General features: G+C 33.8%; 54 protein-coding genes. 24 read left to right on the plus strand and 30 right to left on the minus strand.

The annotated features are described in order from the left end of the window. Window positions 1-256: 256 nt before the first annotated feature. Window positions 257-457 carry a hypothetical protein gene (locus H3U96_RS07450; protein ID WP_198196164.1) on the plus strand — a complete coding sequence of 67 codons (201 nt, stop codon included), beginning with the start codon at window positions 257-259 and terminating at the stop codon, window positions 455-457. Window positions 458-529: 72 nt separating this feature from the next. Here the strand turns inward: H3U96_RS07450 and H3U96_RS07455 are convergent, their stop codons facing one another. Next, window positions 530-1,849 (minus strand): MFS transporter, encoded by a 1,320-nt coding sequence (locus tag H3U96_RS07455; RefSeq protein WP_198196165.1) that lies wholly within the window; start codon window positions 1,847-1,849, stop codon window positions 530-532. A 184-nt stretch (window positions 1,850-2,033) separates the two neighbouring features. On the opposite strand from H3U96_RS07455, the gene H3U96_RS07460 reads away from it, so the two are divergent. Beyond that, window positions 2,034-3,074, plus strand: a complete 1,041-nt coding sequence (locus H3U96_RS07460; protein ID WP_198196166.1) for a tagatose 1,6-diphosphate aldolase — start codon at window positions 2,034-2,036, stop codon at window positions 3,072-3,074. Window positions 3,075-3,222: 148 nt separating this feature from the next. Here H3U96_RS07460 and grxB read toward each other — a convergent pair whose 3' ends face one another. Next, a complete protein-coding gene (gene grxB, locus H3U96_RS07465) occupies window positions 3,223-3,873 on the minus strand; it encodes a glutaredoxin 2 (protein WP_198196167.1) in 651 nt (216 codons plus the stop codon). Further along, window positions 3,870-4,496 carry a Pr6Pr family membrane protein gene (locus H3U96_RS07470; RefSeq protein WP_065578289.1) on the minus strand — a complete coding sequence of 209 codons (627 nt, stop codon included), beginning with the start codon at window positions 4,494-4,496 and terminating at the stop codon, window positions 3,870-3,872. Before H3U96_RS07470 ends, grxB begins: the two co-directional genes overlap by 4 nt. A 223-nt stretch (window positions 4,497-4,719) precedes the next feature. On the opposite strand from H3U96_RS07470, the gene xerD reads away from it, so the two are divergent. The 5 genes from xerD to H3U96_RS07495 all read left to right on the plus strand — a co-directional run bounded on the left by xerD (window position 4,720) and on the right by H3U96_RS07495 (window position 10,445). Continuing rightward, window positions 4,720-5,619: a site-specific tyrosine recombinase XerD gene (xerD, locus tag H3U96_RS07475; RefSeq protein ID WP_198196206.1), complete on the plus strand. Its 900-nt coding sequence runs from the start codon at window positions 4,720-4,722 to the stop codon at window positions 5,617-5,619. A 26-nt stretch (window positions 5,620-5,645) separates the two neighbouring features. Next, complete coding sequence (gene dsbC, locus H3U96_RS07480) at window positions 5,646-6,350, plus strand: bifunctional protein-disulfide isomerase/oxidoreductase DsbC (protein WP_198196168.1); 705 nt, start codon at window positions 5,646-5,648, stop codon at window positions 6,348-6,350. Between the two features lie 78 nt (window positions 6,351-6,428). Continuing rightward, on the plus strand, window positions 6,429-8,162 hold the full coding sequence (gene recJ, locus H3U96_RS07485; protein ID WP_086360563.1) for a single-stranded-DNA-specific exonuclease RecJ: 1,734 nt from the start codon (window positions 6,429-6,431) through the stop codon (window positions 8,160-8,162). 122 nt (window positions 8,163-8,284) lie between these two features. Continuing rightward, window positions 8,285-9,679 (plus strand): UDP-N-acetylmuramate:L-alanyl-gamma-D-glutamyl-meso-diaminopimelate ligase, encoded by a 1,395-nt coding sequence (gene mpl / locus H3U96_RS07490; protein WP_198196170.1) that lies wholly within the window; start codon window positions 8,285-8,287, stop codon window positions 9,677-9,679. Between the two features lie 409 nt (window positions 9,680-10,088). Continuing rightward, window positions 10,089-10,445, plus strand: a complete 357-nt coding sequence (locus tag H3U96_RS07495) for a helix-turn-helix domain-containing protein (protein ID WP_065578284.1) — start codon at window positions 10,089-10,091, stop codon at window positions 10,443-10,445. 57 nt (window positions 10,446-10,502) lie between these two features. On the opposite strand, the gene H3U96_RS07500 is transcribed toward H3U96_RS07495, so the two are convergent. The 3 genes from H3U96_RS07500 to H3U96_RS07510 all read right to left on the minus strand — a co-directional run bounded on the left by H3U96_RS07500 (window position 10,503) and on the right by H3U96_RS07510 (window position 14,362). Next, window positions 10,503-11,870 (minus strand): L-serine ammonia-lyase, encoded by a 1,368-nt coding sequence (locus H3U96_RS07500; protein ID WP_065578283.1) that lies wholly within the window; start codon window positions 11,868-11,870, stop codon window positions 10,503-10,505. 230 nt (window positions 11,871-12,100) lie between these two features. Then, window positions 12,101-13,402 (minus strand): serine/threonine transporter, encoded by a 1,302-nt coding sequence (locus tag H3U96_RS07505; RefSeq protein WP_198196172.1) that lies wholly within the window; start codon window positions 13,400-13,402, stop codon window positions 12,101-12,103. Window positions 13,403-13,963: 561 nt separating this feature from the next. Beyond that, window positions 13,964-14,362: a hypothetical protein gene (locus tag H3U96_RS07510; protein ID WP_198196174.1), complete on the minus strand. Its 399-nt coding sequence runs from the start codon at window positions 14,360-14,362 to the stop codon at window positions 13,964-13,966. A 159-nt stretch (window positions 14,363-14,521) separates the two neighbouring features. On the opposite strand from H3U96_RS07510, the gene proS reads away from it, so the two are divergent. Then, entirely contained in the window at window positions 14,522-16,237 is a 1,716-nt protein-coding gene (proS, locus tag H3U96_RS07515) for a proline--tRNA ligase (RefSeq protein WP_198196175.1), read from the plus strand. 736 nt (window positions 16,238-16,973) lie between these two features. Then, entirely contained in the window at window positions 16,974-18,425 is a 1,452-nt protein-coding gene (locus H3U96_RS07520; RefSeq protein ID WP_198196176.1) for a M48 family metalloprotease, read from the plus strand. 62 nt (window positions 18,426-18,487) lie between these two features. On the opposite strand, the gene H3U96_RS07525 is transcribed toward H3U96_RS07520, so the two are convergent. Both H3U96_RS07525 and rluC read right to left on the minus strand, forming a co-directional pair. Beyond that, window positions 18,488-19,147: a histidine phosphatase family protein gene (locus tag H3U96_RS07525; protein ID WP_034900902.1), complete on the minus strand. Its 660-nt coding sequence runs from the start codon at window positions 19,145-19,147 to the stop codon at window positions 18,488-18,490. Window positions 19,148-19,173: 26 nt separating this feature from the next. Beyond that, a complete protein-coding gene (rluC, locus tag H3U96_RS07530; RefSeq protein WP_034900904.1) occupies window positions 19,174-20,154 on the minus strand; it encodes a 23S rRNA pseudouridine(955/2504/2580) synthase RluC in 981 nt (326 codons plus the stop codon). Window positions 20,155-20,304: 150 nt separating this feature from the next. On the opposite strand from rluC, the gene dsbB reads away from it, so the two are divergent. The 4 genes from dsbB to rapZ all read left to right on the plus strand — a co-directional run bounded on the left by dsbB (window position 20,305) and on the right by rapZ (window position 23,194). Then, entirely contained in the window at window positions 20,305-20,838 is a 534-nt protein-coding gene (gene dsbB / locus H3U96_RS07535; protein ID WP_065613758.1) for a disulfide bond formation protein DsbB, read from the plus strand. A gap of 74 nt (window positions 20,839-20,912) precedes the next feature. Then, entirely contained in the window at window positions 20,913-21,569 is a 657-nt protein-coding gene (gene rluA / locus H3U96_RS07540) for a bifunctional tRNA pseudouridine(32) synthase/23S rRNA pseudouridine(746) synthase RluA (protein WP_198196178.1), read from the plus strand. Between the two features lie 78 nt (window positions 21,570-21,647). After that, window positions 21,648-22,244 carry an XTP/dITP diphosphatase gene (locus tag H3U96_RS07545; RefSeq protein ID WP_198196180.1) on the plus strand — a complete coding sequence of 199 codons (597 nt, stop codon included), beginning with the start codon at window positions 21,648-21,650 and terminating at the stop codon, window positions 22,242-22,244. A 101-nt stretch (window positions 22,245-22,345) separates the two neighbouring features. Beyond that, on the plus strand, window positions 22,346-23,194 hold the full coding sequence (gene rapZ / locus H3U96_RS07550; RefSeq protein ID WP_065652084.1) for an RNase adapter RapZ: 849 nt from the start codon (window positions 22,346-22,348) through the stop codon (window positions 23,192-23,194). 6 nt (window positions 23,195-23,200) lie between these two features. Here rapZ and H3U96_RS07555 read toward each other — a convergent pair whose 3' ends face one another. Both H3U96_RS07555 and envC read right to left on the minus strand, forming a co-directional pair. Beyond that, window positions 23,201-24,016 carry a divergent polysaccharide deacetylase family protein gene (locus H3U96_RS07555; RefSeq protein WP_086320741.1) on the minus strand — a complete coding sequence of 272 codons (816 nt, stop codon included), beginning with the start codon at window positions 24,014-24,016 and terminating at the stop codon, window positions 23,201-23,203. Next, window positions 24,013-25,203 carry a murein hydrolase activator EnvC gene (gene envC / locus H3U96_RS07560; protein ID WP_198196182.1) on the minus strand — a complete coding sequence of 397 codons (1,191 nt, stop codon included), beginning with the start codon at window positions 25,201-25,203 and terminating at the stop codon, window positions 24,013-24,015. Before envC ends, H3U96_RS07555 begins: the two co-directional genes overlap by 4 nt. Window positions 25,204-25,432: 229 nt before the next feature. Here envC and glyQ point away from each other — a divergent pair, with 229 nt between their 5' ends. The 4 genes from glyQ (at window position 25,433) to ybaK (ending at window position 29,892) form a co-directional block, all read left to right on the plus strand. Beyond that, window positions 25,433-26,365 carry a glycine--tRNA ligase subunit alpha gene (gene glyQ, locus H3U96_RS07565; protein ID WP_065578272.1) on the plus strand — a complete coding sequence of 311 codons (933 nt, stop codon included), beginning with the start codon at window positions 25,433-25,435 and terminating at the stop codon, window positions 26,363-26,365. 10 nt (window positions 26,366-26,375) lie between these two features. Beyond that, a complete protein-coding gene (glyS, locus tag H3U96_RS07570) occupies window positions 26,376-28,448 on the plus strand; it encodes a glycine--tRNA ligase subunit beta (protein WP_086357138.1) in 2,073 nt (690 codons plus the stop codon). Window positions 28,449-28,508: 60 nt separating this feature from the next. Then, the gene (locus H3U96_RS07575) at window positions 28,509-29,321 is read left to right on the plus strand and encodes a hypothetical protein (RefSeq protein ID WP_198196185.1); all 813 of its coding nucleotides are present in this window, start codon (window positions 28,509-28,511) and stop codon (window positions 29,319-29,321) included. An 85-nt stretch (window positions 29,322-29,406) separates the two neighbouring features. Beyond that, on the plus strand, window positions 29,407-29,892 hold the full coding sequence (ybaK, locus tag H3U96_RS07580; protein WP_065578269.1) for a Cys-tRNA(Pro) deacylase: 486 nt from the start codon (window positions 29,407-29,409) through the stop codon (window positions 29,890-29,892). A gap of 154 nt (window positions 29,893-30,046) precedes the next feature. On the opposite strand, the gene H3U96_RS07585 is transcribed toward ybaK, so the two are convergent. The 4 genes from H3U96_RS07585 to H3U96_RS07600 form a co-directional block, all read right to left on the minus strand. Then, window positions 30,047-30,319 carry an HU family DNA-binding protein gene (locus H3U96_RS07585; RefSeq protein WP_065578268.1) on the minus strand — a complete coding sequence of 91 codons (273 nt, stop codon included), beginning with the start codon at window positions 30,317-30,319 and terminating at the stop codon, window positions 30,047-30,049. 177 nt (window positions 30,320-30,496) lie between these two features. Continuing rightward, window positions 30,497-31,090 (minus strand): YjaG family protein, encoded by a 594-nt coding sequence (locus tag H3U96_RS07590; RefSeq protein WP_065652089.1) that lies wholly within the window; start codon window positions 31,088-31,090, stop codon window positions 30,497-30,499. Beyond that, window positions 31,087-32,157 (minus strand): uroporphyrinogen decarboxylase, encoded by a 1,071-nt coding sequence (gene hemE, locus H3U96_RS07595; protein WP_198196187.1) that lies wholly within the window; start codon window positions 32,155-32,157, stop codon window positions 31,087-31,089. The genes H3U96_RS07590 and hemE overlap by 4 nt, the downstream gene beginning before the upstream one ends. 82 nt (window positions 32,158-32,239) lie before the next feature. Next, entirely contained in the window at window positions 32,240-33,145 is a 906-nt protein-coding gene (locus H3U96_RS07600; RefSeq protein WP_065578265.1) for a LysR family transcriptional regulator ArgP, read from the minus strand. Between the two features lie 211 nt (window positions 33,146-33,356). Here H3U96_RS07600 and rpiA point away from each other — a divergent pair, with 211 nt between their 5' ends. From rpiA to mutH, 5 genes are all read left to right on the plus strand, one after another. Beyond that, window positions 33,357-34,016 (plus strand): ribose-5-phosphate isomerase RpiA, encoded by a 660-nt coding sequence (rpiA, locus tag H3U96_RS07605; protein WP_065613774.1) that lies wholly within the window; start codon window positions 33,357-33,359, stop codon window positions 34,014-34,016. Between the two features lie 69 nt (window positions 34,017-34,085). Further along, window positions 34,086-35,327 (plus strand): phosphoglycerate dehydrogenase, encoded by a 1,242-nt coding sequence (serA, locus tag H3U96_RS07610; protein WP_086365142.1) that lies wholly within the window; start codon window positions 34,086-34,088, stop codon window positions 35,325-35,327. A gap of 567 nt (window positions 35,328-35,894) precedes the next feature. Next, on the plus strand, window positions 35,895-36,431 hold the full coding sequence (locus H3U96_RS07615) for a Dps family protein (protein ID WP_065578262.1): 537 nt from the start codon (window positions 35,895-35,897) through the stop codon (window positions 36,429-36,431). 81 nt (window positions 36,432-36,512) lie between these two features. Next, window positions 36,513-37,061 carry an NADPH-dependent FMN reductase gene (locus tag H3U96_RS07620; protein WP_065578261.1) on the plus strand — a complete coding sequence of 183 codons (549 nt, stop codon included), beginning with the start codon at window positions 36,513-36,515 and terminating at the stop codon, window positions 37,059-37,061. A gap of 74 nt (window positions 37,062-37,135) precedes the next feature. Further along, window positions 37,136-37,810 (plus strand): DNA mismatch repair endonuclease MutH, encoded by a 675-nt coding sequence (gene mutH / locus H3U96_RS07625; protein ID WP_065578260.1) that lies wholly within the window; start codon window positions 37,136-37,138, stop codon window positions 37,808-37,810. Window positions 37,811-38,034: 224 nt separating this feature from the next. Here mutH and argA read toward each other — a convergent pair whose 3' ends face one another. The 5 genes from argA to aroE form a co-directional block, all read right to left on the minus strand. Beyond that, window positions 38,035-39,363 (minus strand): amino-acid N-acetyltransferase, encoded by a 1,329-nt coding sequence (argA, locus tag H3U96_RS07630; protein WP_198196189.1) that lies wholly within the window; start codon window positions 39,361-39,363, stop codon window positions 38,035-38,037. A gap of 237 nt (window positions 39,364-39,600) precedes the next feature. Beyond that, a complete protein-coding gene (locus H3U96_RS07635; RefSeq protein WP_198196192.1) occupies window positions 39,601-40,803 on the minus strand; it encodes an MFS transporter in 1,203 nt (400 codons plus the stop codon). Between the two features lie 248 nt (window positions 40,804-41,051). Further along, on the minus strand, window positions 41,052-41,567 hold the full coding sequence (gene aroL / locus H3U96_RS07640) for a shikimate kinase AroL (RefSeq protein ID WP_086360576.1): 516 nt from the start codon (window positions 41,565-41,567) through the stop codon (window positions 41,052-41,054). Window positions 41,568-41,767: 200 nt separating this feature from the next. Further along, window positions 41,768-42,121: a DUF1870 family protein gene (locus tag H3U96_RS07645; RefSeq protein WP_198196194.1), complete on the minus strand. Its 354-nt coding sequence runs from the start codon at window positions 42,119-42,121 to the stop codon at window positions 41,768-41,770. Window positions 42,122-42,259: 138 nt separating this feature from the next. Next, complete coding sequence (gene aroE, locus H3U96_RS07650) at window positions 42,260-43,090, minus strand: shikimate dehydrogenase (RefSeq protein WP_065613781.1); 831 nt, start codon at window positions 43,088-43,090, stop codon at window positions 42,260-42,262. Between the two features lie 381 nt (window positions 43,091-43,471). Between aroE and rpmB the strand changes: the two genes are divergently transcribed. Beyond that, window positions 43,472-43,708, plus strand: a complete 237-nt coding sequence (gene rpmB / locus H3U96_RS07655) for a 50S ribosomal protein L28 (RefSeq protein WP_034884345.1) — start codon at window positions 43,472-43,474, stop codon at window positions 43,706-43,708. A gap of 15 nt (window positions 43,709-43,723) precedes the next feature. Then, a complete protein-coding gene (gene rpmG / locus H3U96_RS07660) occupies window positions 43,724-43,891 on the plus strand; it encodes a 50S ribosomal protein L33 (protein ID WP_034884348.1) in 168 nt (55 codons plus the stop codon). Between the two features lie 129 nt (window positions 43,892-44,020). Here the strand turns inward: rpmG and gltP are convergent, their stop codons facing one another. The 11 genes from gltP to H3U96_RS11445 form a co-directional block, all read right to left on the minus strand. Next, window positions 44,021-45,331: a glutamate/aspartate:proton symporter GltP gene (gltP, locus tag H3U96_RS07665; RefSeq protein WP_165755077.1), complete on the minus strand. Its 1,311-nt coding sequence runs from the start codon at window positions 45,329-45,331 to the stop codon at window positions 44,021-44,023. Between the two features lie 90 nt (window positions 45,332-45,421). Further along, entirely contained in the window at window positions 45,422-48,115 is a 2,694-nt protein-coding gene (gene gyrA / locus H3U96_RS07670) for a DNA topoisomerase (ATP-hydrolyzing) subunit A (protein ID WP_198196196.1), read from the minus strand. A 96-nt stretch (window positions 48,116-48,211) separates the two neighbouring features. After that, entirely contained in the window at window positions 48,212-48,790 is a 579-nt protein-coding gene (locus H3U96_RS07675) for an SIS domain-containing protein (RefSeq protein WP_086354178.1), read from the minus strand. A 16-nt stretch (window positions 48,791-48,806) separates the two neighbouring features. After that, window positions 48,807-49,187, minus strand: coding sequence for a YraN family protein (locus H3U96_RS07680; protein ID WP_198193071.1), 381 nt, complete (start codon window positions 49,185-49,187; stop codon window positions 48,807-48,809). Then, on the minus strand, window positions 49,141-51,009 hold the full coding sequence (locus H3U96_RS07685) for a penicillin-binding protein activator (protein WP_165755074.1): 1,869 nt from the start codon (window positions 51,007-51,009) through the stop codon (window positions 49,141-49,143). The genes H3U96_RS07680 and H3U96_RS07685 overlap by 47 nt, the downstream gene beginning before the upstream one ends. Before the next feature lie 20 nt (window positions 51,010-51,029). Then, window positions 51,030-52,103, minus strand: a complete 1,074-nt coding sequence (rlmM, locus tag H3U96_RS07690) for a 23S rRNA (cytidine(2498)-2'-O)-methyltransferase RlmM (RefSeq protein WP_086360582.1) — start codon at window positions 52,101-52,103, stop codon at window positions 51,030-51,032. Between the two features lie 52 nt (window positions 52,104-52,155). After that, complete coding sequence (locus tag H3U96_RS07695) at window positions 52,156-53,106, minus strand: Kdo(2)-lipid IV(A) acyltransferase (protein WP_086360579.1); 951 nt, start codon at window positions 53,104-53,106, stop codon at window positions 52,156-52,158. Between the two features lie 237 nt (window positions 53,107-53,343). Further along, complete coding sequence (gene thyA / locus H3U96_RS07700; protein ID WP_065652097.1) at window positions 53,344-54,138, minus strand: thymidylate synthase; 795 nt, start codon at window positions 54,136-54,138, stop codon at window positions 53,344-53,346. Then, a complete protein-coding gene (gene lgt, locus H3U96_RS07705; protein WP_065578250.1) occupies window positions 54,135-55,004 on the minus strand; it encodes a prolipoprotein diacylglyceryl transferase in 870 nt (289 codons plus the stop codon). The genes thyA and lgt overlap by 4 nt, the downstream gene beginning before the upstream one ends. Further along, window positions 55,001-55,573: an RNA pyrophosphohydrolase gene (gene rppH / locus H3U96_RS07710; protein WP_065578249.1), complete on the minus strand. Its 573-nt coding sequence runs from the start codon at window positions 55,571-55,573 to the stop codon at window positions 55,001-55,003. The genes lgt and rppH overlap by 4 nt, the downstream gene beginning before the upstream one ends. A gap of 97 nt (window positions 55,574-55,670) precedes the next feature. Continuing rightward, a complete protein-coding gene (locus H3U96_RS11445; RefSeq protein WP_199283329.1) occupies window positions 55,671-55,847 on the minus strand; it encodes a YgjV family protein in 177 nt (58 codons plus the stop codon). Window positions 55,848-56,111: the final 264 nt, after the last annotated feature.

Below are 56,111 nucleotides of genomic sequence, written 5' to 3' on the forward strand. Positions count from 1 at the left end.
TAATTATAAAGGTTCAACAAATTGGATTCATAACCAACATATACCTAAAAAATAATATAAATATGTGATATTGATATCTCTCATCTTTACTAAAAATTTTTATAGTTAAGGCTTTCAATTAAACTTTATGCTAAGGAGGTTCTCAGTATTGTTAGTGAAAGTTGTTCGGGTAAATCTTTGTTATCTAATGTAATCATGGTGTTACTACATCTCAAGGAAAGATAAATTTTAATGGTAATAATTTTCTCTCCTACAAATGCGTACAATCCGTAGAGCGCATATTAGTATGGTATTTCAAGATCCCATGACAGAATTAAATCCATTTATTAACAATTTAGCGGTCGGTGTTGGAATATATAGTATATATAAACTGGATAATAATGACTTCGTAGCAGGATTACAGCGTAGTGTTAAAGCTGATGTAATACTGATGGTAGAGGCTGACAAGAATCAGTGAAATAGTCTAGATATGATTTTTGAGGAACATAAAAAAACCCTGTTCCTCAAAATTTTTCTTTTCCCATTGAGGTTAAGCAATATCTTTCGCCACATATTTTTGGCTATTGTTATTAACTAATAAAAATAGTCCAATTAAAGCGCCTAATACAAATAATCCAACCACATAAATAGCCGGTGCCATTTTACTAACAAAATCACTAAAAAATGAAATCAGTAATGGGGTTAAACCACCGGCAATAGCATAAGCCATATTAAATGAAAATGATACGCCACTATAGCGAACCTGAGTTGGGAATACCTTAACCATAAAATAAGCAAAAGAGCCAACAATTCCGACACTAGAACCGGCTAAGAAATAAGTGATAAAGAGAAGATTTGCGTTTTCTAATGATAAATAAAATATAGCAATCATGATAGCAGCAATACTACAACCAATAACCAGCACTTTGCCCATTGCAAATTTATCCATCATCATGCCATAAAACGTACAACTAATGATAAGTCCAATGATAGCTAATATATTACCTTGTAAAGCGTCAATTGCTGAAAAACCAAATTGCTTTTGTAATAAAATTGGCGTCATTAACATTATTACCATAATACCGGCAGATAACACCCAAGTCAGTAACATTGATAAAATAGTTTGTGGTAAATACTGGGTTAAAACGGTTATAACTGGTAATTTTTTAGATGATTCTTCATTCTTACGTTTTTGAATTTCTAGAAAAATCGGCGTCTCTTTTAACCAACGACGAAGATACATAGCAATTAAGCCAAAAATACCACCAATAATAAATGGTACTCGCCAGCCCCACTCATTCATTTGCTCTACCGAGACGCTTTTACTCATTATTGTCGATACTAGTGAACCGAGTAAAATACCTAAACTTAAGCCACTGGTTAAAATGCCACAAGCTAAACCAATTTTATTCTTAGGCACATGTTCAGCAACAAATGTCCACGCCCCTGGTACTTCACCACCTACAGCAAGCCCCTGGCATAATCGCATCATTAAGAGTAATAATGGTGCAAAAATACCGATATTGGCATAAGTAGGCAAACAACCAATAAATAATGTTGGTAATGCCATTAATAGAATACTAAGTGTAAACATTCTTTTGCGGCCAAACATATCACCAAAGTGAGCCATCACAATACCACCAAAAGGACGAATCAAATAACCAGCAGCAAATATACCAAAAGTTTGAACTTGACTTAACCATGCTGGCATATCATCCGGAAAAAATAGATGGCTTATCGTAATTGAAAAAAAGACAAATATAATAAAATCATAAAATTCTAATGCACCACCTAATGCTGATAGAGCTAAGGTTTTATAATCTTGATTATTTAATGTTCGCACATTTGTAACTATTGTAGAATCTGGCATAATCATCCCTGTAAACATTTTTTTACAAACAGTCTATTAATCTGTACTAATATACCGGAACAAATTGCCATTTAAAAGAAAATATCAAAAAGTTCACACAAAATTAAAACTAGCACTAAATGATTAATAATTAGCCAAATAAAAACCTACAATGAAAAAATCTTATTAAATGGAGAGTTTTAAAATGGCAACAAAATGCATTTCTCGTGGAAAATTCAACCGTATGCAACAATTATCTAACCAAGATGGCGTAATTGCAGCATTAGCAATCGATCAGCGTGGTTCTATGGTAAAAATGATGCAAAATGCTGTAGGTCAAGAACGTTATAATATTGATATGGTGTATGAATTTAAAGAGCTTGTTTCTCAGGAATTAACCAAATATGTTAGTGCCATTTTACTGGATGAAGAACTCGGTTTTAAAGGCATGGCAGCAAAAAATAAAAATGCTGGGTTAATTATGTCTTATGAAAAAACTGGATACGATGCCAATACACCAGGACGTTTACCAGATATTTTACCGGAAGATTCACTTCAACGCCTAATTCAAAAAGGTGCAGATGCAGCGAAAGTACTGGTCTATTATAATCCTGACGATCCGCAAGATATTTTAGATAAAAAACACGCCTTTTTAGAACGTTTAGGCAATGAAGCGAGAGCGGCTGACATTCCAGTATTTGTTGAGCCTATTGTTTATGATAATGTGGTAACTGATGATAAAAGTCCTGAATTCGCAAAAATAAAACCACAAAAAGTTATCAAGACAATTGAAGAATTTACTAAAGATCACTATTACATTGATATTCTTAAAGTAGAAGTACCCGTATTATTTAAAAACGTTGCAGGATTTAATGATAATAATCCTGTAGTTTATTCACAACAAGAAGCTTCCGATTATTTCAAACAAGCAAGTGATGTTGCGACTCGTCCTTTCATCTATTTAAGTGCAGGCGTACCAACCAAAACTTTCCATGAAGAACTCATTTTTGCCGGAGAGCACGGCGCCAAATATAGCGGTATTCTAGGAGGTCGAGCTACTTGGTTTGAAGGTATTGAAGCATATGCTAAAAATGGTAAAGATGGCTTAAAACGTTGGCTTGATACTATTGGATGTGAAAATGTTGAACAACTTAATAAGATTTTAAAACAATATGCAACCCCATGGTACGATGTATATGGTGGTAAAGACAAGATTGAAATTATTGATCTTAAATTAAGTAATTAATCGTTTTTGTAGAGATTTAAATAAATAACTTAAATAACAGATAAGAGTACAAGTTTTATTCCTATTTTTCTTGTACTCTTGTTATTAAATGAACAATTTGCCTATTATTTAATCATCATTTTTGTATACAATAGGATTCTACTTTTTGTTAAACCGCCTGATCAAAAAACAGGTTTACCTTGCTTAGTTCAGCCATTGAATCTAAATAGGCTTTAATTTTTGTAGGGAAAATGAGACCTTTAACACAGGTTAAATTGCGTAATATCGGAAATAAACATATATCATCCCAAGATAATGTGCCATTACATGCATTCGATGCCACAATTAATGGTTCAAGCTGATTTAATAAATCAGATATCTTAGCAATTAATGCATCAGTTTCGGCAAGGCAATCAGCAAACGAACCCAATTTTTTACTCTTATTTGTAATAAAATTATCAATAGCAGCTTGAGTGGCAAATTCAGCTAAGCCTAATTTTACATATCGTGGACACTCTAACTTATAATCATATTGTTGAAATTGTTTAATTAATGCTTCAATTTCTGGATTTTTAACTCCACTTAAGATAGGGCCTTTACCATAATTACTATCAACATAAGCAACAATATCAAGACTTTCTGGCATATAGCTACCATCTTCCTTTTGTAAGATTGGCACCATTTTTTCACCAATCATACTTGTCGGTGATTTAACATCATCGCTGAGAAAGACATGCTGTTCAACTGGAATATTTTTTAAACCAAAAATCATTCTTGCCCGTACGCAAAAAGGACAATGTTCATAAATATACAATTTCATATTCTTCTCCTAAAGCAATCAATGACCCATAACAAAAGAGCCAGCCCTAAAAACAGTATAAAAACCGATCCTGCAGCATATAGCGCTTTAACATATCCAACCCTAACCACATTAATAAAAGGATATGGATATTGATTAGTAAGATAACCCCGTATGAAAATATAAATACCATAAATTAACATCGACAAAAACGAACCAACAATGACATTAAACTGAATTCGTCGAAATGGACCCCAAACTAACCAACTTAATATACCAATAACCGGTAGAATCACATGTAAACTTTCATTGGTAAACTGTAATAAAGTATTAGGTGGTTTATGTATTCCCCTTAAAATTAAGTTATAAACTATTGCGGTTATAATCACCCCGACTAAGCCATTTAGTCGTATCACCTTGAAACTATATCGATTACAGTTGGGATTGAAAGTTAAACATAGACAACTAAATGCAAACATTAGATTGGAAAGTACCGTAAAAAAACTGTAGTAAAATATTATTCGCCCAGTTGGGGTACTTGGTTGCCAAGGTCTTAGCTGCGTATGCCAATAAATATAAGTTTCAATACCAATAATAAAAAAAGCATATAATGCAATAAAAAGATTAATATTTCGTTTTAACATAACTTATCATAAAAAATAACAGATAATTCAGTATATAGTAGGCAATAGAAAAGATACAAAATATTATTGCAATATCAACTAAAGTTAATGTTTTCATTGACCAAACATTCAATTTTATGCATTTCAATTGCAATAATAATGTGACAACTTCAAGTTATTGACAGTTAGTATATAATATTAACAACTATTGAAAATGAGTTGGTTTTTAATGTCTGATAAAGATATGTCATCACAAAATAAAATATTAATTGAACAATTTCTAGACTCAATCTGGTTAGAACGAAATCTTGCTGAAAATACAATTGAATCTTACAAACTGGATCTCTTCGCACTAAGCCAATCACTACAATTACAAAAAGTTAACTTTCTCACGGCACAATCCACTAACTTACAGGAATTTTTACTACAACGAGTTAAAGATGGTTATAGAGCAAGTAGTTCGGCACGTTTATTAAGTGCGACTAAACGTTTTTTTCAATATTTATATCGAGAAAACTATCGTACCGATGATCCATCAGCTATATTGTCATCACCAAAATTACCAAAAAAATTACCTAAAGACTTAACTGAATCACAGGTTGATGCCCTACTAGAATCACCAAGTATTGATGATCCAATTGAACTAAGAGATAAAGCTATGTTAGAGGTGCTTTATGCTACAGGATTACGAGTCTCAGAATTAGTTAACTTAGAAATTAGTGATGTCAGCCTAAGGCAAGGAGTAGTGAGAGTTATAGGCAAAGGCAACAAAGAGCGTTTAGTTCCTTTAGGAGAAGAAGCAATCTATTGGCTTGAATACTATTTCAAATATGCACGCAATGATCTACTAAAAAATGGGCCAGTTGATGTACTTTTTCCAAGTCGTTTAGGCAAGAAAATGACACGACAGACATTCTGGCATAGAATCAAATATTATGCCATACTAGCAGGCATTAATATTGAAGCCCTTTCACCTCATGTACTTAGGCACGCCTTTGCAACGCATTTGCTTAATCATGGCGCCGATTTGCGAGTAGTGCAAATGTTACTAGGGCACAGTAGTTTATCAACTACACAAATTTATACACATGTTGCAACAGAAAGATTAAAACAATTGCACAGCAAACATCATCCTCGTGCATAACAGTTTATATAACTAAGGATAACTGAATGAAAAAATTAGTCATAAGTTTAGGTTTAGCATTAATCTCAACTTCAGTATTAGCCAATAACGCCGATATCACCAAATCGATGGAAAAATTAGGTTTTTCTAATAAAGAAATTACTATCGAAAATAATCCAGTACAAGGATTGAAAAGTGTTATCACACCTGAGGGTATTTTCTATATAACAGATGATGGTAAATTTTTAACTCAAGGACCAATCTATAGTCTTGAAGGTGGTGAACCAGTAAATATTGCCAACAGTAATAACTTAAAATTAATGAAATCAATTGAAAAAGATGCCATTGTTTATAAAGCACCAAAAGAAAAATATATTATTTCAGTTTTCACCGATTATACTTGTCATTATTGTAAATTACTTCATGAAAATATAAATCAATACTTAGATGCGGGTATCTCAGTGCACTATTTTGCATTTCCTCGAGCCGGTGCTGATAGTGATGTAGGCAAAAATATGCAATCTATTTGGAGTGTTGCCGATCGTAAAACTGCTTTTGATAATGCCTATAAGGGTAATTCAATTTCTCCGGCGAATAGTATGGTGCCTTACGTAACACAACAATTTAATGTTGGTAAAAAATTAGGTATCAGTGGTACCCCAGCATTATTACTACCGGATGGGCAATTAGTTTCAGGCTATGTTCCTGCTGATAAATTAATCGAAATATTAAAAAAGAAAGCTAAAAATTAGTACTTTATAATTTCTAATAATTAAAATTCAGATAAAAATAAGAATGTATGTTAGCGCACATGCGCTAACATTTAAAATATGAAAAGTAAATTAACACACCGCCAATTACCTGAAGTACTACCTAAATTGTCACCAGATATTCCACTCTTATTGCAACGAGTCTATGCATTACGTGGAATAACATCTATGCAAGAATTAGATTATACCACTCGTAATTTATGCAACTATGACAACTTAGATGGTACCCATACTGCTGTTGAAATTGTTTATTCAGCTATGCAGAATAATAAACGGATTATGATTGTTGGTGATTTTGATACTGATGGCGCAACCAGTACTGCATTAATGATAAAAGCATTAAAAAAGATGGGATGTAAACATGTCGATTATATCATTCCTAATCGATTTGATGATGGATACGGTTTAAGTATAAGTGTGGTAAAAAGAGCACTGTCAAAAAAAGCCGATCTGATTATTACTGTTGATAATGGTGTTTCGGCTATTGAGGCGGTTGAATTTGCAAAACAATCAAACTTAACTGTAATAATTACAGATCATCACTTGTGTTCAGAGCAATTACCAGCAGCTGATGCTATCATTAATCCTAATTTACCAAACAGCTCTTTTCCATCTAAACACTTAGCTGGTGTTGGTGTAGCATTTTATTTTATGTTGGCATTACGGGCAAAGCTGCGTAAAGAAAACTGGTTTGCTAGCAATAAGTTAGCAGAATATAACATTACCAACTTGCTAGACTTAGTTGCGCTTGGCACGATTGCCGATGTGGTAAAACTTGACCGCAATAATCGTATATTGGTTCATCAAGGAATTAGCCGTATTCGAGCCGGTTATTGTTGTGAAGGAATCAAAGCATTATTAGATATCTCTAGACGAGATCCTCTTACGTTAACTTCCACAGATCTTGCCTATTACATAGCCCCAAGGCTAAATGCAGCTGGGCGAATGGATAGTATGTCGCTTAGCGTGGAATTACTGCTATGTGAAGATTATGATAGTGCCATTAAACAAGCAACCGATCTTGATACACTTAATCATGACCGGAAACTGATTGAACAAACAATGTATCAAGAAGCGTTATCCTATATTGAACAAGTAGAACAGAAAAATTCTACTTTTCCGAACGCATTAGTTGTACATCATCCGCAGTGGCATCAAGGTATTATCGGTATTGTATCGGCACGTTTGAAAGATAAACATTATCGTCCAGTTATATGTTTTGCCTCTACTGAAGATGGATTATTAAAAGGTTCCGGACGATCAATAGAGGGGATTCACTTACGAGACATACTTGATAAACTCAATGAGAGATATCCCGATATTCTAGTGAGCTTTGGTGGACATGCCATGGCAGCTGGATTAAGCATTCAAGAAAAAGATTTAGATCAATTTAGCGCACATTTTGAAGCATTGATAACTGAACAACTCGATTTAGATGTACTCGAACAAATCATTGAAACCGATGGTGAGATAGATAATCAAGATTTTAATTATGCAATAGCTAAACAATTAAAAGAGTCTGGTCCATGGGGTGAAGGATTTACAGAACCAACATTCGATGGTGATTTTATTGTGCATCAACAACGTTTATTTGCTGAAAAACATCTTAAATTAGTATTAGAACCAAAAAACGGTGGTCCAATTATTGAAGGCATATGTTTCAATGTAAATTTAACTCAATGGCCAGATAATACAATAAAAATTGTAAAAATTGTCTATCAACTAGATGTTAATGATTTTCATGGTAATCAGGCGGTAAAATTGATGATTAGACATATTTGGCCTATCGCATAAGCGAGTAAAATCGACTATAATTATAGTTTTCTACAAAAATCAAATCAGTTAACTAAAAGATACTGGCAACAGATAAGTATTATCATCAGTACAATATTTTATACAACATTAAGGACCAAAAAATGCATATTCATATACTTGGGATTTGTGGCACATTTATGGGAGGCATTGCATTAATCGCTCGCTCATTGGGTCATAAAGTCACGGGTTCAGACAAAAATGTTTACCCACCAATGAGTACGCTACTACAAAAAGAACATATTGATATTATTGAAGGAGATGATCCTTCACAATTAAACCCTATTCCGGATCTGGTAATTATTGGTAATGCCTTATCAAGAGGCAATCCTTGTGTTGAATATATTTTAGATAACAACATTCCTTATATTTCTGCTCCTCAATGGCTACATGACAACGTTTTACGTGAACGATGGGTAATCGCTGTTGCTGGAACGCATGGTAAAACAACAACAGCAGGTATGGTTAACTGGATTTTAGAGAAACAAGGCTATAACCAAGGTTTTGTTATTGGTGGCGTACCAGGTAATTTTGAAGTATCAGCAAGGCTAGGTGAAGGTAACTTTTTCGTTATCGAAGCCGATGAATATGATTGTTCATTTTTTGATAAACGTTCTAAATTTATGCATTATTGCCCAAAAACGTTAATTATGAACAATTTGGAATTTGATCATGCAGATATTTTTGATGATCTCAGTTCAATTCAAAAACAATTTCATCACTTAGTTCGTTTAGTGCCAAGTAAAGGGTTGATAATTTCCCCGCAAGAAGATGTCAATTTAAAACAAGTTTTAGCGAAAGGTTGTTGGAGTGAGCAATCATTCACCGAATCAGAAAATGGCTGGATGGCGAAAAAAATCGCTAATGATGCGAGCCAATTTACTGTTTACTTTAACAATGAACAGGTTGGTGAAGTTAACTATTCTCTTGTTGGTGAACATAATATGCATAATGCCTTAATGGCTATTGCAGCGGCGCATAATGTCGGTATTAAACCAGCTGATGCTTGTTTAGCACTTGGATCGTTTTTGAATGCCAAAAGACGTTTAGAGTTATATGGCGAAGTTAATGATATTGAGATTTATGATGATTTTGCCCATCACCCAACTGCAATATTAGCAACTTTAGAAGCATTACGCAGCAAAATTGGGGCAAATCGAAGAATATTAGCTGTTTTAGAGCCTCGTTCGAATACTATGAAACTAGGCATATCCAAAGATGAACTTGCGCCATCATTAGGTCGTGCAGATGAAATATATATGTTTCAACCAGAACAACTACCTTGGTTAGTTGCTGATGTGGTTGATGCTTGTATTCAACCAGCTTATTGGTCTGGTGATATTGATTTATTAGTTGAGATGATTACTAAATCAGCTAAACCAACTGATGCAATCTTGATTATGAGTAATGGTGGTTTTAATGGCATTCATAATAAAATTTTAAAAAATCTGCAAAAACAGCGAATAAAAAATAAACAAGAAGAAAAATTGCGACATTAATAATTACATTCCAATATGACATGTCATTTTTAGTGGCATGTCATCGCTATATATTTTAATCCATTATATTATCTTTTATTAGGTATGAATCTACATATGTTATCCAAATAATAATTTATTTGCTAAGAGCTAATTGACGAATAAGATAAATACTGTGAATAAATAAGCTAATTATCAATAGCTGTAACTAGACAGATAATTAGAAAATCGAATAATATAAATATTATTTATTATTTCTAAATAATAAGGAAAAACACCTTTATAAGTACTAATTAGGACGATTTAAATGATAAATTGATAATCTAATAAATTTATCTGTAATTACTGTTGATTAATAGAATAACTAATGCACCATTTATTTATATTAGACATGGTATTAAATCTCCGCTTATAAAATTGAGGATAGTACATGAATGACACTACCGACATGATTAAAATGTTATGTCGCAGAATAAAAATGGCAAGAATTGAGAAAAATTTATCACAGCTAGAGCTGGCTAATAAAGCCCAAATAGGTATTGCCACAATAAAACGTATTGAACATGGAGAATCAATTACTTTACAAACATTAATTGCTGTTTTAAAAGGCTTAGATGAACTTGACCAACTGAACAATTTATTGGCCTATAATGAAATAATGCATAAAACATCATCAGAACAACCAAAACGAAAAAAACGTTGTTTCAAAAAAGACGAAAAAATAGATATGTTAGTAAATAATGATTTTCTACGTTCAAAAGTTAATACAATGCGTTGGAAATACTAAGTTGATTGGCTATTTTCGCCGATTTTATATCGGCGAAAATAAACAAAATGATTAAAATTAATTACAGTGAACCGTAATAGCTAATCCACCACGAGATGTTTCACGATATTTTGCATTCATATCCTTTCCTGTTTCATACATAGTTTCAATAACTTTATCTAAGGATACTTTTGCAACAGTTGTTCTTCTTAACGCCATTCGAGTGGCATTGATTGCTTTTACTGCAGCTATTGCATTACGTTCAATACAAGGAACTTGAACTTGTCCTGCAACTGGATCACAGGTTAAACCCAAATTATGTTCCATCGCTATTTCAGCAGCCATACAAACCTGCTGAGGGTTTCCTCCTAAGAGTTCAGCCAAACCTGCTGCAGCCATAGAACAAGCAACCCCCACTTCACCTTGACAACCAACTTCGGCACCAGAAATAGAAGCATTCATTTGATAAAGTTGCCCTATAGCACCACAAGTTAAGAAAAAACGAATATAGATATCAGGTGTTACCGGATTGATAAATTTATTATAATAAGCAATTACAGCAGGTATAATACCACAAGCACCATTTGTTGGAGCTGTTACCACTCGCCCACCAGCAGCATTTTCTTCACTAACCGCGAGAGCAAACATATTAACCCAATCAATAATAACCATTGGGTCATTAATAATACCATCTTTTGTGGTCGATAATTGCCGATATAATGAAAATGCTCGACGTGGAACTTTAAGTGGTCCAGGTAATAAACCTTCTGTATTCATTCCTCGTTTAATACAATCTAAAATTGTTTCGCCCACTCGCTCAAAATAGTTTTCTATTTCTTCATATGTATGTAACTGTAACTCATTCTTCATCATTATGCTGGAAATAGACAATGAATTATCTTCACAGAGACTAAGTAGCTGTGCTGCTGATGAAAAAGAATATGGTAACTTTACTGAATTTTGTTCTTCCTGACCAAATTTCTCCTCTTCTACAATTTTACCACCACCAACAGAATAATACGTTTTTTGTAATAATAACGTCTCTCCATTATAAGCACTCAATGTCATACCATTTTCATGTAATGGTAAAAATTTTGAATGAAATACCATACATTGATCGAGAGGAAAATCAATTTCATACCTATTATTATAAATTGATAATCGATTGGTCTGAGTCACTGTTTCTATAAATAATGGAATATTATCGATATCCACACTATCAGGCTTTTCGCCAGCTAATCCCATAATAATGGCAATATCAGTTTGATGCCCTTTACCTGTTAATGATAAAGAGCCGTAAACATCAGCAACAATTTTAGTAACCGACGACATCAAATTTGCACTAATCAACTGATCAATGAAGATTTTTCCTGCTATCATTGGTCCCACTGTATGAGAACTAGAAGGACCTATACCGATTTTAAATATTTCAAATACTGAACTCATATTTTCCCTTTTTTATACCTAATTTTAAATCGATAACAATTATCAATATTATAAATTATAACTGTGAGCAAAAATGCAGTAAAACCTATAAATTTATACAAGTTATTTCAAATCTTATGTTAAGATTTTCGCGAATAAATTATTTGCCACTCACTCCTTCTATTGATCAATAAAACAATCGACTTTACTACATAACACATAAACAGTTATGGTTTTTAATTAATGCAAATTTAAATTAAATTATAAATAGCTGCTGAAATCGCAATCATTCCCATAACAACAATAAATATATTGCTAATTTTACCTTGATACTTTTGTAATATAGGCAATCTATGGATTGCGTACATTGGCATTAAAAATAGTAATATCGCTAGAATTGGACCACCTAATGATTCAATTAACCCCAAAATACTTGGATTTAGTGTCGCAATACCCCATGCAGTAATGAACATAAAAGCAATGGCAATTTTATCGAGCTTTTTGGGCGAAATTGTTTTATTACGACTACGTAGTGCCTTATTAACAAGACCATTAAATCCTTCTTTACCACCTAAATAGTGACCTAAAAATGATTTAGCCATAGCAATAAAGGCAATTGGAGGACCAATGTACTCAATTACTGGTGAATTAAATCGATTAGCTAAATAAGATAATGTTGAAATATTTTGAGCTTTTGCATCTAATAGCTCTGCAGGGGTTAGGCAAAGCGCACAACTAAAGACAAAAAACATGACAGTAACCACCATCATAATATTACTAGCCGCAATAATTTTACTACATTTAGGTTCAGCAAATACTTCACCATATTCTCTACGTTTAGCTACGGCTAAAGATGAGATAATAGGTGAATGATTAAATGCAAATACCATTACAGGTATAACTAGCCATAGTGTCATTAAAATACTACGTCCACCTTCATTAGCTGTATTACTAAATGAAAAATTTGTGAAAAGTTCACCATTCCATTCAGGAATTAAAAACAAAGCCAAAATCATTAACACTGCAATAAAAGGAAAAACCAATATTGACATAACCTTAACAATAAGTTCTTCACCAAAATGTACAATCATCATTAAAAAAGCAACTAAAAAGAATGAAAGTAAAGCTCGAGGAGGAGGCTCCATGCCTAATTGATGAACTATAAAGCTATCAACAGTATTAGTAATACCGACACTATAAACTAATAAAATCGGATAAATCGCAAAAAAATAGAGTAGTGTTATCCAATTTCCTGCAGTGCGTCCAAATGCTTCTTCAACCACTACTGTTATATCACCATCAGGGCTTTTACCCGATAAAACAAACCGACACAAAGCTTGATGAGCAAAGAATGTCATTGGGAAAGCAAGCATTAACATCACCAATAACGGGATTAATCCTCCGACACCTGCATTGATAGGAAGAAATAGTACCCCCGCACCAATAGCTGTTCCATAAAGGCTAAGCATCCATAATGTATCACTTTTACGCCATTTCGGTAATTTCGATGAGCTTTTATCTTCAAATATGTCCTTATTAATCGTCTGTCCCATATTGAATATCTCCTTAATCTAAAATTCGCGCGTATGATATCAATAATTAAACTTTTGTAGTGTGACCTTCATCACATTAAATATAAAATTATTCAATATAATCAATAAGATAATGATATCTATTTTGATACTTAAGCTACTTAAATTTGTTAAAGAATCATTTTTGACACCTATAAATAAGTAATCTGACATAATTTATGTTTGAATTGAGTTCTAATCGATAAGTAATAACAGAGTCATTACTCATTATTTTAGTTAAAAACAATAATAAAATTATTTTGGTATCCTAATATTTAAAAAAATCTAAGTTATAAATAACGTTGATTTATAGTATTTGTAATATGGGGTATGTGATCAAGATTAGCGTTATTAAGTTTTTCAAGATAAGACACAAGAAAACTTATTCGTAATGATAAATAAACAACGAATTATATTTAGTACTATATTATGCTGATAACCATTACCTAATCAGACTATTAATTAAGATTAAATTATTAGCATAAAAATTTTTGAGGAATGGGGTTTTTGACAACTAATTTTAGTTAAAAACTCTCAAAATTTTTATATCGAATCATAGTAACAAACAACACCTAAATCTGACCGTATAATTTCCATAAAGCCACCAGACAATATTTCAGATGTGTCGTGGAAAAAACTAGGTTTTTCTTTTAATATCAATTTACCATAAAACTTATTTTCAAAATATAAATCGCCATCATCAGTAATGGTAAAATGGTCATCAGGCTGAATAAAACTATCACAAGGACATTCCATTATATATTCCTTTGTATTAGACAGTCGACTACAACCATCAGTTCGCCAATAAAACTCTAATACCTCTTGATAACTTAAATCAAACAAATGATATTTAGCAAATTTAATCGGCCAATATAAAATAAGTACAGCTAAGAAGAGAAAAAATAAACGTTGTTTTAATTTAGGTATGTTCAATTTGTCCATATTGTTTAGTAACTTATTCTCAATAAAAGAAAATTTATCACATATAAACATTTATAACCATATTTACTAATAAAATTACTTTTGTGTTGCGCTTGGTACTGCTAAACTAGCTAACATTTTTATTATATTTATATATAAATTATTTTTCGGGATAAATGTATGCGAACCAGTAAATATCTTCTATCTACATTAAAAGAAACACCAGCAGATGCTGAAGTAATTAGCCATCAATTAATGTTACGTGCCGGTATGATCCGCAAAGTTGCTGCCGGATTGTACACATGGCTGCCCACTGGTTATCGTGTACTAAAAAAAGTCGAAAATATTGTTCGTGAAGAGATGAATAACGCTGGTGCAATTGAAGTATTAATGCCGGTGGTACAACCTGCCGATATATGGCAAGAAAGTGGCCGCTGGGAACAATATGGTCCTGAATTATTACGTATTAAAGATCGTGGCGATCGTGATTTTGTCTTAGGGCCAACTCATGAAGAAGTGATCACTGACTTACTACGTAATGAAGTGAGTTCTTATAAGCAATTACCGCTAAATGTTTATCAAATCCAAACTAAATTCCGCGACGAAGTCCGCCCTCGTTTTGGTGTGATGCGCTCACGTGAATTTATTATGAAAGATGCATACTCGTTCCACACCTCGCAAGAGTCATTACAAGAGACGTATGATGATATGTATAAGGCATACAGTGCGGTATTTACTCGGGCTGGCTTAAATTTTAGAGCGGTACGTGCTGATACTGGCTCAATTGGTGGTAATTGGTCACATGAATTCCAAGTATTAGCAGATAGTGGCGAAGATGATATCGTCTTTTCAACGGAATCCGATTATGCTGCCAATATTGAAATGGCACAGGCTCAAGCACCAACTCAAACACGCCAATCTCCAACCAAAGAGATGCAATTAGTAGATACGCCTGATGCCAAAACTATTGACGAATTAGTAGCACAATTCAATTTACCAATTGAAAAAACCGTTAAAACATTAATGGTTAAAGCCACTAAAGAGAGTGGTCACCAACTAGTAGCTTTATTAGTGCGTGGTGATCATACCTTAAACGAAATCAAAGCAGAAAAAATCGATATTGTGGCGTCTCCACTTGAATTTGCAACCGAAGATGAAATTCGTGCGTTAGTCAATGCTGGACCGGGCTCTTTAGGACCAATAAACCTAAATATGCCAATGATTATTGACCGTGATGTTGCAGTAATGAGTGATTTTGCTGCTGGTGCCAATATTGACCATAAACATTATTTCAATATCAATTGGCAACGCGATGTTGCTTTACCTCGCATCGAAGATATTCGTAATGTGGTCGAAGGTGATATTAGCCCTGATGGTAAAGGTACATTGCAAATTAAACGAGGCATTGAAGTTGGGCATATCTTCCAACTTGGTACTAAATATTCAGAAGCCATGAAAGCAACTGTCCAAGGAGAAGATGGACAAAATCATGTGATGATCATGGGTTGTTATGGTATTGGCGTTAGCCGAATAGTTGCCGCTGCAATCGAACAATGCCATGACGATCGTGGAATTATTTGGCCAGAAGCCATAGCACCATTTAGCGTTGTTATTATTCCAATGAATATGCACAAATCTGAAAGAGTACAAGCGACTGCAGAAAAACTTTATGCCGATCTACAAGCTGCCGGTATTGAAGTATTATTTGACGACCGTAAAGAGCGCCCTGGTGTAATGTTTGCTGATGCTGAATTAATTGGTATTCCACATACAATTGTTATTGGTGACCGTAACCTTGATAGTGGCAATGTAGAATATAAACATCGTGCAGGTGGCGATAAAGAATTGGTAAAAGTAGACCAAATCCTTGAATTTATTAAAAGCCGTCAACAATAAACACAAAAATAAACAATTGTAGTAATAATAAATAGGACACAACAAATAATGGCTCTCTTTGGTTTGCAAATTGCCCAAATAGTGAACATTATTTTGTTGTGTTACTTGATTTTTTATTAGCAGTTGTTAGTCTAAATTAATTCAAACCTCATTGTGAATAACTTTTATCAAGTACCAAACGATATATATCGCTTGAACAATCCTCGTTAAAACAGATAAAACAGCTTGGTAAACTTAGCATTAAAACCATAATTAATCTGCGATATGGCATAGTTTTCGAGATAAAGTTGTCAATACTGAAATTACTGAAGTTTGGATCAATATTCGAGCAGAAAATATTTCTGATAAAAAATAATTCAAATTCTTAAAACAATCAAAAATTCCCCTAAACTGAGATTAATTCATTGTTGGCATAGCAGTGACCGCACAGGCGTAGTTGTTGCTATGTATCGCTTAATTTTTCAAAACTGGAATAAACGTCAAGTTGTTGATGAATTAATGTAACCTGAGTTTAGAAATCATTAAAATATTTATCCCAATATCAAAAACTACATTAAAAATGTTGATATTAATGTTGAATAAATTCGCTATGCAGCATTGGAATAACATCATTATTTAATCGAGTAAATAAAATAATATAGAAGTAATAGCTCAAATTGATAAAATATTCAAAGTGATATTGTCTTTTTTTTAAGCTAGAATACTTAATTATTAATCTTTTTTATGAGTTAAAAGTATGTTAAAAAAAGCAATCGCACTAATAGTATCTACATCATTATTACTACAAAATGCATCGATCGTTTATGCAGATAACATTAAGCTACCCGATATGGGCACCGCAGCTGCAGCTACATTAAGCATCGGGCAAGAAAAAGAGATGGGCGATTATTATATGCGCTTGTTACGTGGTAGTGCTCCGATTATTAATGATCCGGTTTTAAATCAATACATCAATGATTTAGGGAAAAAATTAGTTTCCAAATCAGAATCGGTACAAACGCCTTTTCACTTTTATGTTATGAGAAGTAATGTACTTAATGCCTTTGCTTTTTTTGGTGGCAATGTCGTCGTTCATTCAAGATTAATATTAGATACCGATAATGAAAGTCAATTAGCATCGGTAATGGCTCATGAAATCGGGCACGTAACACAACGCCATTTAGCACGAGCTATGGAGGCTCAAAATAGTAATAGTCCATACGTTTGGGGAGCAACACTTGGCTCGTTATTACTAACTTTAGCCAATCCAGAAGCTGGTATGGCGGCAATGACAACCACTATGGCAAGCTCAACACAAAGTATGATTAGTTTTACCCAATCAAATGAACAAGAGGCGGATAGAGTTGGGCTTAGAACATTAACTAAAGCTGGATTTGATCCTTATGCTTCTTCTGAGTTTCTACAAAAACTCGCCGATCAAAGCCGCTTTAGCAGTAAGCCACCTGAAATCCTAATGACTCACCCTTTACCTAATAGCCGTTTATCCGATATTCGTAATCGTTCATTACAATACTCAAAAAAGAATGTTACGCCATCTTTAAATTATTATTTAGCCAAAGCTAGAATAGCAATTTTGATGAGTAATAAAACTAATGCAAGAATATTGATTGAAGATTATCGTAAACTGAATAATGAACAAAGTAAAATAGCGGTAATTTATGCTAATGCTTTAGTTGATTACAATAATAATAATTACCTAAAAGCCAAACAACAATTACAACCATTATTAGATAATGATCCAAATAATATCTGGTATATTGATCTAATGACGGATATTGATTTAGCGCTTAATAATAGTAGTGCAGCAATTACTCGTCTTCAATCAGCATTAAAAAGATCACCTGATAGTTCCGCATTACAACTAAATCTAGCTAACGCTTATGTAAAAGCTCGAAATTACCAGCAAGCAGTGAGTTTATTACATCGTTATACTTTTGATCACAATGATGACACTAACGGTTGGGATTTGTTAATAACTGCTTATGGTGGACTAAAGTCAAGAGCTCAAGAGATGAGCGCACGGGCAGAGTCAGTGGCGCTAGAAGGAAAGTTTCCTGATGCGATTCGATTATTAACTAATGCTAAAACTCAAGCAAAAGGTAATCAAACCTTAATTGCAAAAATTGATGCCAGAATTAATCAATTAAAACAGTTGCAAAAACGTTATGCTGTTTATAGTAGGAGATAGACTCGTATTTCAGGCTAATGTTACCAATAGCATTAGCCTGAAAATGTCACAAAAAATAGTAATTAATCGTCTAAATGATCAACATTATTATAAAACTTAACTGAATATTCACCCTCTTGTTGCTCATTATTCTGTTTATAATTAACCACGCTAATACTAGTATTTAACATTCGTGGGAAATAGTTTTCATCACGATGTTGACGCCAATCGCCACCATTTAAAACACAAAGTAATATTCGTAATACCGTACCATGTGATACAACTAAAATATTACCATTATCTTGCGGTGCATTTTTAACAATTTCATTTAAAGCATTTTTCATACGAGAAAGTACATCAAGGTAATTTTCACCTTGATTAACAGATGCATCAAACTTTTCTGGTTCAGTTAAATAGGTATTAAATTCTGGGAATTCTTTTTTTAGTGAAGGCACATGTCTACCTTCCCAAAGACCAAAATCCATTTCCCGCAAACCTTCCAGTTCAAAAGAAGGAATTACATTGTCATTTTCGTTAATAATATAATCCCGAGTTTCCATTGCACGTTGTTGAGGGCTAGAATAGGCTTGTATAAATGGTATATTTTTAAGATGCTTTCCGGTTATCTTGGCGCCTAAAATACCATTTTCAGTTAGAGGTGAGTTTTGTGACCCCTGCATCTGATCTTTAATATTCCATTCTGTTTGACCATGTCTAATTAAGTATAAATTAAGATCTTTCATGCTTATTAATTACCTTCTCATTTTAATCATTCTGTTTGTTGATATTTATCATCTCTAATCTTTGTCAAACAATTTTGCAATACATCATCCAACGGGGCATGTAATTGCATCTCCTGTAAAGTTTTCGGATGAATAAATTTTACATTAGCGGCATGTAAAAATAATCGATTAAGTTTACTATCAGTTAATAATGCATCAAATTGACTATCACCATAGCGATCATCAAATGCAATCGGATGATTAGCATATTGAGTATGCACACGAATTTGGTGCGTACGACCAGTTACTGGGCTCGCCTTAACTAAGGTTGCAAAACCGAAGCGTTCTTCTACTTTAAATCTCGTTTCTGAAGGTTTTCCTTCGGCATTCACTTTAACCACTCGTTCACCACTTTTAAGAACATTTTTTAGTAATGGTGCTTGTACAACTTTGCATTCAGAAGGCCAATTACCTTTCACTAAAGCTAAATAATTCTTTTGCATCTGTTTCAAACGTAATTGTTCATGCAGTGACTTTAACGCAGAACGTTTTTTCGCAATCAATAAAATACCTGATGTTTCGCGGTCAATTCGATGCACTAATTCTAAAAATTTCGCTTCTGGTCGTAAGGCTCTTAATCCTTCAATAACACCAAAACTTAGACCACTACCACCATGTACGGCAATTCCAGATGGTTTATTAATGGCTAAAATTACATCATCTTCATAAATGATCGCTTTCTCCAAATCAGCAACTTTATTTAGTTTTGTGGAAATCTCAGGCACCGTTTTTTCGGAAACGCGTATAGGTGGGATACGCACTTCATCACCAATAGCTAGCTTGTATTCTGGTTTTATTCTTTTTTTGTTAACGCGAACTTCACCTTTTCTAAGTATGCGATAAATCATACTTTTAGGCACACCTTTAAGATATGTAATAAGAAAGTTATCAATGCGTTGCGCTTCATTTTCTTCACTAATTGTGACAAATGAAACTTGTTGTTTTGTTTGTTGAACTTTTGAGTCCATAAGAAAAGATTAATCCACCGTTAATAAATAAAAGTCGTTTCACATTATTAAAAAATAAACTACACTACTACTGGCTAAAAATTAATATCGATTAATTTCAATAAAATGAATATAAAACGATTATAACGGAATCTGGAGGAATAAAACAGTATGTTATCTCTGCTCAATCAATACTCTCGCAGTAGAGTTGCTTGGTTTTTGTTATTTCTTTCCACCTTTATTTTTGAAATAACCGCTCTCTATTTTCAACATGGCTTAGGCCTTGCCCCTTGTACATTATGTATCTATCAACGTTGTGCAATTTACGGCATTATGCTTGGCAGTTTAATTGGACTGATTGCGCCTAGCAAACTAATTTTTCGCTTAGCAGGTATTTTGGTATGGTTAATTAGTTCCATAAAAGGCTTTAACTTAGCAACTTTTCATGCCCATTTACAATTTGAACCAAATTTAAGTGATACCTGTGCTATTAATGTGCAATTCCCTTCTTGGTTAGCGTTAAATGAATGGTTACCAAGTATGTTTAATGCTTATGGATCATGTGCAGACAAAATTTGGTCTTTTTTAACTATTGAGATGTCGCAATGGATGATCATTATTTTTGCTTGTTACCTTTTAGTGAGTTTGGTGATACTCTTCTCTCAACTCTTTTCACCGAGTAAAAAGTCAATCTGGAGTAAATAAACTTTTCGACTGACACTTTTTGTTGAGTTTGTTAGAATGTGTGGCAATTTAATTTTACAAATTATCACACATACATGCTTTTGGAATATCATCCCCCCATTGATCCGTGGCTAACTATTTTATATCAAGATGATCATATTGTTGTTGTGAATAAACAACCCGGTATATTATCTGTTTCAGGCAATAAGCCACAATTTATAGATAGCATTATTCATCGCTTACAACAAAAATATAGTTATGTTGAATCAGTCCATCGTCTCGATATGGCGACCAGTGGTATCATGGTTGCGGCTTTATCAAAATTGGCTGATAGAGAAATTAAAAAACAATTCCGCGAACGAGTACCGAAAAAAACTTATATTGCCGTAGTTCATGGCCATCTTGAAAATGATATTGGCCAAGTCGAATTACCATTAATTTGTGATTGGCCTAATCGTCCACGACAAATGGTTGACCACAAAAATGGCAAATATGCATTAACCCATTATCAAGTTATTTCCCGTAATGATGATAATACCACCAGAGTTGCACTATTTCCGTTTACAGGACGCTCCCATCAATTACGAGTTCATATGCAAGCAATCGGGCATCCCATTCTAGGGGATAAATTTTATGCTCATCCTGAAGCATTTTCGATGTCACAACGATTATTGTTACATGCACAACTACTTACAATAAATCACCCCAAAACAGGGGAAAGTATGACATTTTGTTGTGAGCCAGATTTTTAAAATTTTAAACAATAAATCTATTAGTAATATTTAACTTACTAATAGATATATAACACAAATTAGTTATGGAGTCATAAAATGCAAAAAATTGTTTTAGCTACCAACAACCAAGGAAAAGTCAATGAATTACAACAGCTTTTGGCTAATGCTGGCTTTGATGTTGTAGCCCAAAGTGCATTCAATGTTCCTGATGCTGAAGAGACCGGTTTAACATTTATTGAAAATGCTATCTTAAAAGCTAGACATACTGCAAAATTGACAAAATTACCTGCGATTGCAGATGATTCTGGCTTAGTTGTTGATGCGCTAAATGGTCAGCCAGGAATATATTCAGCTCGTTATGCCGGAGAACATGGCAATGATAAAAGTAATAATGAGAAATTACTACTTGAATTAAAAGATGTGCCGAAAGAAAAAAGAACCGCATACTTCTACTGTGCGCTTGCTTTTATACGACATGAAAATGATCCAACCCCTATTATCTGTTTAGGAAAATGGAATGGATTAATTTTGAATGAACCGCATGGCAATGGTGGATTTGGTTATGATCCATTATTTTTTGTTCCAGAACTTAATTGTAGTGCCGCAGAGCTAACCAAAGAGCATAAAAGCCAAATTTCTCATCGAGGACAAGCACTTAAACAATTAATCGCCAAAATAAAAACTGAGTATTAGCCAGATAATCTGGCTTTTCAACTCACTACTTATTTCCAATAATTGCACATTTTGAACTAAACAGTATATACTAGAACACCAATTATTTTGGAGTTGATATTGTGATATTATTGATAGTAAGTGGCCGTTCAGGTTCAGGAAAATCAATTGCATTACGTGCACTAGAAGATATGGGATTTTATTGTGTTGATAATATTCCTATTGCGTTATTGCCTCAACTTGCTGAATCATTAAAAGATAATAATACCCCTGTTGCGGTCAGTCTAGATATTCGAAATTTGCCTGATAATTTTGATTTTAATCATGATGTCCTCCAACGCTTACCCTCTTCGGTTACACCGGAAATAATCTTTTTTGATTGTAGTCGTAATACACTAATTCGACGTTATAGCGAAACCAGACGAATACATCCCCTTACTAATCAAAAATATTCATTAGAAGAAGCCATCGATCTAGAAGAAACCTATTTAGAGCCTTTAAAATCACATGCAAGTTTGATGATAAATACCGACAACCTTTCTGTTCATGAGTTATCAACTATTCTTAGAACCAGAGTTTTAGGTAAGAAAGAACGAGAATTAACCATGATCTTTGAATCATTTGGATTTAAACATGGTTTACCCGTCGACGCTGATTTTGTGTTTGACGTTAGATTTTTACCGAATCCCCATTGGGATATCTCTTTACGACCATTAACCGGCTTAGATGAACCCGTTAAAAACTATTTATTAAAACATGATGAGGTAACGAATTTCATTTATCAAACCGCCAATTATCTACAACAATGGTTGCCTATGTTAGAAAAAAATAACCGTAGCTATTTAACTATTGCCATTGGTTGTACCGGTGGACAACATCGTTCTGTTTTTATCGCTGAACAATTAGCCGAGTTTTTTAAAGCACAAAATAAACAAGTTCAAATTCGTCATCGTACACTTGAAAAACAATAATTACTGTTATTCAATAGGATTAACATTTGATAGATCTGTTAATCGTTTTTTATATTTTTCAAATATATCTTTAAATGTCGGTTTAAGTTTAGTTTTAGTTGGAAGTGATGTAATCAACTGACTAACTTTTACTAATTCAATATCATCAGGTAAATTAGCTAATTTTGTACGTAAGACATTCACAGTTTGTGGATGAGGATGACCAATAGCAATGGCATGACCATTTTTGTGGGCAATTTTTATTGCCAAATCAAACTGCTGAGCGATAGCATATTCTTTTTGCTGATCATCTAAAAATACATCGCGTCCAATAACCGCTATATTGTATTCACTTGCTGCGTTTTTTACTTGGGTCTTACCTATCGTTTTACTATCTAAAAAAAACATGGAATAGTGACTTAACGCCTTCATCACGTTATGCATACCATTTAAATTTGCAGTCATTAAACTGCCCATATGATTATTCACACCAATAGCATACGGCACACGGGAGACGGCATCATCAACGATTCTTTTTACTTCTAACTCACTCATATAGGGAAATAGAGTATCTTTCTCTAAAGGTTGTTTTCCCAAAGGGGCCATGGGTAAGTGAATAATAACATCATTACCATGTTGATGGGCAATAGTCGCAATCCGTCTAGCATTAGGCGAATGAGGTAGAACGGCAATAGTGATGTTAGGAGAAAATGAAATAATCTGTTCTTCATTGTGCTGGCGATAACCAAAATCATCTATAACTAATGCTAATTTTGCTGCTAATACACTATTAGCTTTAAATAAAAAAAGTAATACTCCTATTTTTAACAGATTTTTTATCATTTTAACCAGCCACTTGGATCTAATGCTTTACCATCTCGACGAATTTCAAAATAAAGACCAGAGGTATTTTGACCGCCACTTGAGCCAACAATAGCAACTGGCTGTTGAGCTCGAACTTTTTCGCCTACTTCAACTAAAACGCGCTGATTATAACCATATAAACTCATATCGCCTTTACCATGTTCAAGTGCAACAACAAATCCATAACCTTGTAACCAGCTGGCTAAAATAACTCGTCCATCAGCAATAGCTTTAACTTGAGTGCCATCTCTGGCATCGATAACCATACCTTTCCAACGAAGTTCACCTTGTAATGTTTCACCAAATCGATGAATAGTATTACCATTTACTGGCCAATTAAATTGGTGTTGCGGTTTACCAATACCACTGACTCGAGCCATTAATGCCCGTTCGTTAGCATTAAGTGTGTAATTAGTATTCTGTTGTTGTTTTTCTTCTATATTTTTTGCTTGCCTTGCCTCTTCTTCGGCTATTTTTCGACTTTCTCGTTCCGCTTGGGCAATTCTAGCCTGTAATTTTGCTTCGTTATTTTTTAACTCGTCTAATTTCTGTTGATTTTTCTGCATTGAAGACTCAAGCAAATTGATAGTTTTTTTACGATTCTGATGATTTTTTTCTAGCGCTAACTGTTCCTGTTTCTGTTTAGTATTTAGCGTTTTTTGCGTGCTCTGTGTCTTTTTCAAAGCCGTTTTCTTTTCACTAAGTTGAACTTGTGTTTCACGAAGCATATTTATTTGCTGTTGTCTTGCTTCATTAATATAACGAAAATAGGTAATAAGACGTTCATTACGCTCACTTTGTTCGCTAGCAAAAATGAGTTTAAAGTTGGTGTTTTTTCCTAACTTGAAAGCACTTTCTAACTGTTTGGCTAACTCATTGCGTTGTTGTTGTTGTTTAATTTTTAAATCATCGATTTGTTTAATTAAAGAAATGATTTCACTGTCTAACTTTTTAAGTGTAAGACTATTTTTCTCAATTGATGTTAGTAATTTTGCTATTTCTGTCTCTTGATCTTTAAGATCATTAATTAATTGCGTTCGCTCTTTTTTTTGCTCTGCTAGACGTTTCTCTTGTTCTTCGATTGAACGACGTAACGATTGTAATTGTTGATTATCATCTGCATACACAAAGTGTGTATTTATTAATCCAATAAAAAATATAATCAACAGTCTCATTTTATGATAAATAGACATGGCCTTTTTATTTTTGATTTTTTACCAAGCAATATAGATGACTTCACTATACCGACAAATGGCTAAAGATGCAAAATGAAAACTATCATGTATAGCTTAATCAATATAAAGTAATTAGGCATTTCACAAGCTCTAATAAAAAGTATAAAATGTAGCACTATTTAATTTGTAGAAAAATTAATTCAACCATAAAGATAACATCATGCAAAAGTTTAATGTCAAAACCTTCCAAGGTTTAATACTTACGTTACAAGATTACTGGGCTAATCAAGGTTGTACAGTGATTCAGCCATTAGATATGGAAGTCGGTGCGGGTACTTCTCATCCAATGACCTGTCTACGAGCACTTGGTCCGGAACCAATTAATGCAGCTTATGTTCAACCATCTCGCCGCCCAACTGATGGTCGTTATGGTGAAAACCCAAATAGGTTACAGCATTATTATCAATTTCAAGTTATCTTAAAACCATCACCAGATAACATCCAAGAACTCTATCTAGGATCTTTAAAAGAACTTGGCCTTGATCCAACTATCAACGATATTCGTTTTGTAGAAGATAACTGGGAAAACCCAACATTAGGTGCATGGGGATTAGGTTGGGAAGTATGGCTAAATGGCATGGAAGTGACGCAATTTACCTATTTCCAACAAGTCGGTGGGCTTGAATGTAAACCAGTCACCGGTGAAATTACCTATGGATTAGAACGACTAGCAATGTATATCCAAGGTGTAGATAGTGTTTACGACTTAGTTTGGAGCGATGGAGCATTTGGTAAAACTACTTATGGTGATGTTTTTCATCAAAATGAAGTCGAACAATCAACCTATAATTTCGAATACGCTAATATTGATTTCTTATTTTATTGTTTTGAACAACATGAAAAAGAAGCAAAATTATTACTTGAATTAGAAAAACCACTACCATTACCAGCTTACGAACGTATTTTGAAAGCAGCTCACTGTTTTAATTTATTAGATGCTCGTAAAGCAATTTCGGTAACCGAACGCCAACGTTATATATTGCGAATCAGAACATTAACCAAAATGGTGGCTGAAGCATATTACGCATCTCGTGAAGCACTAGGATTTCCAATGTGCCAAAATTCAAGTTCTAAACCAAATGCAGCAAAGTAGGAGTTGATATATTATGCAAAAAACATTTTTAGTGGAAATCGGTACTGAAGAGTTACCACCAAAATCACTCCGTACTTTAGCTGAAAGCTTTGCAGCTAATTTTATTGAACAACTTGATAATGCTAATTTAGAACATGGTGAAGTACTTTGGTATGCATCACCACGCCGTTTAGCATTAAAAGTTTTGAATTTAAATGATACTCAACCAGATAGCCAAATCGTTAAAAGAGGCCCCGCAGTCAGTGCAGCATTTGATGCAAATGGTAATCCGACAAAAGCAGCAGAAGGTTGGGCTCGTGGTTGTGGGATTGATATATCACAAGCAGAACGAATTCAAACCGATAAAGGCGAATGGCTATCTTATACTCACAATCAAAAAGGTCAACCTGTTGTCAATTTACTTTGTGATATGGTTAAAAATGCCTTAAATAAATTGCCGATTCCTAAACCGATGCGCTGGGCAGCTCGTCAAGTTGAATTTATTCGACCTAGTCATACAGTCACGATGTTATATGGTGATGAGCTAGTACCAGGTATCATTTTAGATATTCAATCAAACCGAATCATTCGTGGTCACCGCTTTATGGGTGAGCAACAATTTACTATTGATAATGCGGATCAATATCCAGAAATTCTTGAGCAACGTGGTAAAGTCGTCGCTGACTATAACAAGCGAAAATCAATCATTAAACAGCAAGCTGAAGAAGCAGCAGCTAAACTTAATGGTAAAGCAGACTTAACCGAAAGCTTACTTGAAGAAGTTTCATCATTAGTTGAATGGCCAGTGGTATTGACTGCTAAATTTGAAGAAAGATTTTTAGCGGTTCCAGCTGAATCATTGGTATATACCATGAAAGGCGATCAAAAATATTTCCCTGTTTATGACAAACAAGGAAAATTGTTACCAAATTTCATTTTTGTTGCCAATATTGAGTCCAAAGATCCACAAGTTGTTATTTCAGGTAATGAAAAAGTCGTACGCCCACGTTTAGCTGATGCTGAATTCTTTTATAAAACAGACTTGAAACAAAGCTTAGAAGCTCGTCTTCCTCGCCTTGAAACTGTTTTATTCCAACAACAATTAGGTACAGTTAAAGATAAAGCACTCCGCATTGAAGCCTTATCAGGTTTTATTGCTGAAAAAACTGGCGCTAATGTTGAACAAGCCAAACGAGCAGGAAAATTAACTAAATGTGATTTAGTCACCAATACTGTATTTGAATTTCCTGAAACTCAAGGCATTATGGGACGATATTTAGCGATTAAAGATGGTGAAAGTATCGAAGTTGCCACCGCTATTGAAGAACAATACAAACCACGTTTTTCTGGTGATGAATTACCAAGTACAGCGGTTGCTAGTGCGGTCTCAATTGCAGAGAAAATGGATACATTAGCGGGTATTTTTGGTATTGGACAACATCCAAAAGGAGATAAAGATCCTTTTGCGCTTCGTCGAGCAGCTATTGGCGTATTACGCATTATTGTTGAAAAAGATTTACCTATTGATTTAGTTGAATTAGCTAATTTTGCCACATCATTATATGGTGATAAATTAACTAACCAAAATGTTGTTGAAGACATTGTCAACTTTATGCAAGGTCGATTCCGAGCTTGGTATCAAGAAAAAGGATTTGCTATCGATACGATTCAAGCAGTACTAGCTATCAATCCAACTAGACCGGCTGATTTTGATGCCCGTGTCAACGCTGTAACACATTTTAGAACGTTGCCAGAAGCTTCTTCATTAGCTGAAGCTAATAAGCGAGTATCAAATATTTTATCGAAGACCGCAGATACTATTCCTGAAAATATTAACGCTTCATTGCTCGAAGCTGGTGCTGAAGGCGAATTAGCGATGCAAATAGCGGTATTAACAGATAAGTTAGCTCCTTATTTTGCTAAGGGACAATATCAAGAGGCTTTAGTTGAATTAGCATCACTTAAAGCACCTATAGATACCTTTTTTGAGAAAGTTATGGTGATGGTTGATGATGAAAAAATTAAACTAAACCGATTGGCTCTTTTAAAGAAATTACAAAATTTATTTTTAAAAGTTGCCGATATTTCATTATTACAATCATAATTATTAAATTGAATTTATACACCGTGGTAATACTTGTATTACCACATATAAGGAAACATGATGGATTCACAAAAAAACCTTTCATTTACAGCTATTTTTCAACAAACGATTAACTTTATCCGTAATCGATTTTCCCTAATAGCAATATCAAGTATTGTACTTGGTTTAATTAATACTTTAGTTATATATTCTGTAATTAATCCTAACCAACTAATGGTAGAATTAGAGTATTTTAATCAATTCGGTATGATTCCCGATTATTTTATGAAAACCGTCATAATTCTATATTTGGTGAATATAGTTTTGGTTTCAATAATATTAAGCATTATCTGTAATTTATCAATGAGTAACAAACTTAATCCAAGTTTAATATTGTCACGAATACTACCAATATGCCTGAATATACTTGGTTTTTCTGTTTTATATATGTTAATTTGTATTCCTATCGCTATTTTATTCTTACTGGTCTTCAGCATAATAGGATTGCTTGTACCCAAAATGGTATCATTGCTATTAATATTGGTGATAGGTTGTACGGCTTTAGTAATTTATAAGTCGATTTTTAATTATTTTCTCGTTTCAGCAGCACAACCTAACTCGACGCCTTTTTTTCAAAGATTTAGTGCCTGCCACAAGTTTTTCTTCCAAAATTGGAAAGCGCCTGTTTTAATGATTTTAATCAGCGTTATTTTTACTGGAATACTGAATGGTATAAGTTCTTTAGGAAAAAATATTGTTTTTGATGTTATATCTACCTCACTAGGTGTGTTTGCTGATTTCTTTATATTTAGCTTCTTTTATCGTTTATACAGCATAAATAATAATATTGAATCGACAAAATCAGACGATAATAATAAACTAATAATTTCTTAATTATCATTAATCCCTATTAATAAAATTTAATAGGGATTATTAATTTCTAATTCTCACCAAAAATCTTTATGTTACGGTTATTATTATGACGCCAGCCATTAGATTACTAAAAAATCAGAAAATAAAATTTAATATTCATCAATATCAGCACGATGCCGATCAGACTCATTATGGTCAAGAAGCCGCAAATAAGCTTGGATTAGAACTTAATATTGCTACTAGTCAAATATTTAAAACTTTAATAGTGAGTATCAATGGTGATAATAAGACATTGGCTGTTTGTGTTATACCAGTTAATTGTTCTTTAGATCTAAAACAAGTTGCTAAAATACTAGATTGTAAAAAAATTGAGTTGGCTGATCCACATTTAGCACAAAAAACGACTGGCTATATAGTGGGTGGAATCAGCCCATTGGGTCAAAAAAAATTATTACCGACACTGATTGATATTAGTGCTAAACAGTACCAAACTATGTTGGTTTCTGGTGGCAAAAGAGGATTAGAAATTGAAATATCTCCAGCTGATTTAGCCAATCTATTGAATGCTAAATTTAGCAAATTGTCTAATTAACTATATTGATAAAAATTGATAATAATTAAGAAAAACAAACAGATTCTAAAAAGAAAAAAGAAGAGAATTTTAGATTAACAACAAGGCCATAACTTATCCATGTATGGCCTTAGATGCTACCCTATCAATAATGATAGGAAAAAAAGCAGTAATATTATTTGATTGCTTCTTTTAAGCTTTTACCCGAAACAAATGCAGGCACTTTGCTTGCTGCAATTTTGATTTCTTTACCAGTTTTTGGATTACGGCCAATACGAGCTTTACGAGCATTAACTTTAAATGTACCAAAACCAACTAGTTGAACCGGCTCACCAGCTTTTAGTGATTCAGTGATAGCAGCAAGAGTTGCTTCTAACGCTGTTTTAGCGGCAACTTTAGTAATATCAGCTTTACTAGCGATAGCATCTACAAGTTCTGTTTTATTCATGGAGATATCCTTACATATTTATTTTATTGTTAAAGTTAACATTTTTTAGCAAAGTTAATCACTTAATTTTGCTTCTGTAAACATTATTCAGATTACATTGTTGTTAAATGTAGTCTATATTTGTGTAATGTTAAAGAAAAATTTAATAAAAATTAAAAAAATCACTCCGTAAGCGACTTAATTGCTCAAAAAAACACCAATATTGCTCGTTTTAGTCAATCTTATATCTTCCTTTAGGCCTTTAATTAGATCAACCATTTCATTGTTTTCATTACTTAATAATCGAAAAATATCCCATTGTAAGTCAAATTCTTCAACAACACTAGGTAATTGCGATTGTTCTTGCTCCGAAAGTTCAATATTATCCTTAGTCATTTCAAATTCAGCCACTGTAGTAGCCGATATACTACTCACTTTAGCCGAATGTTCGACTATTTCACCACTGATATAAGAATGTAAAATCTCGCTCAGCGCCTGACAAGCATCAATAGCAGGATAAACCATATACGGACTATCCTCGTTGAGGATTGGAATTATCAATTCCAGTTTTTCAAGTTGTAAATCAAAATTGATTTTAACATTTTCTACTAATAATGACTCCCAGATTAAATCAAGAATTTTTTTATAGCCAACAGCTGATTGTTCATCTTGTTGTAAACGGCAATAATAAACATAGTTTGGATACATTCGTTCACATAAACAAATCATAAATAAACGCTGTTGCCACACAGCTAGCTTTGCTATTCTCAATTGAACTGGATTTTTAATCATAAATGGAACCTTTTGGACTGTTGATGTACTGCATTAACTAAATATTGTACATGCTCAATTGGGGTATCTTGATTAATACCATGCCCTAGATTAAAAATATGGCCATTATAGTAGCCAAAATCAGTCAGCACCGATTCAACTTGAGACTCTATGGTTTCTCTGTTAGCGTACAATATTGAAGGATCTAGATTACCTTGTACTGCAATATTACCCTTTTGAGCAATTAGATTCAAATCCACTGTCCAATCAACACCTATTGCATCACTTCCTGATTGACAAATTGTATCCAACCATAAACCGCCCCCTTTAGTAAATAGCGTAACAGGGACATAAGAAGTAATATTGTCACTTTTCTTACCACGCTTTAATTGCGAAAGAATTAATTGCATATAATGCAAAGAAAATTCACGATAACTCTGATGGCTAAGTACCCCACCCCAAGTATCAAATATCATAATCGCTTGCGCACCGGCATCAATTTGTGCATTTAGATACAGTGCCACACTATTAGCCAATTTTTCCAATAATAGATGTAACGCTTTTGGTTCACAATAAAGCATTTTCTTTATTTTTGTAAAAGCTTTACTACTACCACCTTCAATCATATAAGTGGCTAATGTCCATGGACTACCAGAAAAGCCAATTAAGGGGACTTTACCGGCTAACTCTTGCTTAGTTAAACGAATAGCATCCATCACATATTTAAGTGATAGTTCTGGATCGGGTATTGGCAATTGTTCTATATCTACCAAACTAGAAATTGTTTTTTCAAATTTTGGACCTTCACCAGCTTCAAAATATAATCCAAGTCCCATAGCATCAGGAATGGTTAAGATGTCAGAAAAGATAATTGCGGCATCAAGTTCAAAGCGTCGCAACGGTTGTAAAGTCACTTCACATGCGAGTTCTGGCGTTTGACACATTGTCATAAAATCACCAGCTTTTGCTCTAAGCTGTCGATATTCAGGCAAATAGCGACCAGCTTGACGCATCATCCAAACTGGCGTGTAATCTACCGGCAAACACTGTAATGCGCGTAAGTAACGATCGTTTTTCAATTGGCTCATCTTTTAGTTCTATAAATTTGCTAGTTGCTAATAAAATAGTTAAAGCAACAAGTTAGTTAGCTATAAATAGTTTATGCAGCAGTTATTTTCGTTCCGCTGGCTGAGATAATATTCGCTGCGCATAACGAATTAATGTTTCGGAGATATTTTGCATTACACTACTTTCAGGAGCAAAGCGATGCCAATACAGCATTCGCCTTTGGAATAAACCTTCAGTTAAATTAACTAATTCGCCTGTTTTTAACTCTTGCTCAACTTGTAACATAGGAATCATACAACATGCAGAACCTTGTTTAGCTAACTGAACAAAAGCTTCTGACGAACTAGTGATATGGCAAATTACACTGCCTGGTGTCAAATTAAAATTTTCCTGTAAAAAGGCTTGATGCATATCATCTAAGTGATCAAAAGCGACCGCTGGTGCTTTTAAAAGCGATGAACGGGTTACCCCATTCGGAAAATATTTTTTTGCAAATTCGGGCGAAGCAACAAAGATATAATCTAATGCGCCTAATAAATCTGATAAGCATCCTGGTAAAGGATTTGGTTGAATACTAATTGCAGCTACAACAGTACCTAAGCGTAAAAGCTCTAAGGTATGCTCTTCATCTTTAACTTGAATATCAAAACGTAAAATATTTTTATCGAGAACTGGTTTTAATGCAGGTAAAAACCATGTCGCTAAAGAATCGGCATTAATAGCAATTGATAATGACAATGGTGTAGTATTTTGTTCATTATCACCTAACCATTGCTGCTCTAATAATTCAACTTGATGCAATAATCCGAGAAGATGTTCACCTTGCTTGGTTGCTTTTGGAGGAATAGTTCGTACTAATAGTTGCTGACCAAAAAAGCTTTCTAATTGCTTAATACGTTGCGAAACCGCTGGTTGTGTTATACACAATTTATCGGCCGCTCGTTCAAATCCTCGTTCTTTTATCACTGCATCTAATGCTTGTAATGCTCTATAATCTGGACGCTTCATAATCTCTTTACTAATGATTTGATCTTTGCTTGGTCATTCAAGCTATTTTTATTTTGCAAAAAATTTGAAATCGATCTAAAACTTTATAGATTTTCTTAAAATACTAATGATTTTTGCTTTCCAATTGGTTACTATGCCATATATTGAACAATTTTGCTTTTAAAATTTTAAATTTTTTTTGATCAAAATCATATTTACATACGGTGATATCATGACACAAGATGAACTAAAAAAGGCTGTAGGCTGGTCAGCGCTAAAATATGTTAAGCCTGATTCATTAGTTGGCGTAGGAACAGGGTCTACTGCGGCGCATTTTATTGATGCACTTGCGACAATAAAAGATCAGATAAAAGGAACTGTCTCTAGTTCAGAAGTATCAACTGAAAAATTAAAAAGCTATGGAATACCCGTATTAGACTGCAATGAAGTTGATAGTTTAGATATATATGTCGATGGTGCCGATGAAATTAATCATCATATGCAAATGATTAAAGGAGGTGGAGCCGCGTTAACTCGTGAAAAAATTGTATCAGCTTTAGCTAAACAATTTGTTTGTATCGTTGATGAATCTAAAGTTGTCGATGTCCTTGGCAAATTTCCTCTACCAGTAGAAGTGATACCTATGGCTCGTTCTTATGTTGCTAGAGAATTGTTCAAACTTGGTGGAAAACCAATTTATCGCCAAGGTGTTATAACCGATAATGGTAATGTTATTTTAGACGTTCATGACCTTGTTATTGCCAAACCAATGGAATTGGAAAATCGTATTAACAGCATTGCTGGGGTAGTTACTGTTGGATTATTTGCCAATAAAGGGGCCGATATCGCTTTAGTCGGTACTAGTTCTGGTGTAAAAGAATTAATAAAATAAAAAATTACATTTTTGATGGATAATTTTGTATTTGCAATCAATTAAAATATTAAGCATAGAGAGGAATAAATGGTTGTTCAGGCATTAACGAAAGATGAAAATAAGTTTCTATTACTTGAAGGTATCCACCCTAGTGCAGTTGAAACACTTAAATCAGCGGGCTTTAACAACATTGAGTATCATAAAGGCGCACTATCGAAATCTGAGCTGGAAACAGCTTTAAAAGATGCCAGATTTATTGGTATTCGTTCCAGAACCCATTTAACTAAGGACATCATCGATGCCGCACCAAAATTAGCCGGTATTGGTTGCTTTTGTATTGGCACTAATCAAGTTGAACTTGACGCAGCGACGGTTAAAGGAATTCCAGTTTTTAATGCGCCATTTTCAAATACTCGCTCTGTGGCAGAACTGGTATTAGCTGAAGCAATATTATTACTTCGCCGAGTACCTGAAGCTAATGCTAAAGCTCATCAGGGTAAATGGAATAAACTTGCCACAGGTTCGCACGAAGCCCGAGGAAAAAATTTAGGTATCATTGGTTATGGTCATATAGGTAGCCAGTTGAGTGTATTAGCTGAATCATTAGGAATGAATGTCTATTTTTATGATATTGAAACTAAATTGCCATTAGGAAATGCTAAACAAATTCCAACAATGCGGGAATTACTTGCTATGAGTGATATTGTCAGTATGCATGTTCCAGAAAATCCAACCACAATTAAAATGATTAGCCAACCTGAAATCGATATGATGAAAACAGGTGCAATATTGCTCAACGCATCACGTGGTACCGTGATTGATATCAAGGCGCTAACACAAGCATTAGAAACCAATAAACTAAATGGTGCAGCAATTGATGTTTTCCCAACAGAACCCGCTACCAATAATGATCCTTTTGAATCACCTTTATGTAAATTTGATAATGTTATTATTACCCCTCATATTGGCGGTTCAACCAGTGAAGCTCAAGAAAATATTGGTATTGAGGTTGCAACCAAATTAGCGAAATATTCTGATACTGGTGCAACCCTTTCAGCGGTTAACTTCCCTGAAGCTTCATTACCGATTCCAGCAAAAGGTTCAAGCCGTTTTATCAATATTCACCATAATCAACCAGGGGTATTAACGGCTATCAATACATTATTTGCTGAACAAGGTCTAAATATTTCTGCCCAATATCTACAAACTGATGCTAAAATAGGTTATGTTGTTATTGATATTGATAGAGTTGAACAAAATAAAGCCGAAGAATTATTAATTAAGCTGAAAAGTGTAGCAGGTACTATTCGAGCAAGATTATTATTTTAATTTTTATCGTTAAAAATGATTTTGGTCGTTATTATTTAAGAGATTACATAACACTAATAACGACCATCCAAATAATCATATACTCGAAAATTCCGTAGTGCTATTCAGTAAAAAGACTGGTAACGATTAGAGCAATTTTAATATAATAATAAAGTTATAGGTTGCGTTACCAAATTTAACCAATAATTTCAGGCTAAAAAACCCCTTTCCTCAAATTTTTTGATTTATATTTTATAAATATTTAACTTATCTCGTGGTTTTAGATTTTTAAAAATAGTAGATAGAGCATCAGTCAAGATTGTCATTCAGAGTTAAAGTAAGTCATCTAATTGATAAAAACATTGATGCTATAAATGATTTAAAATGACTTTAATTTGATCATAGTTTGAAAATTTAATCATTATTTTGAAATTTCTTTTTAAATTTTTGGTAAATATTTTTTAGCTAATTTATTCATAGATTATTGATATAACAGCAATAGTTAACAATGACTGTTTTTTACTGATAAGTTGGCGTAATTTGGTATTACAAAGTTATTTTACTTTTCAATTAATAGGAGAATCTAATATGGCTAAAAGTACGACTTCGGCAAAAAAGCTACAACAAGCAGCTATTTTGTTTCCAACTGATTTAGGTCAAAAGGCATCAAAAGATATTTCCGGTGCCATGAACTCTGTATTAGCAGATGTATTTGCGTTATATTTAAAAACCAAAAACTTTCATTGGCATGTAAGTGGTCCTCATTTTCGTGATTATCATTTAATGTTAGATGATCATGGAGAAGAGTTATTTGCAATGACAGATCCAATTGCTGAACGTGTCCGAAAATTAGGCGGTACAACTCTACGTTCAATTGGTCATATTTCAAAATTACAGAGTATCTCTGATAACGATGCTGATTTTGTTGAACCATCAGATATGATAGCTGAACTCTGCCAAGATAATATTAAACTTACTACTCGTATGCGTGTAGCCCATGATATTTGTGATAAATATAATGACTCGGCAACAGCAAGTTTAATTGAAGAATGGATAGATCAAACTGAAAAACGCGCATGGTTCTTATTTGAAACAGGCCGTAAATTGGACTCTTCTGGTCACTAAAATCTAGTGGCTATGAGTGATCATCCCGAATAAGAGACACATATTGTGTCTCTTTATCGTTTGAGTAAGGGAGAATTACAAATGAGTAAAAAAATTGCTGTACTTGTGGGTAGCTTACGTAAAGATTCCTACAATTTAAAAGTCGCAAAAGTATTACAACAGATCGCTCCACAATCACTTTCTTTAAATATTATTGAAATTGGCGATTTACCGTTTTATAACGAAGATATTGATGTAGATACGCCACCAAAATCTTATGAACGTTTTCGTCAACAAATTGCCAATTGTGATGGTGTTATATTTGTGACACCAGAGTATAATCGAGGCTTGCCGGCAGTGATTAAAAATGCTTTAGATGTGGGTTCTCGCCCTTATGGTAAAAGTGTTTGGTCACAAAAACCAGCTGCGGTAGTTTCGGTATCACAAGGTGCTATTGGTGGTTTCGGTGCCAATCACCAGTTGCGACAATCACTGGTCTTTCTTGATATGCCAACTTTACAACAACCAGAAGCTTATATTGGTAATATTAACAGTGCTTTTGATGAAAATGGTAATATTAGTGAAAAAACTAAAGCATTTCTTTCATTGATCATTAATAGTTATGCTAATTGGGTTGAAAAACTAAGTTAATAATGATTTATTTTAATATCCACAGCCAATATAATGAGTTGTGGATATGATTAAAGTTATTTAAAACAGATTAAATGAAAAATTTCCAACCTTGCAATGAACAAGAATTATTAAACCGAGCCAGACTCGCTGCAGGTTATAGTTTCGGTGAGATAGCTAACTATTTAAATATTGCTATTCCAGCTAATCTTAATAAGCAAAAAGGGTGGGTAGGTAATTTAATTGAAACTTTTTTAGGCGCTAATGCGGGTAGTAAAGCCGAACGTGATTTTGCTAATTTAGGTATCGAATTAAAAACCATTCCAGTTAATAAACAAGGTAAACCACTTGAAACCACTTTTGTCAGTGTCCTTCCTTTAATGGCTAATCATGGTGTAATTTGGGAAACAAGCCATGTGAAATATAAACTAAGTAAAGTTCTGTGGATCCCTATTGAAGGAGAACGAAGTATACCCCTAGCCCAGAGAAAAGTTGGCCACCCCATATTATGGACACCAACTGAACAACAAGAGCAACAACTTAAACAAGATTGGCAAGAGTTGATGGATATGATTGTACTTGGTCAGGTTGAAAAGATTACTGCCCGTTATGGTACTTATTTACAGATCCGTCCTAAAGCTGCTAATGGAAAAGCTTTAACTGAAGCTATTGGTGAAAATGGCCAAATTATATTAACACGTCCAAGAGGGTTTTATTTAAAAAAATCATTTACATTACAAATTCTGCAAAATGCTAATTGTTATATTTAAAGTGAGCCAACAATAGTATTCATCCCCCTTAAATCTTGCTTATCTTTTCTATTTTCAAAATACTATTTCTTCCATAAACAATTTTTTATCTTCTGCATATAAACATATTGATAGCTTATTGATATAGCGATCGTTTACCTCAAATTAATAATTAGGCCATCTTATATTTAGTTAAAATAAAAAAGTCCAACTCGAATAAATTGGACTTTTTAAACTCGATATAGTTAAACTAAATCAAACATTAAAATTTTCGAATTTCTTTGATAATTATAAAGTTGTTTCTTTTTAATAGGCAGGTCATCGACTTCAGCTGGATTAAAGCCTTTTTCACGAAACCAGTGAATACTACGAGTAGTCAACACAAAGATCTTTTCTAACCCCAAATTGTGAGCCGTTTCTGCAATTTTTTCTAATAATAGATCACCGCGTAATGAGTTTCGGTATTGAGGATGAATCGCTACACAAGCCATTTCGCCCATTTTTTCTTCCGGATATGGATAAAGAGCTGCACAGCCAATCGTCATATTATCACGCTCAATAATGGTAAATTTGTCAATTTCAATTTCTAACTGTTCTCTTGAGCGTTTAACCAAAATACCTTGTTCTTCAAGTGGACGGATTAATTCTAAAATACCACCGATATCATTTATCGTTGCAGTACGGACTTGTTCTGAATGTTCCATTGACACTTGAGTTCCAATACCATCACGAGAAAATAGTTCCTGCAGAATAGAACCATCCACTAGATAACTGACTAAATGGCTACGACGCACACCATTGCGACATGCTTTTGATGCAGCACGTAAAAAACGCGCTTCACTAGATAAATGCTTACCACTTTGCTCTTTGTTGTTAACGTAATTATCAGCATCAATCGGAAACAGATCGGTAATAACATGATTGTTTTCATCAAGCACGCCTTGCTCAGCACAAAAACTTATTAATTTATCAGCTTTAAGGCGAATAGCAACTTCAGCGGCAACATCTTCAGACGATAAGTTAAAACTTTCACCAGTAACTGATACCCCTACAGGCCCTAATAATACAATTGATCCTCGGTTCAATTGTTCATCAATTGCCTCATTATTAATTCGCCGAATTTTCCCGGTGTGACAATAATCCACTCCGTCATCAACACCTAATGGCTGTGCAATAACAAAATTACCGCTAACAACATTGATATGTGCACCTTGTAAAGGCGTATTATTTAAGCTCATTGATAAACTTGCTGTTATATTGAGCTGTAATAATCCGGTTACCTGTTTAACAATGTCTAAAGTTGCTGCGTCAGTAATTCGAGTATTTTTATGATATCTAGGTTGGATATTATGACTTTTGAGTGATTCATCTATTTGGTTACGAGCACCATTCACAATAACCAATTTAATGCCTAAACTATGCAATAAACCAATGTCACTAATAATACTTGCATAATTATGACTCTTTAGCACTGCACCTGTTAATAAAATAACGAAAGTTTTTCCTTGATGAGCATTAATATAAGGTACCGAATGCCTTAAACCATCAACCAATTCAGTTGTTCTTTCTTTCATCTTATCACCACCAAAATGAATATTTATTCATATTTTTTGTATTTTTATTTATTTTTTAGTTAATAGCAAGTGTTTTTTGATAAGTTCAACAAGCTAAAGTTCAATATTGATGTAGGAAAAAACTTTTATTAAATTCGCTAGGAAATGACAAAACATTAATTTATTAACGATGCTTATAGACAAGAGCCGTCATTAAGACGGCTCAGTAATCATTTTAGTTATTCGAGTGATTCACATTTAAATCTTCTTCATATCAATAACTTTAACAAATCTGCAGTAAACAATCAGTCCTAGTAGGGTACTCATTACGGCCATTATCAAATCAGCTAAGATAGCATAACTAACATTAATTTTGGCCAATTCGGGGATAACTCTCGGGATAATAAAGAAAGACAGGCCACTTAAAGTATACATACAACCCACAGCAAGTCCTTTACGTGTTGGAAACATTTGTTGCATCACAACTAAGGTTAATTGTAGAACACCCCCGGCTGCAAAAAATCCCATCCCGATTGCGGTGACCAAACACATTAATGGCGATAGGTCAAAGTAAAATAATAATAAAACCAATGATGACATTGCAGGTAAGATAAAAATACAATAAATTGGTTTCAAGAATTTTTTCACTATAAAAGCAGTGATAAAGACAGAAACGATTGAAGCAAAACTATAAAAGCTAATAAGCTGTTTAGCTTCAATTAATGGCATATTAACCGCTTTAATTGCAATCGCAGGTAGCCATTGCCAAATAATCACAAAGGTTGCGGTGGTTGTGAATCCCATAATTATCAATAAAATGCCTTCAAAAGCAAAATTTGGTTTACGAATAAAGTAATCATCAGAACCTTGATTACCTTTAATTCTGGTATCTTTAGGTGGAAATCTTTTTGGTAGCAAATTGATTGCATTAATAATTAGATAGGCAGTAAAACCAAAAAATGCCCATCCATACCAGATATCGTATTTATAAAATAATCCAACAATTAGTGGCAGAATAAAACTTCCCATTGAGATAAAGGCTTTAATCAAAACACTTGCCGAACCAGATGAGCGAGGAAAACATTCAGTTAATGCAGGCATAGACCCTGTATCTAAGAAAGAGTTACCTATACCGATGGCAATAGCTAAACAAAACGCAATATCTATATTATGACAAAATGGCATACTGACGAAAAAGACAATATAACAAGCCATACCTAAATAGATAAATAATTTTCGTCCAAATTTATCAGATAGCATTCCGCCGACAAACATTAATAAAATTTTTCCAATACCGATTCCTGATGCAACATAACCAAGACCGACATTTACATCGGTATTAAGCTGTTTTGAAATGCCTTCTGCGAACTGCATAATAACAATTAAAGCAATACTTTGTATTATGTAATTAGCATATATAGAGCCAGCAATCCCATAAGAATTGACTCTTTGATTATCCATGTGTAAAACTCCAATATTAACTTAACTAGTTTAAGCGACTAAAAAAACGCAATCGCAATTAATATACAAGTGTTGACTACTATCTGAAAGGAATATGTATCAATTATTTACTGTTAATAGACTATTTATTTACTGTAATTCAAGAATATTCACAATTAATAAATTTATGATGTATAGATTGTTTAAATTACAAATTGATGTACTAACATTATCCCGAAACAAATAATTTTTATTTAAAAAATGGTAATTTAATTAGTTTGCAGTTTTTCCAATATTTCAGTAAGAATTAAATTCTCATCTTGGTCAACATTAACAACATGATGAGCGGCATCATGGTATAAAGGTAAACGTTCAGCAAGCACTTTTTCCATCTCATCGGATATCGACATACCCGTTAATGATGGTCGCTGGGCAACATTTGGATCTTTCATCAAACGTGCCGCTAATGTCGCTGCAGGAGCTGAGAGAAAAATAACTGTGCCATGCTGTTTCATAAACTGACGATTTTGCTCAGCTAGTACCATGCCACCACCAGTTGCAATAACTCTATTGGGTTTAGCTGTCTCAATAAGCACTTGGCTTTCTCTAGCTCGAAACCCTTCCCATCCCTCTTTTTCGACAATTTCTGCTACAGTTTTTTGCGTTGTTTCGAGTAGATGACAATCTGTATCAATAAAAGAAAAGCATAACTTATTAGCTAACATTTTACCCATTGTTGTTTTGCCAGCGGCTCTTGCGCCAACTAAAAAAATTGTTTTCTTCATTGTGGGTCCTTTTAAATATACAGATCTGGAAATAAGTTATCTATGCTAGAGACTCATTTAACTTTTTGCAATATTTTTTTACAGTCTAATTCGATATCAACATAACAATATGATTTAAATAAACATAAATAAAAAAATAACTGTAAATAATTTATTACACATTCGATTTTAATCATAGACTATTGTGTCAAACATAGTCATTAACACAATTTTTCTAATCCTCTAAAATAAAGTTCAGTGGCAATTGATTGATGTAATCGCCATTGCAGCACATCTAAGTCTGGGTTAACTTTTTTGAATTCTGGATAAGTCATAAAATAACGAATGGTATTACTACCCACACGGTCATTAATGCTATTTATAATCAATTTTATTTTCTCGTGGCGAAAAGCTTTTAATTCTTTCATAGCTATTGCCACATTTTCAGGAATAGGTAATGAACCGTTTTCCCACTTACGCCATGTTTCGACATCAGTTTTACCGATATATTCACTTGCTTCTGACACTTTTAACATTAAAAAACGGCGATACGCTTGTAATTCTAAATTAGTCATAACTACTCCTTTTTAATCAATTTTAAATTTACTAAACATAATTACTTTATTGATTTAATAAATATTTAAAATGATGATTAAATACCTAAAACCTTAAAATATCGCTCCCATAAAATGAGAGCGAGGCTATTTATAATTTTATTTTCCTGCTAAGGCATCAATTACAGCTTGTTTTGCTTTCTCAGAAAGATCTTTACCGGTCCAAATTTTAAATTGGGCATTTGCTTGACCAATAAACATTTCTCGACCAGAAATCGATTCCCATCCCGCTTTTTCTGCTTCTTGTCTAAATTTGGTATTGTATGGTGTATATACAATATCGTATGCAATCCCTTTACCTTTAAACCAAGCTTGTTCGTAAGGTGTCTGATCTTCAAATTTGCCTTGCATACCTAATGGGGTAGAATTGATAATAATTTGCGCTTCTACTTTATCTCTATCTTCCCATGCAATCGTTTTAAGATTAAATTCTTTAGCTAGTGCCTCTGGAAGATCAGTAACAATATCCGTTACCGTAATGTCGTGATAACCAAGGTCTTGTAAACCAACAACCGCAGCCCTAGCCGCACCACCAGCGCCAAGTAGTAAAACCTTCTTATACTCAGCAGGTAGTTTTTTTTGTGCTAATGGTTGCATAAAACCAATAATATCAGTGTTATCACCACAAAGTTTGTCACCATCCCAATAAACTAAGTTAGCTGCTCCCGCTTTTTTGACATGTTCGGTAACTTCATCTAAATAAGGAATAATAGTTTGCTTATGTGGAATAGTGACACATAAACCACGAATATTAAGTAATCTTACTGATTTAAATAAAGTAGCAATATCTTCGGGTGGTGTAGGAAATGGCACCAATACAGCAGGAATACCATAATCTTGAAATGACGTTGTATGAATAAGTGGGCTCATACTATGCCCTAGTGGATAACCGATAATGCCATAGATACTGTATGGCGTGAACTGACTCATACTATCTCCTTGAAAGTAAGAAAATTAGGCCTAACAGATAATATCTGAATTCAATAGTATTAAAACATATTTGTTATAAAATTAAATAGTTTTATATTGAACAACACAACATGAACTACGATATAATAGTTTTGCTAAAAATAACAACTCTCGGTATATTTATTTTTTTCAATTAGAAACTTATTTTTGTGCATAAATAAGATAATGCTTGAGAATTTACCTGTAAAAGCGTATACTTCGCTACCTCATTATTATGGGTGTAGTGTGAGAGGTGAGACTGCTTCTCAAAAGAACTGCAGCGAACTAAAAGCCTGACGAGGTTAATTCCATTAACATATTACGCCCTAGGCTTAAGCATAGAAATTTTGGAGAATTATTGACATGTCACGAGTATGCCAAGTAACAGGAAAAGGTCCTTTAGTGGGAAATAATCGTTCTCATGCGATGAATGCTACTAAACGTCGTTTTCTACCAAACCTTCAAACTCACCGTTTCTGGATTGAGAGTGAAAAACGTTTTGTAAAATTGCGTGTATCAGCTAAAGGTATGCGTACTATCGATAAAAAGGGTATTGATGCAGTTTTAGCTGAACTTCGTGCCCGTGGTGAAAAGTACTAATAAGGAAACCATATCATGGCTAAAGGTGTACGTGAAAAAATTAGATTAGTTTCTTCTGCTGGTACCGGTCATTTTTATACCACTAGCAAAAACAAAAGAACCATGCCTGAAAAAATGGAGATCAAAAAATATGATCCTGTTGTTCGTCAGCATGTTGTTTACAAAGAAGCTAAAATTAAATAGTTTTATCTAGCAATAAAAAACCCAGCTTAAGCTGGGTTTTTTTATGTTTTCAATAATCACATCATAAAATTTATTAAATTAGATGCATAAAAAAAGCTTCAGTTACCTGAAGCTTTTTAGAGTAAATTTCTATTTTAAATATTCTTGCTCATAGGCTCTTGCCTTTTTATCATCAAAGACATGTTCCCAACGCGCAATAACAATTGCCGCTAATGCATTACCAACAACATTAACAACTGTTCTACCCATATCTAAAATACGTTCAACACCCATAATATAACCGATGCCTTCTAGTGGAATACCAACACTACCAAGTGTTGCTGATAATACTAAAATAGAAGCGCCTGGTACTCCAGCAATTCCTTTTGAAGCAATCATTAATGTTATTACAATGATTATTTGATCTAGGATGCTTAAATCCATACCAAATAACTGTGCTAAGAAGATAACCGTGATACTTTGGTATAATGTCGAACCATCAAGATTGAATGAATATCCAGTAGGAATAACAAAGCTTGTGATCGCTTTTGGTGCCCCATAGGCTTCCATCTTTTCAATAATTTTTGGTAATGCTGTTTCTGAACTTGCTGTAGAAAAAGCAATAACTAATTCTTCCTTCAATATTTTTAATAAAGTAAAAATATTGAATTTACATAGTTTACAAACTGCACCTAATACCACTAATGTAAAAATGATCATTGCGGAATACACAGTTAGAATCAGTTTTAATAGCGGTAGTAAAGAAGCAAAACCATATTTAGCAACAGTTACGGTAATTAATGCAAATACACCAATTGGCGCATAACGCATAATCATGTTGGTCACTTTAAACATAGTATCTGAAACTACTTTCAAGAAGAACACAAATGGTTCGCGTTGTTTATCTGGTAAAGACATTAAACCTAAACCAAAAAATACACAGAAGAAAATAACCGGTAAAACTGCACCATCCGTCATTGCTTTAAATATATTTGCTGGAATCATGTCTAAAATCATGACAATCAAACCGTGAGGTTTGCCACTTAACTCTTCAGCTGCTTTAGTATATTTACTAATATCAGTTGTAGCTAAAGTTGAAGAGTCAATACCAGCACCGGGTGCAAAAACATTACCCCATAAAAGACCTAATAAAATAGCAATTGTTGTAATGATTTCGAAATAAAGAATGGTTTTAAATCCTAATGTTCCTAAACGTTTAGAGCCACCAATTCCAGCAATACCTAATGTCAGTGTACTAAGTATAATTGGTAAAACAATCATCTTAATTAAACGAATAAAAATATCACCTGCAGGTTGGAAAATATTAACAATTGAAAATTGGTAATATGAATGTAACGCATGATTAGGATCTGCTAGTTCATATAGAAAAGCACCAACAGCTACACCTAAAATCAAGGCAATTAATATTTGCCATGCAAGATTAGTTAAGATTTTTTTTATTAAGAAAGACATGTAATTCTATTCCTTTTCACTATTTTCGAAAATAAAAAAGGATTAGTCTGTGAGGCTAATCCTTTTTTATAATTAAAATTATTGTTCGGATTCTTGATTTGAATTATTACTATCCTCGCTCTGTGAAGATAATTCTGATTCAACTTCATCCTCTGTTTCGGCAATTCTTTGTAATCCAACAACTTTCTCATTTTCAGCTGTTCGGATCAACGTAACCCCTTGCGTGTTTCGTCCAACAACACTGACTTCTGATACTCGAGTTCGTACTAAAGTTCCAGCATCAGTAATTAGCATGATTTGGTCGGTTTCTTCAACCTGCACTGCACCAACTACAGCACCATTTCGTTCACTCACTTTAATAGAGATTACGCCTTTCGTTGCTCTTGATTTAGTTGGATATAACTCTTGTTCAGTACGTTTACCATAACCATTTTGAGTTGCTGTTAAAATTGTACCATTACCACGAGGGACGATAAGTGATACAACTTTATCATCGCCTTCTAATTTAATACCTCGAACACCTGTTGCTGTTCTACCCATACAACGGACTTTATTGGCAGGGAATCGTACAACTTTACCATTAGCTGAGAATAACATAATGTCTTCAGTATTGGAAATTTGTGAGACTTCATCACCATCGTCAAGCTCATCAATAATAGTATCATCATTGAGTTCTTCATCATCAACAATATCTGCTGTTTCGTTACTGGTTAAATCAACGCCAATTAACTCATCATCATCACGTAAGTTAATGGCAATAATGCCACCACTTCTCGGACGACTAAATTCAATTAATGAAGTTTTCTTAACCGTACCTTGAGCTGTCGCCATAAACACACAATGCTCATCATCAAATTCACGAACAGGTAGAATCGCGGTAATACGTTCATCTGCTTCCAATGGTAATAAATTAATAATTGGACGACCACGTGAGCCTCGACTGGCCTCAGGTAATTGATAAACTTTCATCCAATATAATCTGCCACGACTTGAGAAACAAAGAATCGTGTCATGAGTATTTGCAACCAATAATTTTTCGACAAAATCTTCTTCTTTAATTTTCGTTGCCGATTTACCCTTACCGCCTCGGCGCTGAGCTTCATAATCGGATAACGGTTGGTATTTTACATAACCTTGATGAGAAAGCGTAACTACAACATCTTCTTGAGCAATAAGATCCTCAATATTGATATCCGCACTACTTGCTGTAATTTCAGTTCGTCTTGCATCTTGGAATTGATCTCGAACAGCTTCAAGCTCTTCGCGAATAACTTCCATTAATCTTTCTGGACTCGCTAGAATATGTAATAAACCAGCAATTTGAACTAATAGTTCTTTATATTCATCAAGAATTTTCTCGTGTTCAAGTCCTGTTAGACGATGTAATCGAAGATCTAAAATTGCTTGGGCTTGAGCTTCAGAAAGATAATAATGGCCATCACGAATACCAAACTCAGGCGCTAAATCTTCAGGACGAGCGGCATCATTACCCGCTTTTTCAAGCATTGCCGCAACATTACCTAGTTGCCAAGCTTGCGATAATAATTTAGCTTTCGCTTCAGAAGGAGTCGCCGCAGCACGAATTAATTCAATAACAGGATCAATATTAGCCAATGCTATCGCTAAACCTTCCAACACATGTGCTCGTTCACGAGCTTTGCGAAGTTCATAGATAGTTCGACGCGTTACGACTTCACGGCGGTGAAGAACAAACGCTTCGATCATTTCTCGTAAGTTTAATAGTTTCGGTTGACCTTTATGTAAGGCAACCATATTAATCCCGAAAGAAACCTGTAGTTGAGTTAATGAGAAAAGATTATTTAAAACGACTTCGCCAACAGCATCACGTTTGATTTCAATAACAATGCGCATACCATCTTTATCTGATTCATCACGCAATGCTGAAATACCTTCAACTTTTTTGTCTTTAACTAGCTCAGCTATTTTTTCGATCAGTTTTTTCTTATTAACTTGATAAGGGATCTCATTAACAATGATCGTTTCACGACCACTATGATCATCTACTTCAATGGTCGCCTTTGAACGAATATAAATAATACCCCGACCAGTTCGATACGCATTTTCAATACCTTTACGGCCATTAATTAAAGCAGCAGTAGGAAAATCTGGACCATGAATATATTCCATTAATCCATCAACAGAAATATTTTCATCCTCAATAAATGCTAAGCAACCATTGATAACTTCTGCTAGATTATGAGGAGGAATATTGGTTGCCATACCAACAGCAATACCTGACGAACCATTAATTAATAAATTAGGAATGCGAGTTGGCAACACGTCTGGAATCATTTCTGATCCATCGTAGTTTGGTGAAAAATCTACTGTTTCTTTATCTAAATCAGTTAATAATGCACCGGCAAACTTTTGCATACGAATTTCGGTATAACGCATTGCTGCCGCCGAGTCACCATCGACAGAACCAAAGTTACCTTGGCCATCAACAAGCATATAACGTAATGAAAATGGTTGTGCCATACGAACAATAGTATCATAAACAGCCAAATCACCATGTGGATGATATTTACCGATTACGTCCCCAACAACACGAGCAGATTTTCGGTAAGGTTTATTCCAGTCGTATCCAGCTTCATGCATAGCGAATAAAACCCGTCTATGAACAGGTTTGAGTCCGTCGCGGACATCAGGTAAAGCTCGCCCGACAATAACAGACATCGCATAATCAAGATAAGAGGATTTTAATTCGTCTTCAATATTGACGGGGGTTATTTCTTTGGCTAGTTCGGTCATAACACCAGGTTCTCTTATTAACTTAAATCTTAAAATAGTTCATAATTATAGCATAAAATCGCTATTAATGCAGAACAAAACTATTTTTATTTCATCTTATTCTGCATGAATAAACAATGTATTTTCAATTAATTGGCTTAAACAGTTTAAAATCATTGCATGCATTTCATAGGCCATCACCTTTTTGTAAGATGGAATTCTAATTTCAATATCATTTTGCCCAAGTAATCCGATCACTTCTCCACCATCAAATGCAGTTAAGGCAACAATTTTCATATCTTTAATTACGGATTCTTGAACAGCACGAATAATCGAACGGCTATTACCTTCACAAGTTGAAATAACTAAGATATCACCTTGTTGCCCTAAAGCTTGAATTTGTCGAGCATAGATTTCTTCGTGATTAGATATCGCACTTAACAATACATTATCAGATACTAATGCAATAGCCGGAATACTTGGTCTTTCAATATCAAGACTGGTAATTAACCGAGAGGTAAAACTTTGTATATTTGCGGCAGCTGAGCCATTACCACATCCCATAATTTTATTACCATTAAGTAATCCTTCAACGATAATATTAGCAGCTTTTTCAATTGAAGAGCCTAGAGATTCGGCCATAACAATTTGAGTTTGAATACTTTCAGTAAAATAATTTTTTATTAAATCTTGCACGTTTTTCACCTGACCATTAAAACGCATTAATTATCCATTTTTGACTTTTTCCCGTTATGGCAAAAACATCAAACCTAAACTCTGTATCTTCAATATTTAATTTATTTTTTAACATCCAATGTTGAGCAGCCTGTTTAATTCTGTTTTGTTTAGTGAGCGAAATAGTCATTTCAGCCTCGCCAAAATTAGCATTTTTTCGATATCTAACTTCAACAAAAACAAGACAACTCTTATCTCGCATGACTAAATCAATTTCACCGATTCGATATAAGCTATTTTGATCAAGTAACACAAGTCCTTGATTGGCTAAAAATTGGCAAGCAATATGTTCATAATGCTTGCCGATATCTTTAGTTTTCGTTCTGTTCCGAGGACGATTGGGATGTAACATAGGCATATTGTTGCCATGCAAGTGTTCGAGTCACTTCACATTGATTACTGGTTGATAATTTACCAGTCATTCCATCTAAAAAATTAGGTTGATAAGAGTCTAATTGATTAAAACGATTAGCTAATCGCCACGCATCGATTCCCATAGCGTATAATCGTGTTAAAGAATAATCTTTTTGAATATTGCTAGGAATCACTGCCGTTGTCTTTTCTGATGAATTAATAATCAAAGGAATGTCAGAATATTCCGTTTGATTCATATCATAATAAAAGTCATTCGAAGCATTTGCCACATGACTTTTAGAACTTGAATAAAGCGCTATTGGTGAAGAGCTATTACCTACTGTCTTACCCGCCCCCATATCTAGCATTGGTTTTATCAAGGTTAATTCGTCATAAGATGCATAAATATAAATTGCATCAAATCCAGAAGAGGAACCATTTGAGGTCATTGAGGCTGAGCCATCATCACTATTAAATACAATCGGACTACCGGTTAAACTTATTCCACTACTATGATTAATATTGGCGCGTAAAGTATTTAAATTACCAACATATTGTACATAAGCCTGTGAGCCATTAGAAATTTGCGACCATTGCTTAGCAAAGCTTTGGGCTACACGCCTACCCAAGTCATTTTGTGGTATAACTAACAATGGCTTTTGTTTATTTTGAGCAAAAATATGGTCAGCCGCATCCTTTGCTTCATCTTCAGGAGATAACGCAAAAAAGCACATTTTGTTAGCGGAAACTGTTCCATCATCAACCTTATTCAATGCTAGAACTGGGATATTTGGTGCTAACTGCTTTATTTTACTTACTTCAGACTTCAATAATGGACCAACGATTAAATCGACATTTTGTTCTTGCGCTTGCTGAATTAAATTATCCATTGGTACTGACGTTGTATCTAAAACAATAACATTTTGTTGTGGTTCTTGAGGATAGAACTTAACTGCATCAACATATCCTTGACGAATAGTATTACCAAATATTCGAGAAGATCCATTCAAAGGTAATAGTAAAGCTACTTTTTTGGCATTAGCATTATCAACAGCAAGTGTTTGTTCACCTGTTATAATCGCAACAATATTTTGTGCAGGATGATCGGGATATTTTGCAGCCCAATCCAAAATAGCTTGTTTTAGTTGATTTTTACGATTTGTATTTTTCGCTTCAAGCACTTCTGGACTATCACCGTCTTGAATAGAAATTTGTCTATTATTACTTTGATATGTATAACTTAAATCAATCCAACCTTTCAATATGAAGTCATTTTCAAGTACGGCAATTTTACTTAGTTGATTTGTCGATAATTTGCTAAAGAAATTCCAGGTATTATTTAAAATTTGTTTTTTTAATTTTTCAGGTGCAAATTTTTGTAAAGACAAATAATCATTCGCTTGTTCATTAATCTTTTTAGCTTTTTTGTCTAAGGCTAATTTGATTGAATAATAACGATATGATTGTGAATCATTTAATTTCTCGATAGATAATTGGCTAAGATTAAATGGTTGCCCTTTTCTAGTTGCTATTTCACCTTGAGATAACAATTGGTCTTTTTGTTGTTCTACATTAAGATTAGCTGGCAGTTGAGATAATAATTTATTTGCTTGAGAAAGTTTATTCTCGTTTATTAATGCTCTTATTGCCAATAACTGCCAATCGATTTTAGCACTTCCTGAGCTAGTATCTACCTGCGACAAATAATAATTGGAGTCTTTAGTTTCATCGTATTTACCGCTTTTTGATGAGCTAAGATGACATCCAACTAAAAGTGAAAATAATGCTAAAATAACAATAGCATAAAAGGATTGTTTTAATTTCATAACCATTCTCTTATAATTTCTCATCCCCAAATTTGCTGTACATGTACAGTAACTTCTTCACGATCATGAAAAAGTTGCTTAGCCTGAATTTGTACATTTATTTGGCTGTTATTTAGTTCTTCTATTAGTAATTGTAAATTTTGTTTTACTTCTTCATAACGTTTTTTCATTGGTAGTTTGAGATTAAAAATTGCCTCTCTACACCAACCATTAATTAGCCATTTAGCTATTAACTCTGTTACTTTGGCTGGTTTTTCAACCATATCACACACCAACCAATAAATATTATGCTTTTTAGGTATAAATTTAAAGCCATCTTCACGATAATGTTTAACTTGTCCTGTTTCCATTAATTTTTCATTCATAGGACCATTATCTATAGCATATACCATCATACTTCTTTTGACCAATTGATAAGTCCAACCGCCTGGACACGCTCCTAAATCAACAGCGTTTAAACCACCTTTAAGTCGTTCATCCCATTCTTCATAAGGAATAAAAATATGAAAAGCTTCTTCCAATTTTAATGTTGAACGACTTGGTGCATCAGATGGAAATTTTAACCTCGGTATACCCATATAAAAAGGAGAGTTATTTTGACTCAGAGAATAGCCAACATAACAGCTATTATTATTGATAAATAATAAATGAATAACTGGTCTAGATGGATTTTGTACTTTTAACAAAATACGTTTGTTACGTAATGCCTGGCGAAGTGGAACAGTAAACTTTCGGCAAAATCCTGCTAATTGTTTACCTTCATTAGTATCTGCCACTTCAACACGTAAATCACCAGCTTTATCAACAATACCAGATAAAAAATTAATTATTGGCGTAATACGATCTTCTGTTGGTAAATCAGCCAATAATTCACCAGCAACAAACATTTGTCTAGCAAAAATAAGTGTTCGAAAAGGAATTTCTTTAATCAATAATTGAGCGTCACCATCTTGATAGCATTCAAATATCACATAACCGATGTTTTCTTTGACTTTGGCAAATCCAAATATCTCTTTTTGTGCGGCTCTATCTGTTATTTCTGCTGCACATTCTTTTTCAAATCCTGGTCGACAATACAAAATTATTTTGTTCAGTTTTTGCATATTCTTTCTTTCAATTATTTGAAAATATTATAAAGTTATCAAATTAATCTGATTGGACTTTATTTGTATATAAAGGCGCTTCACCTTTAGGTCGAGTTTTGAATCGTCGATGTAACCACATATATTGTTCTGGTGCTTTTAATATTTCGTGTTCAATCGCTTTGTTAATAAAAGTAGCCGCTAGCACATCATCATCTATAGGATAGCCTTTAAGCTCAGGTGTAACGTAAACAGTATAGTGCCCATTCTTTTCTCGTTTAGGGGTGAAAGGAATAATTGCAGGCTGACTTAATTTAACTAAAATTCGAGTTCCAATGGTCGTTGCTGCTTTTTCTACCGCAAAGAGTGGCGCAAAAACGCTATTCTTAGGACCATAATCATGATCTGGCGCATACCAAAGCAGTTCACCATTCTTTAAGGCTCTTATCATGCCTTTAGTATTATAGCGATCTAACATATATTTATTCGATTTTAAACGCCCTTTTAATTGTACATAATCCATAACAGGGTTGTCGTTTGGTCGATAAACACCTACACCTGGATGACTCATACCTAAAATACGTGCTCCGAGTTCTAGCGTTAAAAAGTGAATACCAATTAACAAAACACCTTGTCCAGACTGTTGTATCTGAGTGATATGTGAATCACCTTCAATTGAAGAGTGTTTTTTAAGTCTTTTGTCGGACCAGAACCATGCCATACCAGTTTCAAATATAGCAAGTCCTGTGGAAATAAAATTATCTCTTAATATTTTATCTCGTTCTTGTTCAGATTTATCAGGAAAGCATAATTTTAAGTTTTGCCTTGCGGTCTCTTTACGCTTGCCAACTAATTTCATCGAAAGTAATCCTAAACCTTTCCCTAATTGATAAATAACCGGATATGGCAGTAAAACGATCAAATATAAAATAGAAATGCCAAACCAGGTTAACCAATAGCGAGGATGTAATAATCGTTTTGTAAAAATAGGATGAATTTCTTGATTTTGACTCATATTAAGATTAAATAACCATTTAAACAAAGTTAGTCATTATATACCAATATCTTCAGTTATGCGGCAGAAAAATAAAATAATCAAAGATAACTAAAGTTCTTATCATGAAGTTGTTTTAAAAGATTACATAAAAAACACATATTAAGGATTAAATTGATTAATCTCTAATAATCAATTTTTACTTATAATTTAGAAAAAATATACCCTAAAAGAGTATTTCTCAAAATTTGTTAAGCTTTAAATTGCTACTGGCGCTTTTATTGCTGGATAAGGATCGTAATCAACAATTTCAAAATCTTCAAATTCATAATCAAAAATTGTAGGTGGTCTGCGTTTAATTACAAGCTTAGGCAATGGTTTTGGCTCACGGCTTAATTGTAAATGTGTTTGTTCCATATGATTGGAATACAAATGGGTATCGCCACCTGTCCAAACAAAATCACCAACTTCTAAATCGCATTGTTGAGCAATCATATGAACTAATAACGAATAACTAGCAATATTAAATGGTAATCCTAAGAATACGTCACATGAACGTTGATAAAGTTGACATGACAGCTTACCTTGAGCTACATAAAATTGAAACAGAGCATGACAAGGTGCTAACGCCATTTGATCAAGCTCACCAACATTCCATGCCGAAACTATCATTCTTCTAGAGTCTGGATCATTTTTAATTTGTTCGATTAGTTGCGAAATTTGATCTATTTGTCGACCATCCGCAGCGCCCCAAGCGCGCCATTGTTTGCCATAAACAGGACCAAGATCACCATTTTTATCGGCCCATTCATCCCAAATTGTTACTTTATTATCTTTTAAATAATTAATATTAGTATCACCTTTAAGAAACCAAAGTAACTCATAGATAATTGAACGTAAATGACATTTTTTTGTGGTCACTAATGGAAAACCATCTTGCAAATTAAATCGCATTTGATGACCAAAGATCGATAAAGTCCCTGTACCTGTTCTATCCGATTTAGCCGTTCCTTCGTTTAAAATTTTTTGCATTAGTGATAAATACTGTTTCATTTTTTAATAGCCTTATTGTTAAATCTATATGCATATAAAAGCATCAAGATACCACCAATGATCATAGGGAGACAGAGAATTTGTCCCATACTGATTATATTTAAAAATAATCCTAATTGTTCATCGGGTTGTCTAAAGAACTCAATTATAAACCTAAATATGCCATAACAAACTAAAAATAGTCCTGAGACTGCACCAACTGGACGAGGTTTGCGAATAAATAAATTTAAAATAATAAATAATACTATACCTTCAAATACCATCTCATAAAGTTGTGAAGGGTGACGAGGTAAAACACCGTTTAATTGGCTGTATAAGGAAAACCATTCCGGATTTGCTTGAACAAACATAAAATCAGCATGTGATGAAGTAGGGAATAACATACCGATTGAAGAATTAGTTACTCGGCCCCACAATTCACCGTTAATAAAATTACCAAATCGGCCAAACATTAAACCAAGCGGTACTAATGGAGCTACAAAATCAGCTACTTGCATAAAGGTCTTTTGTGTTTTTTTAGCAAAGATAGCAATAACACAAATGGCACCAATCAAACCACCATGGAAAGACATTCCTCCTTCCCAAACTCTGAATAGAATAGCGGGATCTTCACAAAATGCATCAAAATTATAAAATAATACATAACCTAATCGCCCACCAATAAAGAGGCCTAAAAACCCCCAGAACAATAGGTTTTCAACTTGTTGTGATGTCCAATTGCTATTGGGTTTATTAGCTCGACGTTTAGCTAAAAACAAAGCACCAAGCACACCAAATAGGTACATTGCACCATACCAATGTAATGAAATAGGTCCGATTGAGAAAGCAATTGGATCAAAATTGGGAAATTGTAAAAATTGATTCATTTTTTAATACGCTGTTTGTTTTTTCGTTTGTGAGCAAAGAAGTTAAACCGTTTTTTCTTAGAAAGATTTGTTACAGGCTCTTCTACTTCAGATTGTATAGTAAATGCAGGCAAAGAAAACTCCTTCATTGCTTTGCGATATACATCACGCTTAAAAGCAATAACCTGTCGTATAGGATACCAATAACTTACCCATTTCCAATCATCAAACTCAGGAGTTGAAGACATATTTAAATTAATAACTGACGTATCAGAAATTAATTCTAATAAAAACCACTTTTGTTTTTGACCGATACATACCGGCTGATTATCCCAACGAATCATACGTTTTGGTAATTTATACCTTAACCAACCATTGGTAACCGATAAAATTTTAACGTCTTTAGGTAGTAATCCTACTTCTTCATTTAGTTCACGAAACATTGCCTGTTCTGGCGTTTCATTAAGTTTTATTCCGCCCTGAGGAAATTGCCAAGAGTTTTGCCCATAACGCCGAGCCCAAAGCACTTGACCATACCTGTTACAAATAACTATTCCTACATTTGGACGGTAGCCATCATTATCGATCACTGACTACCTCAAAAAATTTATTTTTATATTGTTGAATTGTTTCATACATACAACAATAAATAAATAGGAAAATGATACTAATAGAATAAATATAATATCATACAGTCGATTTTGGTGATAATTTAATAATTGTCATAATAGTAATTATCGTGAAGGTAACCTCTATAGCTAAACTATCTAAAGAGCCTATCCATAAGCTATATATTATCCATAAAATACTACTTAGTAATATTAACAATCGTATATTATGTTGTTCAACATCCAAATAATACAAATTAACAATTAATTACGGGATTGTTGTATATTTTTCAATAAAATCAGAACCCAAAAACTGATACAGAAAATTTAGATTATCCATTGTCTACTATTCAGGGAAATAACTCTGAAAAATAATTAACAAAAATACATTAATCCTAGAATGCAAAAAAGCCCAGCATCGCTGCTGGGCTCGTGTATTTAAAAGTCTGGCGGCACCCTACTCTCACATGGGTAATACCCACACTACCATCGGCACTACGGCGTTTCACTTCTGAGTTCG

Origin of the sequence: Gilliamella sp. M0364, assembly GCF_016100565.1 — a bacterium.
GTDB classification, from domain to species: domain Bacteria; phylum Pseudomonadota; class Gammaproteobacteria; order Enterobacterales; family Orbaceae; genus Gilliamella; species Gilliamella apis.

Coding starts and splice junctions, on each gene's coding strand:
- rpiA (WP_065613774.1), top strand. CDS start 33,357: ATGACACAAGATGAACTAAAAAAGGCTGTAGGCTGGTCAGCGCTAAAA.
- H3U96_RS07520 (WP_198196176.1), top strand. CDS start 16,974: ATGTTAAAAAAAGCAATCGCACTAATAGTATCTACATCATTATTACTA.
- xerD (WP_198196206.1), top strand. CDS start 4,720: ATGTCATCACAAAATAAAATATTAATTGAACAATTTCTAGACTCAATC.
- mpl (WP_198196170.1), top strand. CDS start 8,285: ATGCATATTCATATACTTGGGATTTGTGGCACATTTATGGGAGGCATT.
- dsbC (WP_198196168.1), top strand. CDS start 5,646: ATGAAAAAATTAGTCATAAGTTTAGGTTTAGCATTAATCTCAACTTCA.
- H3U96_RS07525 (WP_034900902.1), bottom strand. CDS start 19,147: ATGAAAGATCTTAATTTATACTTAATTAGACATGGTCAAACAGAATGG.
- rpmG (WP_034884348.1), top strand. CDS start 43,724: ATGGCTAAAGGTGTACGTGAAAAAATTAGATTAGTTTCTTCTGCTGGT.
- rluA (WP_198196178.1), top strand. CDS start 20,913: ATGCTTTTGGAATATCATCCCCCCATTGATCCGTGGCTAACTATTTTA.
- dsbB (WP_065613758.1), top strand. CDS start 20,305: ATGTTATCTCTGCTCAATCAATACTCTCGCAGTAGAGTTGCTTGGTTT.
- ybaK (WP_065578269.1), top strand. CDS start 29,407: ATGACGCCAGCCATTAGATTACTAAAAAATCAGAAAATAAAATTTAAT.
- H3U96_RS07590 (WP_065652089.1), bottom strand. CDS start 31,090: ATGATTAAAAATCCAGTTCAATTGAGAATAGCAAAGCTAGCTGTGTGG.
- H3U96_RS07495 (WP_065578284.1), top strand. CDS start 10,089: ATGAATGACACTACCGACATGATTAAAATGTTATGTCGCAGAATAAAA.
- H3U96_RS07455 (WP_198196165.1), bottom strand. CDS start 1,849: ATGCCAGATTCTACAATAGTTACAAATGTGCGAACATTAAATAATCAA.
- H3U96_RS07510 (WP_198196174.1), bottom strand. CDS start 14,362: ATGGACAAATTGAACATACCTAAATTAAAACAACGTTTATTTTTTCTC.
- H3U96_RS07545 (WP_198196180.1), top strand. CDS start 21,648: ATGCAAAAAATTGTTTTAGCTACCAACAACCAAGGAAAAGTCAATGAA.
- glyQ (WP_065578272.1), top strand. CDS start 25,433: ATGCAAAAGTTTAATGTCAAAACCTTCCAAGGTTTAATACTTACGTTA.
- H3U96_RS07645 (WP_198196194.1), bottom strand. CDS start 42,121: ATGACTAATTTAGAATTACAAGCGTATCGCCGTTTTTTAATGTTAAAA.
- H3U96_RS07500 (WP_065578283.1), bottom strand. CDS start 11,870: ATGAGTTCAGTATTTGAAATATTTAAAATCGGTATAGGTCCTTCTAGT.
- H3U96_RS07620 (WP_065578261.1), top strand. CDS start 36,513: ATGAGTAAAAAAATTGCTGTACTTGTGGGTAGCTTACGTAAAGATTCC.
- grxB (WP_198196167.1), bottom strand. CDS start 3,873: ATGAAATTGTATATTTATGAACATTGTCCTTTTTGCGTACGGGCAAGA.
- serA (WP_086365142.1), top strand. CDS start 34,086: ATGGTTGTTCAGGCATTAACGAAAGATGAAAATAAGTTTCTATTACTT.
- H3U96_RS07685 (WP_165755074.1), bottom strand. CDS start 51,009: ATGAAATTAAAACAATCCTTTTATGCTATTGTTATTTTAGCATTATTT.
- H3U96_RS07635 (WP_198196192.1), bottom strand. CDS start 40,803: ATGGATAATCAAAGAGTCAATTCTTATGGGATTGCTGGCTCTATATAT.
- recJ (WP_086360563.1), top strand. CDS start 6,429: ATGAAAAGTAAATTAACACACCGCCAATTACCTGAAGTACTACCTAAA.
- H3U96_RS07470 (WP_065578289.1), bottom strand. CDS start 4,496: ATGTTAAAACGAAATATTAATCTTTTTATTGCATTATATGCTTTTTTT.
- H3U96_RS07505 (WP_198196172.1), bottom strand. CDS start 13,402: ATGGGACAGACGATTAATAAGGACATATTTGAAGATAAAAGCTCATCG.
- argA (WP_198196189.1), bottom strand. CDS start 39,363: ATGAAAGAAAGAACAACTGAATTGGTTGATGGTTTAAGGCATTCGGTA.
- lgt (WP_065578250.1), bottom strand. CDS start 55,004: ATGAATCAATTTTTACAATTTCCCAATTTTGATCCAATTGCTTTCTCA.
- thyA (WP_065652097.1), bottom strand. CDS start 54,138: ATGAAACAGTATTTATCACTAATGCAAAAAATTTTAAACGAAGGAACG.
- mutH (WP_065578260.1), top strand. CDS start 37,136: ATGAAAAATTTCCAACCTTGCAATGAACAAGAATTATTAAACCGAGCC.
- hemE (WP_198196187.1), bottom strand. CDS start 32,157: ATGAGCCAATTGAAAAACGATCGTTACTTACGCGCATTACAGTGTTTG.
- H3U96_RS07615 (WP_065578262.1), top strand. CDS start 35,895: ATGGCTAAAAGTACGACTTCGGCAAAAAAGCTACAACAAGCAGCTATT.
- rpmB (WP_034884345.1), top strand. CDS start 43,472: ATGTCACGAGTATGCCAAGTAACAGGAAAAGGTCCTTTAGTGGGAAAT.
- aroL (WP_086360576.1), bottom strand. CDS start 41,567: ATGAAGAAAACAATTTTTTTAGTTGGCGCAAGAGCCGCTGGCAAAACA.
- aroE (WP_065613781.1), bottom strand. CDS start 43,090: ATGAGTCAGTTCACGCCATACAGTATCTATGGCATTATCGGTTATCCA.
- H3U96_RS07585 (WP_065578268.1), bottom strand. CDS start 30,319: ATGAATAAAACAGAACTTGTAGATGCTATCGCTAGTAAAGCTGATATT.
- rluC (WP_034900904.1), bottom strand. CDS start 20,154: ATGGACTCAAAAGTTCAACAAACAAAACAACAAGTTTCATTTGTCACA.
- H3U96_RS07575 (WP_198196185.1), top strand. CDS start 28,509: ATGGATTCACAAAAAAACCTTTCATTTACAGCTATTTTTCAACAAACG.
- H3U96_RS07460 (WP_198196166.1), top strand. CDS start 2,034: ATGGCAACAAAATGCATTTCTCGTGGAAAATTCAACCGTATGCAACAA.
- H3U96_RS07695 (WP_086360579.1), bottom strand. CDS start 53,106: ATGAGTCAAAATCAAGAAATTCATCCTATTTTTACAAAACGATTATTA.
- gyrA (WP_198196196.1), bottom strand. CDS start 48,115: ATGACCGAACTAGCCAAAGAAATAACCCCCGTCAATATTGAAGACGAA.
- H3U96_RS07600 (WP_065578265.1), bottom strand. CDS start 33,145: ATGAAGCGTCCAGATTATAGAGCATTACAAGCATTAGATGCAGTGATA.
- H3U96_RS07450 (WP_198196164.1), top strand. CDS start 257: ATGCGTACAATCCGTAGAGCGCATATTAGTATGGTATTTCAAGATCCC.
- H3U96_RS07555 (WP_086320741.1), bottom strand. CDS start 24,016: ATGATAAAAAATCTGTTAAAAATAGGAGTATTACTTTTTTTATTTAAA.
- proS (WP_198196175.1), top strand. CDS start 14,522: ATGCGAACCAGTAAATATCTTCTATCTACATTAAAAGAAACACCAGCA.
- H3U96_RS07680 (WP_198193071.1), bottom strand. CDS start 49,187: ATGCCTATGTTACATCCCAATCGTCCTCGGAACAGAACGAAAACTAAA.